The following is a 52,798-nucleotide window of genomic DNA, read 5'->3' as shown; positions in this document are numbered from 1 at the left end:
TCAACCCCGCCGGTAGGCCGCCAGATACGGCGGCAGCGGCACCGCCGGGTCGAGGCCATCGGCAGGGATCGGAGTTCCCGCATGCAGGGCGAGCGGCACGACCCCGGCCCAGTACGGCAACTCGGTGTCCTCCGGGTCGTCGGCGGGTCCGCCGGTACGCACCTTGGCGGAGACCTCGACGAGGTCGAGCGCGAGCACGGCGGTCGCCGCGAGTTCACGGGCGTTGGGAGGCCTACTGTCGGCGGATCGGCCGGATGCGACGTGATCGAGCACGGCCGCCAGCGCGCGCGATTTCTCGTCGCGGTCCTGCACCAGGCGTGCATTGCCGACCGCGACGACCGACCGGAATTCCAGGGAATGGTGCATGCCCGAGCGCGCGAAGACCAGGCCGTCGACCAGGGTGGCCGTGACGCAGACCGGCAAGCCGTCCGGCGAGCCTGCGGCGGCCAGCATGGGGCCGCTGCCGGAAGATCCGTGCAGGTACAGCGTTTCCTCCAGCCGCGCGTGGGTCGTGGGCAAAACCACCGGTCCATCGGCACTGACGAAGCCGACGTGGCAGATCAGGGCCTCGTCCAGCACGCCGTGGACGGTGGCGCGGTCGTAGCGGGCGCGTTCGCGATACCGGGTGGGCACGGTCCGAGAAGTGGGCGCGTATGCCGGTCCTGCGGACATGGTTGCCTCCAAGTTTGTACTAGTACATAATTGTTCCTGTGCTAGGACAATACATGATCCGGGGTACCGGCGCGAAGGCGATCGCGTCGGACGTCGAACAGGCCATCTCCACCGGTGCGCTGGCGCTCGGCGCCGAGCTGCCGCCGATCCGGGATTTGGCCGGCCAACTCGGCGTCAATGCCAATACCGTTGCCGCTGCCTATCGCTTGTTGCGCGAACGCGGAGCCGTCGAGACCGCGGGCCGGCGCGGCACCCGGGTGCGCGACCGGCCGGCGACCATGCCGCGCTCGCTGCGGGGTCTGGCAGTCCCGCCCGGTGTGCGCGACCTGTCCACCGGCAACCCGGATCCGGCCCTACTGCCCACCGCGCGGATCAGCCCTCGGGCCGGCAGGCCGGTGCTCTACGGCGATCCCGCGGTCTCGCCCGAATTAACCGAATATGCCCATGCGACGCTGAGCGCCGACGGTGTTCCGGCCGAGCACGTCGCGGTGACCGCCGGAGCGCTCGATGGCATCGAGCGTGTTCTCAGCGCCCACCTGCGTCCCGGCGACCGCGTGGCGGTCGAAGACCCCGGCTGGGCCAACCTGCTGGATCTACTTGCCGCGCTGGGCCTTTCAGCCGAGCCAGTCAGAGTCGACGACGACGGGCCGCTGACCGCGGATGTGGCCGGCGCGTTGAGCCGCGGTGTGCGCGCGGTGGTGGTGACAAGTCGCGCCCAGAACCCGACCGGTGCCGCCGTCTCCGCGGCGCGTGCCGAAGAGCTGCGCGGGCTGCTTGTCGACCACGATGATGTGCTGCTCGTCGAGGACGACCACTGCGCGGGGATCGCCGGCGCGGCGTTGCACGCGCTGGCCGGAACCACCCGGCACTGGGCGTTCGTGCGGTCGGCGGCCAAGGCATATGGGCCCGATCTCAGGTTGGCGCTGTTGACCGGGGACCGGCGCACGCTTGAGCGGGTGCAGGGGCGGCTGCGTTTGGGACCGGGCTGGATCAGCCACCTGCTGCAGGACCTGGCGGTCGGATTGTGGCGCGACAAGGCCGCTACCCGGTTGGTGCACCAGGCCGAAACCGTCTACACCCGCAACCGCGAACTGCTGGGCGCGGCGTTGGCTGATCGCGGTGTCGCGTCGCGCGGTCGGTCCGGCCTCAACGTCTGGATTCCGGTTCCCGACGAAACGGTGGCGATCACGCGGCTATTGAGCGCGGGCTGGGCTGCCGCGCCGGGCACCCGGTTCCGGATCGGGACTGCTCCGGGAATGCGGATCACCATCTCCTGCATCGACGCCGACGACATCGGTCCGCTGGCCGACGCGGTCGCCGATGCGGTACACGCGGTGGGCCGCGCCAGCGTGTGAAGTTATGCACAGTTGGAAGTTGATCCACAGACCACCCCGACGAACTCCTCCGCGGCGACCCCGACCCACCCAAAGATCGCTAACCTGGGTTCTGATGATCGGTGATCGTTGGAACGTGACGGACGACGAGATCGCCCGGCACTATCCCTGCGACGACCTCGTTGCCGCGCCGACGTTGCAGGCATGGCGCGGGGTCACCGTGCAGACCAGCCCGCAGACGCTGTGGCAGTGGGTCGGTCAGATCAGGATCGCGCCCTACTCCTACGACTGGATCGACAACCTCGGCCGTCGCTCACCCCAGCAGCTCGTCGGCTTGTCCGAGCCCGTCGTCGGCGAGCCATTCAGCACCGCCGCGACCCGGCCGTTCGGACGCATCCTGGCCGTCGCGCCACCCGAGCACCTCACCGGCGAGATCATCGGAGCCTGCATTTCCTACGTGTTGGTGCCCGACGGGCGATCAACCCGCCTGCTGATGAAAATTGTTACGGCCGTGAACCGCTGGGTTGCGCCGTGGCTATCGGTTGGCGATCTCGTCATGGCGCGCCGGCAACTGCTCAACATCAAGCGCCTCGCCGAACAGCACTAGCCGGGCGACCTCTCAGCGCCCGAACGCGCGGAAGCTGCCGTCGAGCACCTGCAGGTGACCGATCGTGCGACCGGTCACGACCGTCGGATCCACCAGCACCAACTCCACCGCGGCCTGCGCGAACTCGTCCGGGGACGCGACCTCGTCGAACTCGCGGGCGTAATACGAAAGACCGGGCGTCATAATCGCTTTGGACGGCGACAGCGCATTGACTGCGACATGGTGGGCCGCCAGATCGTAAGCCGCACACCACGTCAGATGCTCCAGCGCGGCCTTGGATCCGCCGTAGCCGGGCAGCACGCCGCTACTGTGGTCGGCCCACGGCCCGTCCCCGGGCAGCTGGGATGCCACCGAGCTGACGTTGATCACCGAGCCGACACCGGCAGCCATCATGTCCGGACAGACGAGTTGGATCAGTTCATACGCGGCGAACACCGCGATCTCGAAGTGTCGCCGATACGCGCCCAGCGGCGTCCCGAGCAGCGGCGGCCAGTCCGGCTTGGCGCCGCCCGGCTGGGCCTTCGCCGACTTCGGGCGCGCATCGTCACCGGCCTTCGGCGGGCGGCCCGGGGCGGTGAACGCCGCGTTGTTGATCAGTATCGTGATGGGACCCAACGCATCTCGAGCCTCATCGACCAGCCGTGCGATATCGTCTCGCTCGAGCAGGTCGGCGCGGATCGCCAACGCGCGCCCGCCGGCCGCCTGGATATCCGCGACGGTTTCACCGATGGTTCCGGGAAGCCGGTCGTCCCAAACCTTTTCAGTGCGACCGACCACCGCGACAGCCGCTCCTTCGGCCGCCAACGCCAAAGCGGTCGCCCGGCCCAGTCCGCGGCTGGCGCCGGTGACGATCGCGGCACTGCCATCCAGTCGTCCGGTCACCGGCCCGACCCTATCGGGTGACACCGTGCACGAGGATGGCGGTGGTCTGACCGACCCAGGCGTCGTCGAGCGGTTGGTCGGGATTCAGCAGCAGCCGCAACAACGTCGCCCCGCCGATCAGCTCGATCAACCGGTCCGGGTCGACGTCCGGATGCACCTCACCGCGGCCCACCGCCTCGCTGAGCCGCGCCCGCACCGCGGTGAACAAACCCGCGAAGCGTGACATCACCCGGGCGTTGAGCTCGGGGTCGGCGCTCATATCGGCGACCAGGCCGGGCAGCGCGGCGCGCACCACCGGGGTGGTGAACACGTCGCGCGCGGCCGCGATCATCGCCCGCAGGTCAGCGGCCATGCCCCGGGTCGGACCCACCAGAGCGGTGGGCGCCACCGGAAAGGCCGCCTCGTGCACCAACTCGGCCTTGCTCGACCATCGCCGATACAGCGCAGTTTTCGTCGTTCCGGCGCGCTCGGCGACCGCGGCCAGAGTGAGGTTCGAATAGCCGATTTGCACAAGCAGATCCGCGGTCGCCGTCAATATGGCGGCGTCGATACGCGGGTCCCGGGGGCGCCCGGCGCCCGCGGCCTTGTCAACCGCAGATGGGTCTGCTTTCATAACGCTACCCACCGTATCGTAATTGACGCGACAGGTCTCAGAGAATGGAGGCACCCTCGTGCCCAACGAGCCCGTGCTCGACCAAGTCGACCGACTCCAGCGCTCCAGCCGCGACGTCAGCACGCTTCCGGCGGTGATGTCGAAGTGGCTGTCCACCGTCCTGCCCGGCGGGGTAACTCCGCAGGTCACCGTGGAAAGCGGGGTGGACTCAACCGGCATGTCGTCCGAGACCATCATCTTGACCGCCCGCTGGGACGAGGATGGCCGGTCCGTCACGCAGAAGCTGGTGGCACGGGTGGCGCCCACCGCCGAGGACGTGCAGGTGTTCCCGACCTATCGACTCGACCACCAATTCGACGTGATCCGCAAAGTCGGCGAGATCACCGACGTTCCCGTCCCGCGGGTGCGCTGGCTGGAATCGACCGGCGAGGTCTTGGGCACACCGTTCTTCTTGATGGACTACGTCGACGGCGAGGTGCCGCCCGACGTCATGCCCTACACCTTCGGTGGCAACTGGTTCGCCGACGCGCCCCCCGAACGCCAGCGCGAACTTCAGGACGCCACGGTCGGGGTACTCTCCAAGCTGCATTCAATACCGAACGCGGAGAACACTTTCGGCTTCTTGGCTGACGGCCAGGACGGTGACACCGCCTTGCGCAGGCATTTCAACTGGGTGCGGTCCTGGTATGACTTCGCGGTCCCCGACATCGGTCGATCGCCGTTGCTGGAGCGGACGTTCGACTGGCTGGAAGAGAACTGGCCGCACCAAGCGGGGGCCAGTGAACCGGTGCTGCTCTGGGGCGACGCCCGGATAGGCAACGTGTTGTATCGCGACTTCCAACCGGTGGCGGTGCTGGACTGGGAAATGGTGACGCTCGGACCTCGAGAACTCGACGTCGCGTGGATGATATTCGCGCACATGGTCTTTCAGGAGCTCGCCGGCCTGGCGACGTTATCCGGCCTGCCGGAAGTGATGCGCGAAGACGATGTGCGAGCCACCTATCAGCGACTCACCGGGGTCGAAATCGGCGACCTGCATTGGTTCTACGTCTACTCGGGGGTGATGTGGGCCTGCGTGTTCATGCGCACCGGCGCACGGCGGGTGCACTTCGGCGAGACCGAAAGGCCCGACAGCGTCGAATCGCTGTTCTACCACTCGGGATTGATGCGACGCCTTATCGGAGAGGATCAGTAATGCTCGGACCGCTCGACGAGTTCCCGGTACATCAGGTACCCCAGCCGATCGCGTGGCCAGGTTCCTCGGACCGCAACTTCTACGATCGTTCCTACTTCAACGCCCACGATCGCACCGGGGACATCTTCGTGATCAGCGGCATCGGCTACTACCCCAACCTCGGCGTGAAGGACGCATTCCTGCTCATCCGGAGCGGCGATACCCAGACCGCGGTGCACCTGTCCGATGCCATCGACCAGGATCGGCTCAACCAGAACGTCAACGGCTACCGGGTCGAGGTCATCGACCCGCTGCACAAACTGCGGATCGTTCTCGACGAAACCGAGGGCATCGCAGCCGATCTCACCTGGGAGGGCCTGTTCGACGTCGTCCAGGAGCAACCGCATCTGATGCGTTCGGGCAATCGGGTGACGCTGGACGCGCAGCGCTTCGCCCAACTCGGCAGCTGGACCGGCCGGATCACCGTGGACGGCAAGGAGATTCCCGTCGACCCGGCCACCTGGATCGGCAGCCGCGACCGGTCCTGGGGTATTCGGCCGATCGGCGAACCCGAGCCCGCAGGCCGGCCCGCCGACCCCCCGTTCGAAGGCATGTGGTGGCTGTACGTGCCGATGGCATTCGACGACTTCGCCGTCGTGTTGATCATCCAGGAGGAGCCCAACGGATTCCGCTCGCTCAACGACTGCACCCGGATCTGGCGCGACGGCCGCGTCGAACAGCTCGGCTGGCCGCGGGTGAAGATCCACTACCGGTCCGGCACCCGCATTCCGACCGGCGCGACGATCGACGCCACCGCCCCCGACGGCACCGGCGTCCACTTCGACGTCGAATCCAAGCTGCCGGTGCCTATCCATGTCGGCGGCGGCTACGGCGGCGACTCGGACTGGCTGCACGGCATGTGGAAGGGCGAGAAGTTCGTCGAGCGACTGACCTATGACATGACCGACCCGGCGATCATCGGGCGGTCCGGTTTCGGCGTCATCGACCACGTCGGGCGCGCAGTGTGCCGCGACGGCGACGGAAAGCCGGTCGAGGGCTGGGGCCTGTACGAGCACGGCGCGCTGGGCCGCCACGACCCGTCCGGGTTCAAGGACTGGCTGACCGTCGCGCCGTGAACAAGGTTGCCGTTCAGCGTAATTCGTCGATGATCGCGGATAGTGTCTGCACGCCGATCGGCGCCGCCTGGTAGAGGCAGACGGTGTCGCCAACCCCGCCGACACGGTCGCGGATATGGCGGGCGATTTCGGCCGGAGTACCGCACGCAGCGATGGTGTGCAGGATCTCGTCGTCGATCAGCGCGCCCATGTCCTCCCAGCGGCCCTGCTTGGACAGCGCGTTGAGTTCGGGCTGCAGATCCCGCCAGCCATGTGCGGCCAGCACCGGCCGATACGCAGGTGTCGAGCCGTAGAACGCCAGCAGCGCGCGCGTCCGCACGTGGGCCTGCTCGAGTTCGGCGTCGGTTTCACCCGCGGAGACGATGATTTCGGGCAGCACAGCGAAGTCGGTGATGCGGCGGCCTGCGGCTTTCAGGCCCTCGCGCACCATGGGCATGGTGTGCTCGTGCAGAAACCGCTTCGAGCCGAACGGCATCACCAGCAGACCGTCGGCGTGCTGCGCGACCGCACGGGTCAGCCGCGGCCCGAGTGCGCCCACGTAGATCGGCGGCGGGCCATACGGATTTGGGCCCGGGTTGAAGGTCGGCGTCATCAAGGTGTGCCGGTAGTAGTCGCCGCGAAAATCCAGTCTATCGCCGGAATTCCACGCCGCGAAGATCGCGCGCAGCGCCGCGATGAGTTCGCTCATCCGGGCCACCGGTTTGTCGAACTCGGCGCCGAACCGCTTTTCGATTTGAGCGCGGACCTGGGTGCCCAAGCCGAGGATAAACCGTCCCGAGCTCAGCAGCTGATGGTCGTTGGCCTGGTGGGCCAGGTGAATCGGGTTGCGCGGGAACGCAATCGCCACATTGGTCATCAGGTTCAAGCCGGGCACGGTTGCGGCCAGGGTCAGCGGCGCGAAAACATCGTGCGGTCCCTCAAAGGTGGCGACGCCGCTGGCCCCGGCATCGCGAAGCTCCCGCGCGCGCTCGGCAGCGTCGGTCAGCCCATATAAAGCGGTGAAGACTTTCAACGAGGATCCACACTACGCAGCGCTCATGGGGTTGACTGAAGGACATGCCTAACGCGACCTGGACCGCAGACGTCGTCGTGGTGGGAGCCGGTTTCGCCGGACTCGCCACCGCCCGCGAACTGACCCGGCTCGGCCACGATGTGCTGGTGCTCGAGGGCCGGGACCGGGTCGGTGGCCGCTCGTACACCGGCCACGTCGCCGGCATCCCGGTGGATATGGGCGGGACATTCGTGGGCCCGACGCAGGACGCGGTGCTGGCCCTGGCTGCCGAGCTCGGCATTCAGACCACCCCGACGTACGACGAGGGCGCCAACCTGATTCGATGGCGCGGCACAGTCCGCTCCTACAGCGGCACGATCCCCCGCCTCTCGCTAGGAGGCCTGATCGATCTCGGGCGGGTGCGTTGGCAATTCGAGCGAATCGCCCGGGCCGTCCCGCTGACCGAGCCGTGGACCGCCCGGCGCGCCGCTCGGTTGGACAGCCAGTCGCTGGGCGGATGGTTGCGATCGGTGCATGCCGGCGCCACCGCCCGTGATCTGCTGGCCATCATGGCGCGGGTGACCTGGGGATGCGAACCCGACGACGTGTCGATGCTGCACGCCGCGCGCTACGCCCGCGCAGCAGGCGGCCTGGATCGGATGCTTGACGTCGAAAACGGTGCCCAGCAAGACCGTTTCTCGGCCGGCACGCAGCAGATCGCCGACGCGGTGGCGGCCGAATTGGGCGACCGCGTGGTGCTGCAGGCGCCCGTGCGACGTATCGACCACCACGATGACGGTGTGACGGTTACGAGTGAAAAGGGCGGGGCCGAAGCCAAATACGTCGTCGTCGCCATCGCGCCGGAGCATCGAAGCGGCATCGAATTCGCTCCCGCTCTGCCCGCCGAACACCAGCAACTGCTGACGCGTTGGCCGCAAGGCCGGCTCAGCAAAGCCTATGTCGCCTACCCCACCCCGTTCTGGCGCAGCGCCGGGTTTTCCGGTGTAGCACTGTCCGACGAGGGCCCGGTGTTCATCACCTTCGATGTCAGCCCGCGGCCCGACGGGCCCGGGATTCTGCTGGGATTCGTCGACGCCCGAAACTTCGACGAGCTGCCGGCTGATCAGCGTCGGCAGCGCGCAGTGGACTGCTTCGCAGCGCTGTTCGGCGACGAAGCGCTCAATCCGCTCGACTACGTCGATCATCGTTGGGGCGCTGAGGAATTCGCGCCAGGTGGACCGACGGCCGCCGTGCCGCCGGGCTCGTGGACGCGCTACGGGCCGTGGTTGCGGCGTCCGATCGGGCCCATCCACTGGGCCGGCACCGAGACCGCCGACGAATGGACCGGCTTCCTCGACGGCGCGGTACGTTCCGGGTGGCGGGCCGCCGCCGAGGTCGCGGCGCGACTTTAAGTCCGGCTATGAGCTGATGCGCTTGCTGCCGGCAATCGATTCGGCCAGTGTGCGCAGTTCCCGGTTGACCTCAGCGGGCCGTTCCAGCATCGAGCAGTGACCGCCGGGCAACACGACGAGATCGACCAGGTTGGGTGCGGCAGCGGCGATCCGCTTGGACTGCACCAGCGGCGTCAACCGGTCGCGTTCGCTCCCGATGACCAGCGTCGGCACCGTCAGGCCGGCGAGATCGATATGCCGCCGGCCCATCGCCTCGACGAGGGCCTTGCCACAGCCGCCGCGGCCTGCCGGCGACGTGGAGTTGAACAAGTCGTAGATCAATGCGCCGACCGCGCGATCCGCGTCGGCGCCGACGGCGAGCATCGAAATCATTTCGCGGCTGGCCCGTCGCACCGCCGGCGGCACGTTGTACGAACCGAAAATGCTGATCAGGGCGCGCCCACCCAACACCCGCACCGCCGCGAAGGGCGCCGGCACCGCCAGCAGTCGCACTTCACGCAACAGGTCACCGGTAGTGGTGTTGATCAGCGCGACAGCGTCGGCGCGGACTTCGACCTTGTGCCGGTAGCGATCCGACCAGGCGGCGATCGCCATGCCGCCCATCGAGTGCCCTGCGACGACGGCACGCTCGCCCGGTGCCAGCGTCGCGTCGAGCACGGCATCGACATCGGCCGCGAGGTGGCTCAGGCTGTACCCGCCGCGGCGTGGAATTCCGCTGCGCCCGTGACCGCGATGGTCGAACGCGATCACCCGGTAATCGGTGGCCAGGTCGGCGATCTGGTAAGCCCACACCCGAACGGCGCAGGTGATGCCGTGCGCGAGAACGATCGGATACCCATCCTGTGGTCCGAACACCTCGGTGTGCAGACGAGTGCCGTCCGCAGAACGCACCTCCATGGTGCGGCTCGGCGGCATGGCCACCGGTATGGATTGCGGTGCGCGGGTCGTTCGCAGAGAACTCATCGCCGCTCCCCCTCAGATGCGGCCCCGTCGCCGCGCTCGGTGAGTGTATCGGAGTGGGCTACCCGATAACGCCGGAAAAATATCCCCGATGACATTTTCTTGTGCCGCGGCGCGGGTTTAACCAGGTCCTGTCGGCGGTATGCCCGAGACGGTGGTGCTGCCGCAGGTGGGAACCACCGCGAGATTCGAATTTGAAAACGTCGCGGGGCGCAGCAGCCATAGACTCTTCCCATCAGGCAAATCGGGCATGACGCCGAAGAAGACGATGAGGAGCGGAGAGAACATGAGCACCATCGAGGCGGATGCAAAGACGCAGTCACCATCCGAGCAGGACTCCCACAACGCCTTTGAAAGCGACGTAGCCGCCACTCAGCAGTACCTGAACAGCCCACGCTTCGACGGAATCACCCGCCTCTACTCCGCCCGCCAGGTCGCCGAGCAGCGCGGCACCATCCCGGCCGACTACACCGTCGCGCGTGCGGCCGCCGAAGCCTTTTACCCGCGGCTGCGCGAGCTGTTCTCCCAGCGCAAGAGCATCACCACGTTCGGCCCGTATTCACCCGGTCAGGCCGTCACCATGAAGCGGATGGGCATCGAGGGTATTTACCTCGGCGGCTGGGCCACCTCGGCCAAGGGCTCGATCAGCGAGGATCCGGGTCCCGACCTGGCCAGCTACCCGCTCAGCCAGGTTCCCGACGAGGCCGCCGGTCTGGTTCGTGCGCTGCTGACCGCTGACCGCAACCAGCAATACCTGCGCCTGCGGATGAGCGAGGAGCAACGCGAGAGAACACCGGCGGTCGATTACCGGCCGTTCATCATCGCCGACGCCGACACCGGCCACGGCGGCGATCCGCACGTGCGCAACCTGGTCAAACGGTTCGTCGAAGCCGGCGTGCCGGGATACCACATCGAAGACCAGCGCCCCGGTACCAAGAAGTGTGGCCATCAGGGCGGCAAGGTTTTGGTGCCGTCGGACGAACAGATCAAGCGCCTCAACACCGCCCGCTTTCAGCTGGACATCATGCGGGTGCCCGGCATCATCGTGGCGCGCACCGACGCCGAAGCCGCGAACCTGCTCGACAGCCGCGCCGACGAGCGTGACCAGCCGTTCCTGCTCGGCACCACGAACCTCAAGATCCCGTCGTACAAATCCTGTTTCCTGGCGATGGTGCGGCGCTTCTACCAAGCCGGGTTCAAAGAGCTCAACGGTCATATGCTCTACGCGCTGCCCGACGGTGAATACGCCACCGCCGATTCCTGGCTGGAGCGGCACGGTATTGCCGACCTCATCGCCCAAGCGGCCGCATCCCCCGACCACGCACAGCAGTCCATCGACGCCGTGTTCGACGAGGTCGAGTCGAAGTTCGTCGACGCCTGGCAGGTGGACGCCGGGCTGATGACCTACGGCGAAGCCGTAGCGGAGCTGCTCGAATTTGCTGAGAACGACGGCGATTCAGGCGACATGAGCGCCGACGAGTGGCGGCAGTTCGCGCAGCGCGCACCGCTGTACACCGCCCAACAGAAGGCCAAAGAGCTCGGTGTGCACGCCGCGTGGGATTGCGAGCTGGCCAAGACACCGGAGGGTTACTACCAAATCCGCGGCGGCATCCCATATGCGATCGCCAAATCGCTTGCCGCGGCGCCGTTCGCCGACATTCTGTGGATGGAAACCAAGACGGCAGACCTCGTCGACGCCCGCGAATTCGCCGACGCGATCCACGCCGAGTTCCCCGACCAGATGCTGGCCTACAACCTCTCGCCGTCGTTCAACTGGGACACCACTGGCATGACCGACGACGAGATGCGGGCGTTCCCAGAGGAACTCGGCAAGATGGGCTTCGTCTTCAACTTCATCACCTACGGCGGTCACCAGATCGACGGTGTTGCGGCCGAGGAGTTCGCCACATCGTTGCGCCAGGAGGGCATGCTGGCGCTGGCCCGCCTGCAACGCAAGATGCGTCTAGTCGAGTCGCCTTACCGCACACCGCAAACGCTGGTCGGCGGACCGCGCAGCGACGCCGCGCTGGCCGCGTCGTCCGGTCGCACGGCGACGACGAAGTCGATGGGCGAGGGATCCACCCAACACCAGCATCTCGTGCAGACCGAGGTGCCGAAGAAGCTGCTCGAGGAGTGGCTGGCGTTGTGGGGCGAGCACTACCAGATCGGCGAGACGCTGACCGTCCGGTTGCGTCCGCGCCGCGCCGGCTCCGACGTACTCGACCTCGGCATCTACGGCGATGGCGAAGATCCGGTTGCCAACGCCGTCGTCGACCCGATCAAAGACCGCCACGGACGCAACATACTCACCGTGCGCGACCAGAACACGTTCGCCGAAAAGCTGCGCCAGAAGCGGCTTATGGACGTCATCCATCTGTGGCTGATCCATCGGTTCAAGCCGGAGATCGTCTACTACGTGACGCCGACCGAGGACAACCTCTATCAGACCGAGAAGATGAAGTCGCACGGCATCTTCAGCAACGTGTACCAGGAGGTCGGCGAAATCATCGTCGCCGACGTGAACCAGTCGCGTATCGACGAACTGCTGGCGCCCGATCGTGAGGCGTTGAAGCGGCTGATCGCCAAGCAGGACTAGCGCTCGGGACGCGCACCAGTTTCTGGTCAGTCCTTGCCACGCGGCGGCGGTTTCACCTCGACACCGGTTGACTCGTGCTCGGGACCGGCCGCGGGGTGTTCGGCCGGTACCCGATCACGGAACCGGCTGGCTTCGCCGGGACCTGCAGGGGCCGGCCGGCCGGCCGGGCTGCGGTATGGCCCGGGCTTCGGCCGGGGCTTCCCCCCAGGGAACGCCAGGCGAAATATGCTGCGGTGCACCATCAACCACTGCTTGGAGAATCGGCCCGAGTTGTACGGCAGCTTGTAGCGCTCGCACATGTCCTTGATCTTCGGTGCGATTTCGGAGTACCGACTGCTTGGCATGTCCGGATACAGGTGGTGCTCAACTTGATAGCCGAGGTTGCCACTGATCACGTGAAACAGCGGACTGCCATCGATGTTCGCCGCGCCGACCAATTGGCGCAGATACCAATCGCCGCGCGACTCGTCCTCGACTTCTTCCTGGCTGAAGGTGTAGGTCTGGTCGGGGAAATGCCCGCAGAAGATGATGGCGTGCGCCCACACATTGCGGATGACGTTTGCCAGAGCGTCCGCGCCCAAGGTGCGCAAGAACGTGCTTTCCAATCCCGGCGCGACTCGGTCGAGGAAACTCGCCGTCGCACCGAGGCGGCCCCTGCTCGATATCTTGCGTAGCCGCCGGCCGATACCGGACTTCGCCGGCTGGTCAATCCGGCCGCCCAGGGCCAGTTGGGCCACGGCAAATGCGCCAGCGCTGATCAACGGCCAACCGAGATAATCCTTTTTGATCTGCGAGCGCGCCTTGACAGCAATGCCCTTGAGGTCTTTCCGCACCTCCGACCACGGCTTCTGGCGGGTCCGTATCGCCTCGACGTCCATGTCGTGAACTGCCACGCCCCACTCGAACAGCAACGTGAGCAGCAGGTTGTAGAGCGGCTGGCCGAGGTATCGCGGGTGCCACTTCTGGTTGGGATCGATCCGCATGATCTCGTAGCCGAGATCCTTGTCCTTGCCGCGAATATTCGTGTAGGTGTGGTGAATAAAGTTGTGTGAGTGCTTCCACGACTCCGCGCTCGACGCGGTGTCCCAGTCCCAGACCGACGAATGAATGTCGGGATCGTTCATCCAATCCCATTGGCCGTGCATGACGTTGTGGCCGATCTCCATGTTCTCCAGGATTTTCGCCATACCCAGACATGCGGTGCCAAGCACCCAGGCGGTTTTGGAGCGCGAGGCCAGCAGCAGCACCCGTCCGATCACCACGATCTGTCGCTGAACAGAGATCACCGTCTTGATGTACTGTCTGTCCCGATCGCCGAGGTCGGCAAACACCTCGTCGTGAATTGCATCCAGTTCTTTCGCGAGCTTTTCCCGCTCTTGTTCGCCAAGGTGGGCGAGCGGGCTGTCCACAGCAATAGTCACTGCGACTCCTTTCGATCAGAGTTCGAGTTCAACGTCACCTTCGGCGGTATTGATACAGATCCGCACATCCTGTTCGGTGGGCTCACTGACGTCACCGGAGCGCAGATCACGCAGCCTGCCCGATTTGAGGGTGCCCACGCAGGTGTGGCAGATGCCGATTCTGCAGCCGTAGGCGAGTTTCAGGCCGGCTTGCTCGCCGGCCTCCAAAATTGAAGTGCCGCCGTCACATTCGACTTTCTTCTCGGAATCGAGAAAGTTGACCTCGCCGCCCTTGCCGGCGTTGCCATCGCCGCCGATCTTCGGCTGGAATCGCTCGTAGTGCAGGCGATCTTGATCGCCGTTGGCTTTCCAGTGCTCGATCAGCGCGTCGAGCATTTCCTCGGGACCCGAGCAGAAGGCTTCCCGTTCGCGCCAGTCCGGACATTCCTCATAAAGGTCGCCCGGCTTGAGCCGGCCACGATCCGACGTGAGCCGCAGATCCAGCCGCATCTGCTGGTGGCGATGAGCGAGATCCTCCAGGACCGACAGGAACATGACCTGTTCGCGGGTACGGGTGGAGTGCATGACGACAACGTCGCCGAGCTCACCGCGGTGATCGAGGCTACGCAGCATGCTCATGATCGGCGTGATACCGCTGCCGGCGCTGATGAACAGCAGCTTGGGCGGCAGCGGCTCAGGCAGTGTGAACACGCCTTCGACTTCGCCGAGCCGCACCAAGTCACCGGGCTGGATCTTTTGCACCAAGTAGGGTGACACCGCGCCGCCGTCCACCTTCTTCGGCGTCACGCTGATCAGACCGTCTTCGGGCGTGGAATCCGAGGTGAGCGAATACGCGCGCCAGTGGTAGACACCGTCAATGACCACGCCGAGGCGGACGTATTGGCCGGGTTTGTGACCAGGCCATTCATACCCCGGCTTAATCAGAACACTGGCGGCTTCCGATCCCTGTGCCTCGACGCGCTCGACCTTCCCGCGCAACTCCTTGGTCGTCCAGAGCGGATTGATCATCTCGAGGTAGTCGTCTGGCTCCAGCGGCTTGAACAGCAGCCGCACTGCTCGCAAAAACAACCGGCGTCCGCGTGGAACCCGGGGTGATGCGCCGCGCTCGGCCATGGGTTAAATAGTACACACTCGTGCACTCAGTTCAAGCGTGGCCTTGAAATCGCCTGTTGTACAAGAGGATCTACCTATCTGCAGGCCAGATTGCCTGTGAACAATCGTCCACAGCGGGATCATCGCAGATTAGCGAACGATAAAATTTTGCGGGTACTTCTTTCGGCGTGCCCCACGTCGGCGCCGGGCAAACATCAATCTGGCAACTCTTTCACGGTGAAATCGAGCGGCCGACCCGCAATGACGGGCCCAGAACGCGGTCAGCTCGCCGTACTGACCAGCTCGGGGTGGAATTTGGCCGCCATCCGGCGCAGTCCGTCTTCCCAGTCGACCGTGCTCGCGCCGACCAGTTCGTGCATTCGTGACACGTCGGTGGGGTTTCCGCGCAGCGCCTGCGCGCTCTCCTCGAACACCGGGTCTTTGCCGACCAGCGATCCGAGGTAGCGGCACCACTCCTGCAAGCTCACGGTCTGGTCGCCGCACCAGTTGACCGTGGTCGCCGGCACCGATGCCGCCGCGAGCAGCTTCGGGATCGTGGCGATGATGTCGTCCTCGTGAATTGGGTTGTAGCTGGCCGGAATTCCGCTGGGCACGGGGATCGGGATGCCCGCCAGCATCATCTCCATGTGGTAGAACGGCCATCCCCCGTTGTCGCCGTACGGGACGTTGAGGCGGGCGATGACGGTGGGCATGTCGAGAGCGCGCGCCATCGTCCGGGCCACGACTTCGCCGGCGATCTTGGAGATGGAGTAGGTGGGGAACAACGGCTTGTGGTTGTCGCCCAGTGCGGCGCGCTCGGTTCGCGGCTCGTCGTCCGGAGGGTCGTAGACGGCGGCCGACGAACAGTGCAGGAACGCTTTGGCGTTGCGGCAGTGGGCCATCAAGAGGCCGACGGACTCGGCGTTGGCACCGAGGTCCTTGTCCCAGTCGCCACTTTTGGCCACCGCCAGGTTGAGCACGTAGTCGAAGTCGGCGGGCAGTCCGTCGAACTCGCCGGCGGCCAGGTTGACCGCCTCGCACCGGATGCCGGCTTTTTCGAGGGCCTCTCGAGCTGCCGCATTGGTGAACCGGGCGATGCCCCACACCTCGTTGTCGACCGCCAGGGCCTGGGCGATGGGACTGGCAACTTGTCCGGTCGGACCAGTGATCAGGATCTTGGCGCGGCGCATACTTTCTCCTATGTCAAGTCGTGTTGTGAGCAAGGATTTCCCGCTTCCTATGCGTCGGGCAGGGCCCACGCTCGCGAACGGCGGCCGTTAACCAGAATAGCTACGCCTCCTAACAATGTAGCGCCGAGAATCGCCGCGGCGGATACGATCACCAGCGGCGCCGCAGCCGACACAGCTACCGTAACGAACCAGCCAACACACCCACCGATCACGGCAATCGCGGTAATCTCGGGCAAGCGGTAGCCGTGGACCCAGCGGAAGGCGAGCAGCGGCGCCAACAGGCTCATCGAGCCCACTAGTGCCATCACCGCGATGCGAACCGTCGTGGGCGCTGTGAAATGGGTACCCAAGGTCGTCGCCACGCTTAACGCACCTAGCGGTGCGGCCAGCAGGCTGGTCTGTAACACGCTGAGCCAGTTCGCTGTTCGAGCGTTTGCTGCCGATAGTTGCTGGAGGCGCAGTTCGGTCAGCTTCTGCGCCTCGCCGACCCGTTCGCGGCACGACTGTAAGTACGCGATCTCGTGACCGGCCTGATCATCGAGCCATTCGGCGAGTTTCAACTCGCGAGCAAAGAACGACAGCCCGGGCACCGCGGAGTCGATCGGTGGCGGCTCGTTGGCGCGAAGGTTGTGCGCGGCGATTTCCACGGTCTGCCGCAGATCACACAAATGGGTAATCGAGATCAGCAGTCCGGCGGCATCTCCTTGCGCGCGTCCGAGTCGACTTTGCGCGTCGATGAGTTCATCGGCGCCGGCGCCTTCGACCTCGAACTGTTGGTGTAGGGCGAACAGCGATGTAAGCCCCTCGTCTAGTGCGCGTTCCTGTCTATGCAGCTCGGCGATGTCCTGCTTGAAGACGATCGCCTCGAACCGAAGCTTGCTGGCGTGCATGAAGTAGCGCACGAGTTGGCCGGCGTCCGCACGTGTGGCGCTGATCGAGCACCATGACTGTGCGGTGGCGGCAGCGGAGGTGACAGCGATCGCGACAACTCTCGACCCCCATGGAAATTCTTTGGTCCACAGCGCGACTCCCGGTTGCACGAGAGCCGACGACTCCAGGCCCGAACCACCGTGTGCAGCGAGCACTCCACCGGCAATCGCGTTCGCCGTGACCGGCAAATCTGACGCCGATTCAGTTGCCGTTCCAATGAATAACTCGACGCTGCCCATCACATCGTCGAACTCGTCGGGATCAAATACGTCGCGCCAGCTTTCGGACAATAAAGCCCAGCCGTCGCCGGAGCCATTGACTGACGGCGCCGGGCGCAACCGCACAACGATGCCCGCCACATCATGCGCGTTGAACGCGATCGCGCTGTCACAACCCTCGGGGCCGGCCTTCCCAGCGACGACGCGGAAGAACACATCGTCGGTCGACACCTGGGCCGGCAACTTCACCGGAGTCTCAGCGTCGAGGGGCTGCGAGATGCCCAGCTTCTCGGTCGCTGCCCACGCCGCCGCCAGACCCTTTGAGTTATACCCGGTTTCGGGTTTCAGCCGCGCGAAGACCAGCACGTGAAGGGCTTGGTCCGCAATAGTGACCGTCACGGTCCGCCGCCTTTGGCGACCAGCCTGTCGACGGTTCGATTGGCAAGCTCCACAAGCTCATTGGGCGCGAAGGTAAAAACCGGCCGCTCGGGTCGCTCGGTCGATTCGGCTACTCCGGCTAAGTTCGCGGGAGGCCTGGGTAGCGCGTGACTGGCGCGAGATCGCCGTTGCACCAGCACGGCCACAACGGCGATTACCAGCGCCGCGATCGCGATGAGCCCGACCGCGATAAAGATCCCGCCCGCGGCCCCCGTCGAGGTGGGTGTGCCGGTTGTGGACTCGGTCGGACTCGCCGAGGTCGGCAAGGGCGCACCGGTGCCCGACGGCAACCCCGTCATCGTCGCCGGCGTGGGCGGCGAATGCGGGCCGGCAGCATTGGGCGCCCTCGTATTCAGCGGACCCAACAGAGCGATCGCGAACAGCGCGGCAACGGCGAATGCTCCAGTGCCGAGCCAAACCCAACGACGCCTGGCGCGCGCTGCCCGTGGCGGCGGGGCGCCCATCCCCGGTGGCGGCGCCGGAATCGGGCCAAAGCTGACCGGGCCGGCCCCGGCGGGCGGCGAGGCATAGGACCGTGGCGGAGTCAGGCCCATGCGGCCCAACTCGTCGAGCGCATTTCTGAGTGCGCCGGCATCGTCGGTATTGACGGCCTGGTCGGCGGCTCTCAAGGTGAGCTGCACAACCGGCCACTGCTCCGGCGGCAAACTGACCCGACCGACGCTGCTCAGCGTCAAAGCGGTCTCCTCGACCAAGTCGGCCGGCAAGCCTCCTGCCATGGCGGGATATTACGTCCGGCCTGAGATAGCTACACCCGAAAAGCAAGACCGGGCGGAGTTATCTCTTCGTTTACGCCCGCGGGGATGTCGCCCCGCGTGGAACAAGAACGTACACCGATCGGTTTGCACACAACGTCCGACGAAACCCATCACCCCAGGAGCGCAGCCCTATGTCATCAGTCCTCGTCACCGGCGCCAGTCGCGGGATAGGCCGCGCGATCGCCACCGAGTTTGCTCGCCGCGGTCACCGCGTGATCGGTACCGCCCGTGACCCGCGTTCGCTTGACGACCTCGACCTCGACCAGCGCCTGGCGCTGGACGTCACCGATGACACCAGCGTGGCCGCGGCATTCGCGGCCGCGGGTGATGCCGACATCGTCATCGTCAATCCCGCCGAGATCTTCTACGCCGCCGTAGAAGCCATACCGTTGGCCGAATTGCGGCGACTGTTCGACCTGAACACCGTCGGCGCGATCCGCGTAGCGCAAGCCGCGCTTCCGCAGATGCGCGCTCGCGGCAACGGGAAGCTGCTCTTCATGTCCAGCGTCGTCGGGCGCGTCGTGGCACCGACAGGCTCGGCCTACGCGGCGACCAAGTGGGCGCTCGAAGCGCTGGTGGAATCCCTGGCGATCGAGGTGGCCCCCTTCGGCGTTCAGGTCGGCCTGCTCGAGCCGGGTGCGGTGAGTTCCGGTGCGCTCGACAACGTGACGACCTACAGGCTGCCCGACGACCCCTACGCCGGGCTCGCGGGGGACCGCGATCTACGTGACGCGATGATCACCCCCGAGCAGGTGGCAACAGAGATCGCCGACGCCGCCGAAAAGCCGCAGCTGCCACTGCGGATTCCGATCGGTGACCCGGCGCGCGCAGTGCTGGCGGCGCGCCGCGCCGCTCCAGACGACGTCCCGTTCGTGCCGACTGGCGGCTAGCGGGTCGGCCCCATCGCTTAGGGCCGCATCTCGTAAGCACCGTCGTAGGCCCTGACCTGCTGCCACACCCGATCGAAGCGGTGTGCGTCGGTGATGGGCTTGCGCACGGACGCCAAAGCCCAATCCCGTTGCCCCGAAGTCGAACTCGGCTTGCCATACAGGGCGACGGCGTGTTGGGAGAAATCGCGGATCTGAACTTCGAAGATCTGGTCCACCAGATCGGCATCGAGGCCGATCAGACCTGCTTGCTCGAGGATCAGCTGACCGTACACGACCAGCGTGAACAGGTGACCGACCACGAGCAGGAAGTCCAGGTCTTGCATCTGGTCCGGGTCCGGCGCGGCGGTGGCCAGCAGCTCTTTGAGCGCCCGGGCCTGCACGTAGAACAGCGCGACGTTCGGGATCTTCACGTGCTTTTCGTAAACTGTTGCCCAGTCGGCGAACTGGACCTTTGACGCGCCTCGAGCCGGACCCTGGGCCCAGAAGAACGCGTCATCGGCCGCGTCGTTGCGGGTGCCGATCTCCGGGTACGTTGCGGGATTGAACATGTAGTTGGGCATGAACTTCAAGATCTGCGCGACGTTGACGTGCACGGTGCCTTCCAGCCGCGGCAGCGCGCCGATCAACCGGGCCACTTCACAGAAGTAGGTGTTCTTCTCGAAACCTTTGGCGGCCAGCACATCCCACAACAGCGTGACGACGGCTTCGCCCTCCGAGGTCACCTTGGACTTGGTCACCGGGTTGAACAGCAGGTAGCGCCGGTCATCGAGGCTGGCGCTGCGGAAGTAGTCGATCGCGCGGTCGCTGAACAGCTTCATCGCGATCAGGCGGGCGTAGGCCTCGACGAAACTGGCCCGCACGTGCGGGAAGTCGGTAACCGGGTTGCCGTACAGGATGCGGTTATTCGCGTGGGTGATCGCCTCGTAGAACGCGTGCTCGCACATCCCGATCGAGCCGGAGCACAAGTTGAACTTGCCGACGTTGACGGTGTTGAGCGCGGCGGAGAACGCATCTGGCCCGGTACACAGGATGTCCTCCTCGTGCACCGGATAGTCGTTGAGCCGGAAGTTGCTGACGAACATCTGGCCGTGCACGACGTTGCCGATCAGTTCGTAATTCTTATGGCCGCTGTCGGCGACGAACCACACGTAGCCATCGGCTCCGTCGACGTCGGTGCGGCGGGAGAACACCGACACCATGCCCGCCACGTTGCCGTTGCCGATGTAGTACTTCTCCCCCGACGCGCGAAAAACGACCCCTTCCTCGTCACCGTGTGCGGGCGTGAGCAACATGTCGGTGTTGTAGATGTCGGCGCCGTGCTCACGCTCGGAGAGCGCGAACGCCATCACGCCGCCCGCGTCGAGCTGGGCGGCCGCGCGCTCCTTGGCCTTGATGTTGTCGCTCTGCCAGATCGGCCCGAGGCCCAGGATCGTCACCTGCTCGGCGTACCAATAGGAGAGCCCGTAGAACCCGAAGATCTCGCTGAGCGCGGCGTTGCGAGAGGTGTCCCATCGCTTGTTCGGGTCGCCGCCCCCGTACTCCGAGGGGGTGAGGAAGGTCGCGAAAATTTTCTCCTGCTTGATGAAGTCGAGGAAATCCGACACCCAGGCCGCCTCGAGATCGTCGCGGAGCAGCTTGGCCTTGCCGCGGCCTTCGAACCAGTCGATCACCGCACGCAGTTGGCGACGCGTCTCGGGGTCGAAGTGCGGAGGGTCGTAGGTGTTCGGATCGAATAGCAGTCCCATGGCTTGCCCTTTCATCGGCGCGGCGCCGTCGTCGAATCTAGCGCTAGTCGGCCATGTCATGGGCGTGTCTCAAGGAGCTAACGATTCAGCAGCCGCGCGGCGTGGGTGCGCTCGCCGTGGGATCGGCCGTGTTCTGGTGTAAACCTGATGCCCTCCCGCCTGCCTTGCGTCCGACTCGTCACCTTCGCTGCGGCGACGTGCTGCACGCTGCTCGCGATCGGCACGCCGTTGGCCGCCGCCGACCCGGCCACCGACGCCCTGGGCTTCGTCGACTCATCAGCTCGGTGCGCGGCACCTAACACGGCAGTCGCATTCGGCAGCACGGCGGAATCACGCGTGGCGATCTGCAAGAGCGCCGCCGGCCTATACGGCTACCACGGTGTGCGGATCAGCGACGGCGCCAAATTGATCGCGGCCGCCACAGCGTCGGCCGACGGCAGCTTCGTCGCGCAGCACGACGGCATCACCTATACGGTGACGTCGAGCGCTCTGGTGGTCAGCGACGGCAACCAGGTGATCCGTCGGGAGCCGATGGTGTCGTTCCACGGGCCGAAGACGGCGCAGACGCCGGCCGCAACTCCTCAGACGCCTGCCGCCGCACCACAAACGCCAGCCTCGGCTACCCCGACGGCACCGCTGCCGCCACCGCTACCCGCCGAAGTCGGCGGCAAGCACTAGCCGCCGAATCGGCTCGTTGAAAACCGTTGTGAGCGTGTTGTATTCGCGACGGTAATCGCTCGGCGTCAATTACGTCGCGGTGCAGCAGTCACAGATTGGATCGTCCGCGCCGGTTGTGGACCGTTACGCGGTGGCTAAACCTTGACCGTCGCGCGCGGAGATGTAACCACGACACGTGGCTATTGGGCGATCGCTCAAATAGTGTTGGTGCCGAAACGAGCAACCCGGGAGTGAGACGACTGATAGGACCAGACTGTGACCGCATCCGCACGACCAAAGGCCCGCGGCTCGACCACGCGCGACATGCTGATCGCCGCGACGAGTCAGATCATGGTCGAGGAGGGTTACGCCGCGGCCACCTCACGCCGGGTCGCGGCCCAGGCGGGCGTCAAACCGGCTCTGGTGCACTACTACTTCCCCACCATGGACGAGCTCTACTTGGCGGTCTTCCGGATCGGGGCCACCATCTACCTGGAGCGACAACAGCAGGCCCTGGCCTCTGACCGGCCGTTACATGCGTTCTGGGACACTCTCACTGAGCCCAAGGACACCCGACTGCTGTTGGAGTTCATGGGACTTGCCAACCACCGCAAGGAGATCCGCGCGGAGATCGCGGCGTGGTCCGAACGCTGGCGCGAACAACAAATCACCGCGCTGAACTTCATCGTTCGCGAGCACGACCTCGATACCGAAGACTTCCCGCCGGCCGCGCTGGCGGTCGTCATCGCCGCAATCGGCCGCACCCTGATCCTCGAGCAAGGGCTCGGCGCCTCCGGCGGACACGACGAGGCGCTAGCTTTAGTGCACCGATTTCTCGACCGATTCGAGATGCCGCAACCGAAAACTCGGCAGGCCCGCAGCGCCGGCTAGGGCAACACGATCGGTAGCCGCTGCCAGCCACGAACGGTCGATGTTGACGCGAGTTGTGCTGTGTCGTAGTCGATATCCCACTCAGGCCAGCGGTTGAGTATCTCGCCCAGCGCGACGCGACCCTCCAGCCGGGCGAGGTTGGCGCCCAGGCAGTAATGCACACCCTTGCCGAAGGTGATGTGCGAGATGTTCTCGCGATGGATGTTGAAGGTGTCCGGGGCGGTGTACCGGCGGGGGTCGCGATTGGCCGCGCCGAACAACAGCAGCATCGCGCTGCCGGCCGGAACGGTGGTCCCATAGCACTCGAAATCCTCTACCATCCACCGCGCCACGTGTGGTCCGGTCGGCTCGTAGCGCAGTGTCTCGTCGACGGTCCGGTTCAGCAGCGACCGATCCTGCTCGATCTCCCGGCGTTGGTCAGGGTGTTCGGCGAGCACCTTGGCCAGCCAGCCGATCAGCCGACCCGTCGTCTCGTTGCCGGCTCCCGCGACCACCTGGGTGTAGTGCAGCACCTCTTTTCGCGTCAGCTTCCGGTGCACCCCGTGCTCGTCGTCGAACTCGACGTTGAGCAGGGTGGTCATCAAGTCGTCGGACGGGTTCTTGGACCGCCATTCGACGTAGTCGGCGTAGATGCGTCCGTCGGCGATCGAGTCGGCGTTGGCGACCTTGAGCGGCGCACCCGGCTTGGTGCGCAGGTTTGCGTCGTTGGCATCGCGGACCGAGATCTGCTCGGACTCAGGGATTCCCAGCAGCATCCCGATCACCCGCATCGGCATCATCGACGCGAGCTCGGCGATGACGTCGAATCCATCCGACCCGACGAGCGGATCCAGGCATCCCACGCAGTACCGCCGGATCTCGTCCTCGATGGCGGCCATCCGGCGCGGGGTGAATACCCGCGACATCAGCCCGCGCAGCATCGAATGCTCGGGTGGATCCTGAAACATCATGACACCCCCGGGCATGTCGAATTTCGACTGCACCAGCTCGAGGATGTCGCTGCGCCGACTGGAAAAGACCTGCCAGTTCGCCAGCGCCTGTTCGACATCGGAATGCCTTGATATTGCCCAGAAGTCGTATTGCTCGTTGTAGTAGATCGGCGATTCTTCGCGTAGCCGCGCATAAGTCGGGTAGGGGTCGGTGTTGATCCCGGTGTCGTAGGGGTCGTAGTAGACGTCGGTCTCATGTGCGACGACTTTGCCGTCCATCCGGCCCATGCGAAGCCTCCGTACAGCGTTTTGGGCGATCGCCCAATTCGGGCGCACGCCATGTTTAGCAGCCTCGCACTGAGCCCGTCAAGGGGTGCTGTGGCCGCGAATAGATGCACGACAACCGGTAACGCGTGGCAAAGTGGCAGGACTTCCGTGCCGGCCCAATTAACCTGTATTCAGGCGTCCATCCAAAGAAAGTGGGGGCACACCATGAACACCATCGTGAAAGCTTCGGCGGCCGCTGCCGCCGCGGTGACTCTGTTGCCGGTATCGGGCACCGGCATCGCGCAAGCCACCGACCCGAACTACTTCTACAACAGCGACAACAGCATGCAGGTCAGCTATGGCGAGGGCGGCGGTGCCATCTTCGCGACTATCACCGATCTGCGAAACCCGCCGGGAGCAATCGAAGTCTGCCAGTACCACGCGGTGGGAGTGCAGGGCACGCCCGCGCTGCCCTACAACCGCCAGACGACGCTCAACGGGCCGAATCCCTCCCCACCGATCACGATCATCTTCCAGCAACTCGGCGGACACTACGCCGTCGACGTGAGCTGCCAGGGCACCGGCAATTCAGCGGCCTTCTCGCCGGTCATCTACTGATCTGACAGACCGCTAAGAGCTGCCAAAAGTCGTCACACCGCAGCTGAGACGACGTTAAAGTACTGGTCGTGAACAGTAAGCGGTCAACCAACGGGCGGGGTCGCTGGTTGACATTCGGCGCGACCCTGGCCGTTTCCGCCGGCATGTTCTACGCCCAGAGCACCGAGACGCCGTGCTGCAGCACGAAGCCGACCGCATCCGCGACGAGCGCGAGCCCGGTGGCCCGTCAACAACCCGTGCCTCCTCCCCCGCCACCATCGGCGGCGCCGCTGCGGGTGGCCAGCCCCGCCGAACTGAAGTCGCTGACGGCTGATGCGCCCGCCGCCGCTCAGAGTTTCACGTTCGCGTTACCGGCCGGCGTCGCGCCCGAAAACGGCTTACAGGTCAAGACGATCTGGGCGGCACGGGCCATCAGCTTGCTGTTTCCCCAGGTCACCACCATTGGCGGGTACCGCCAAGACGCGCTGAAGTGGCATCCCAACGGGTTGGCGATCGACGTGATGATCCCGAACCACAACTCTCCCGAAGGCATCGAGCTCGGCGACCAGATCGCCGGGTATGCGCTGGCTAATGCCAAACGGTGGGGCGTCGACCATGTCATTTGGCGGCAGAAGATCTACCCCGGCCTCGGCAACCCGAGCTGGACGGCAAACCTCGGGAACGAAACCGCCAACCACTACGACCACGTGCACATCGCCACCAATGGGGGCGGATATCCGACGGGCCGCGAAACCTATTCCATCGGATCGATGACCCCGACGCCGCCTGCTTGATCGACATCTCCGCACGGTCGGGCCGGCCGGTAAACTGGCCAAGTCAGTGCCGCTCAGAATTGGGCCGAAGAGTTACACCAAAGCATGGAGAAACATGAAACGTCCGGTCTTTCGCGCCATCCCTATGGCCGTTTTGGGCATCCCGGCTGCCGCGACGATTCTGGCCGCACCTTTTGCGCATGCACAGACCGACATCGAAGATTCCTGCAAGAACTCCGGCGGTCAATACACCCAGAGCCAGGTGAGCGCGCATTTCGGCCAAGAACCAAGTCTCTTCGAAGAGTGCTGTACGGGCACCGGAACATCGAGGAAATGCGTGGACTACAAGGACGGGGTCCAGGGACCGACGTACGGCGGTTAAGCAGAAGAGTGCAGCAAGCCGCCGGGAGCCGAAAAGGCCAGGCGCAGTGAATGATCACCTACGCGCACACGAAGTTTCACAGCAGGAGCGCGGCGGTAACGATGATCATGCCGACCGTCGCGAAGGCGGCGTAGTCGTTGATGCTGCCGGTGTGCGCCCGCCGCAGCCATCGCAAGGGCCCCGGCACACCGCCTGCCCGCATCGTCAGTGTGAGCACGGCCAGGCCGAGGACAAGTTCACCGGCGACCAGCCCCAATGTCTTGGGATCCAGGTAGTTGAAGGTGACCGCGGCCGGAGGCAGTTCGACTGCCTGCCCGAGTGCGCCGGCCGCGTATCGCGCGGGGTCGAGCAGGGCGGCGGCGGCGGGCCCGGCCACGCGGGCGACGAACGGGCCTGCCAACGCTCCGAATGCCAGGCAGCCGACGCTCAAGACGCTCAGGCTGACCTTCATGCCCGGCCGGATCGGCTCGAGGTGCTCGTATGACCGTGTGCGACGTCGGTAGAAGCCCAGATATGCCGCCCGCCCCAACGCGGCGACGGTGAGGACCTGGGCTACCAACAGGCAGATCAGCACAATAGGCCGGCCCGCTAAACCGTGGTGAATGAGCCCGAGTGAGGCGTACCCGTTCAGTGGCGGCACCCCGGCGATCGACAGCACTCCCACCGTGAACGCCGCGGTCAGCAGCGGGCGCCGGCGTGCCAGGCCGCCCATTTCAGCGAGGTTCGTCACGCCGGTGGAGTGCACCACGGCGCCGGCGCAGAGGAAAAGCAGCGCCTTGAACAGCCCGTGATTCACCAGGTGATAGACGGCGCCCGCGACACCGTCGGCCGTACGGGCGGCGAACCCGGCGATGAGAACGCCGGTTTGGGCGACGGTGTCCCACGCCAGCAGGCGTTTGAGATCATCTTGGGCGAGTGCCATCGCCGAACCGAGCAGCGCCGAGGCCACGCCGAGGCCGGTGAGCAACACCGGCAAAGACGGCAGATGCGGAAATACCTGCAGCACGAGGCGTGCCAGCGCGATCACCCCGAGGTCGACCATCAATGCCGAAAACAGCGCCGACACCGCGCCTGGGACGGGTGTGTGGGTATCCGGGAGCCAGGTGTGAAACGGCACCAGCCCGGCTTTCGTCGCGAAACCTGCGACCAGAAAGGCGACGGCAAGCGACGTGGCCCGCGCTGTCCCCGTCGCGATCGCGCCGTGCAGCTGTCCGAAGTTCAACGCGCCGGTGGCCGCATAGAGCATCGCGCTGCCGACGAAGACCGCGAACCCGGCCACGCTGGTGAGCACGAGGTTTTTGAACGCCGCCTCCAAGGCGATCGGGCGCTCGAGAAAGAATCCGGTCAGTCCGTAGCTGGCCAGTGCCGCCACCTCGAACCATACGAAGAGGTTCACCGTGTCGGCGGTGAGTGCGGCGCCTATCAGCGCCGCCAGCAGCAGCTGCATCAGGCAGGCCAAACCGCCCAGTTCTCGTTGCCCGAGATGGCCGAGCTCGGAAAGCACACTGATGATCAGCATGACTCCAACAGCGGCAGCGAGGGTTGCGAAGGTGGCGCCGAAGGGGTCGGCAACCAACGCGATACCCAGCGCCGCTTTCCCCGTCGGGCGCTCGTTGGACAAGAAATCTGTGAGCAGGTGCCCGGTACCGGCGAATACTCGCGCGCTCACGATCAGCAGCACCGCCAGCGACGTACTCAGTGCGGCAACGGCAACGAACAGCGGTGCCCGGCCCGCTCGCCGAGCGGTCAGCGGTGCCAGCACCGCCCCGATCAGCGGCAGCACCACCGGCAGCGGAAGCAGCTGCGCGAGCGACACGAATCAGCCTCGCAGCTCGGTGAGGTCTGCCGCGTCGACGCTGCGGTAGTGCTGGGCCACCCGCACCACGACCGTCAGAAACACCGCGGTGACCGCCACGCCGATCACCACCGCGGTGATGCAAAAATTCTGTAGCACAGGGTCGGCCAAGTTGCCGGTCACCAACTCGCCCTGGGTGCGTCCGGCGGGCAGTCCCGCCAGCACCGGCGCGGTCGAACCGTTGCGGTAGGCCAGCGACACCAGCAGGAGATAGGTCGAGGACTCCATCAGGGACAAACCGAGGACGATCTTGATCAGATTCCGTTGTGACAACAGCGAAAACAGACCCAGACAGAACAACAGACCCGCCGCGAGGTAATTGGCGACGATCATGTTTCATCCTCGTCAGGTGTCCAGTCGTGCCCCATGCCGAGCAGCGCGAAGATTGCGATAGTGATACCGGTGGCCACCTCGACGAGCTCAGCTGCCGAAAACAGCTGCAAAGTGCCACCGGCGCGGATGGTCTGCTGCGGTGCCAGGGGCAGGAAATTGGCCAAAAACGAGCCGGTGGCCCACAGCCCCAGCAGCCCGAGCACGACAATGGCTGCCGCGCCTAGCATTTCGGCCACTTCCAGAACAAGCGGACGCGCCGCCGCCCGCATCGCACGGTGACCAAGCGCGGTATAAAGCAGCACAACAACCCCGGCCAGCACCACCCCGGCCGGAAAGCCGCCGCCGGGCGTATAACCCAGCGCGGCAAGGTAGATCCCGGCGACGGCCAGGATGACCGCCGCGGTCCGCGCGGCAATCCGCACTACCACCGTCATCGCCACCGCCCCTTCGGGCGCGGGTGCACCCAGGGCATCGTCGTCGGCGTGGACCGGCGCGGGAGCGTCCTCGCGCTCCTGGCGTTCGGCCGCACGTGCTTGAGACTCGTCCTCATCAGCGCCTTCTGCCGGATCGGCGTGCGCCTGTTCGACCCGCCCGGCGCTGGCCTCGCCTACATACTCTGAGCGCGGTTCCCGGCCGCGCGACAACACCAGTACCGCGACGACGGCGGCCAGCAACAGAAACGTCTCGCCGAACGTGTCGAACGCTCGGCTGCCATAGACCACTTCACTGACCACTTCGGTGGTTCCCCACCGCGGTAGCGCGGTGGCGATTGCGTGTTTTGCGATGTCGGGCAGCGCATTTGCCCCGTTGGGCAGGCCGGTCAGACCAACGGTAGCAAGCCCCGCCAGGATCACTACCAGCGCAGTGGCCAACCACAACCGATGCCAGCGCGCGTCGGGCGGCGACCGCGAATCAGCCATCGCTGCGGCCTTCACCCAAATCGCCGCGGTCGATCACGTCGGTGCGAATCTTTCCGATTGCGACCAGATACAGCACCGGTTGCGCGATCGCCCCCACCACCACCGCGGCCAGCGCAACGTCGGGCGCGGCAAGTATCACGAAGAGGACACCCAAAACGGTTCCCATCGCCGACAGCGCCATCACCGCACCGGTAAGGCTGCGTAAGAACACAACCATTGCGGCGCAAGCCATCACGATCGCCAGACACAGGTAATCGAGGACCCAGAACGATGTCATCGTCGGTCCTCCGGTGTCCGACGCAGTCGTCCGGGTTCGTCGATCACCGCCCCACGCCACATCGGCACCCCCGTCTTATAAGCCGCCCGGATCAAGGCGTGCGAGGCGACCGGATTGACCAGCAGTAGCAAGATGGCGACGAGCAGGGCCCTGGAGCCGTAAGTAGTGAAGGGCCCCTTCGCCAGCGCCAACCCCGCAAGAAGTGGCAGCGCGCCTGCGGTGATCGTTTTCGACGAGCACTGGATGCGGGTGTACACGTCGGGCATCCGCACGATGCCGATCGCCCCGGTCAACGAAAAGAACACTCCCACAATGCATAACGCGGCAGACACCGCGCCGGTCACAGCAGGCCCCGTTCCAAGAATCGCGCCCATACCAGCGCACCCAGATAGCTGAACGAGGCCAACCACAACGCCACGTCGAGGTAGACGGTGCGGTCGGCAAGGGCGGCGTAGAACAGCGCCACCAACGCGCATTGCGCCGAGATGGTGTTAAGCGCCACCACCCGATCCGAGACCGACGGCCCACGCGCCAGCCGAACCAGCAGGATGCCTGCCACCATCAGCAGGGCGATACATATGCCAACCAACAGACCGTTCATCTGCTTGCCCTTCCGTGGGTCCGGCTCATAGCGATAACCCGCCGTTCCAGCGGCCCGTTGACCGATTCACGGGCCGGCCCTTCGGGAACGGCCATCGCGTGATATTGCAGCCGGTGCCGGTTGCGGTCGAGGTCGACGAATTGGTTGTCGACCACCAGTGAAGTCAGCAAACCGGTCGCAGCGAGTTCACCGTCGCTGCGCGCCTCGGATGCCACCACAACCATTCCCGAACGCAGCGGCCGCGAAGGCGACAGTATGCGGCGGGTAAGCGACAAATTGGCGATCACGATGCGGACGGCGCACTCGGCGCCCAGCATCAGCAGCGCACCCAAGCGACCGGGCCGCAGCACGCCCCACGGCCCCACCACCTCGCCCAGTGGTGCAAAAGCGACACCGCAACCGAGTGCGACCACGGCGCCGACCAGGAAAACCTCGACCGTCGCAGTCCAGGTCAGCAGGATCCACACCGCATACGCCCAAGCGGCCAGCGCCGCGACCCGTCGTCCACGCATCGCAACGCCCGCCTTTCACCCCGTCGCCATCTCCCGCGTCCTAGCGACTAGGGGAATACCCTCGGGCGCAGCGCCCAAATCCGGATCACGTGTCGTCTTGTGGTTCCCAACGGCCCTGCTAGGAACTAGCTGTGAGAAGGCGTAACGACGAGGATTCTGGGTACCACAACACGCGTGGGAAGTGGCAAGGGCACCCGTGGTGGTCAAACCGTGGCAGTCGCCGGTGCCAGCGTGCAGGCTGGTCCCGCGCTTGTCTATCGGGGGTTCGGCTGTAAAGCGCATACCGCGGCGCGAAGCACGCGATTCAGGGTTTCAACGAGTCGTTGCGCGGTGAACTGTTGCGCGGTTACCAAGATTGCCCGGCGACTCCGATCCGGCACAAACGTCAAACCAGCTGGCGCAAGCCGACTTTCGTAGAAGCAACATAGCTCAGGAGGAAACACAATGTCCAAGCAAGAGGTCGGCGATTATCTGTTGGAGCGGCTACGGGCATGGGGCGTGCAGCAGGTGTTCGGATATCCGGGCGATGGCATCAACGGAATCCTCGCCGCGTGGGGCCGAGCCGACAACAAGCCGACGTTCATCCAGTCGCGTCACGAGGAGATGAGCGCCTTTGAAGCGGTCGGCTACGCCAAATTCAGTGGCAACGTTGGGGTGTGCATGGCGACGTCCGGTCCCGGCGCGATTCATCTGCTCAACGGCCTGTACGACGCCAAGCTCGACCATGTGCCGGTGGTGGCAATCGTCGGGCAGACGAACCGAAGCGCGATGGGCGGGTCCTACCAGCAGGAGGTAGACCTGCTGAGCCTGTTCAAAGACGTTGCCAGCGACTACGTCCAAATGGTTACCGTGCCAGAACAACTGCCCAATGTCCTGGATCGCGCCATCCGGGTGGCGATGACGCAACGCGTCCCTACGGCACTGATCATCCCGTCCGACGTGCAGGAGCTGCCTTATTCACCGCCGACCCACGCGTTCAAGATGGTGCCGTCCAGTCTGGGCATCGAGTCGCCGGCCATTGCACCCGATGACGCGGCCATCGCCCGCGCGGCCGCCGTACTCAACGAAGGCAAAAAAGTCGCGATGCTGGTGGGCACCGGTGCGCGCGGCGCACGCGATGAGCTCGTCGAGATCGCCGATCTGCTCGGCGCCGGAGCAGCTAAAGCGCTGTTGGGTAAGGATGTGCTCTCGGACGAATTGCCTTGGGTGACTGGGTCGATCGGATTGCTGGGAACCAGGCCGAGCTATGAGCTGATGCGCGATTGCGACACGCTGCTTACGGTGGGATCCAGCTTTCCGTACACCCAGTTCATGCCCGAGTTCGGGCAGTGCAAAGCCGTGCAAATCGACGTCGACGGCCGGATGATCGGAATGCGCTATCCCTATGAGATCAACCTGGTCGCGGACGCGAAGGCCGCGCTGCGGGCGCTGATTCCCCACCTGCGACGCAAGGAGGACAGGTCGTGGCGTGAGGGCATTGAAAAAAATGTCACCCGGTGGTGGGAAACCATGGACATGGAGGCGATGGTCAGCGCCGATCCCGTCAATCCGCTGCGACTATTCTCCGAGCTTTCACCGCAGCTTCCCGACAATGCCATCGTTACAGCAGATTCCGGCTCGGCGGCCAATTGGTATGCGCGAAACCTGCGGTTCCGCGGCAACATCCGCGGGTCGTTGTCGGGAACCCTGGCCACCATGGGTCCCGGCGTCCCGTACGCGATCGGCGCGAAGTTCGCTCACCCGCAACGCCCGGTGATCGCATTCTCCGGTGACGGTGCCATGCAGATGAACGGCATGGCCGAACTCATCACGATCAAGCGGTACTGGCAGCAGTGGGACGATCCACGGCTGATAGTGGCGATCTTGCACAACAACGATCTCAACCAGGTCACCTGGGAAATGCGTGCCATGGCAGGAGCGCCGAAATTCGTGGAATCCCAGGCGCTTCCAGATGTTGATTTCGCGGCGTTCGCGGCCAGCCTGGGTCTGAACGCGTCGTCAGTCAAGGATCCCGACAAACTGGGTGACGTCTGGCGTGAGGCGCTGTCGGCTGATCGCCCGACGGTGTTGGATGTCTACACCGACCCCAACATGCCCCCCATCCCGCCGCACGCAACCTGGGATCAGTTCAAGGCGGCCAGCGCGGCGGTGCTGGGGGGCGATGAAGACCGGGTGGGCTTCGTCAAGGTGGGCCTCAAAGCCAAGGCACAGGAGTTCCTGCCGCACAAGAGCTAGCGTGTGTTCCGTCGCGCCGTTACGGCCGCCAGGCTAAACGGCCCGTCTACGCTGGAAAATCCCTGTTCGGAGGCGCACAATATCTTCGGCTTGTGCGCCGACCTGGTCCGCACACAAGACCACATCCTTATCCGGGCAGAACTCGACAGCGGGAAGTCAGAAAAATGGCTGACAGCGGAAACCACCGTGAGCAGGCAACGGCGGGCCGATCGCCGATCGAGGATGACCTTCCCGCCACTGATGGCCAGGTGGCGCGTGCCATTGACAGGGCTCTGCTTGGCGGCGAACCGCAACGAGTCGGCAGCTTCGAATACCGATACGACGACGACGCGTGGACCTGGTCGGACACCGTGGCACGGATACACGGCTATGAGCCCGGCGAAATCGAACCGACCACCGAACTCATCTTGAGTCACAAGCATCCCGACGACCTATCCCGCGTCAGGCGTCTCCTGCAGCAGTCGGTGGCTCCGTTCAGTAGCCGGCACAGGATCCGCACCAAAACCGGAGAAACACGCAACGTCGTCGTCGTCGGTGACCCAGTCACCGATATTGACGGCCGCACCGTTGCTACTCGGGGCTTCTACATCGACATCACCGACAGCTTCGACACCGACCTTCAGCAGTCCATCACCGACAAGTTGCAGATCATCATTCCGCACCGAGAGGTCATCGACCAGGCCAAAGGCATGCTTATGGCGATCTACCAGCTCAACGCAGATGCCGCCTTCGCAGTCCTGAAGTGGCGATCACAACAGCTCAACGTCAAGCTCGTGACCGTCGCCGAAAAGCTCGTCGCCGAGTTGCCCGCCCTACTGAACGCCCACCCGGCCACGCGTGCACCGATCGACCACTACCTGCTGACCCTCACGCCACCACAGGCGACCCCAGTCAGCCGCGCACCGATGATCTAGTCACCTTTGCTTCGCGGATAAGTCTCGCGATCGGTCGTAGTCACGCAGCGCAACAACTCTTCGCCGTAGGGCACGACGATTGCCCCGAACACTCCTGCGCCGATGGCGGCAAGATAGCCGGTAGGCAGTCGTTGCTGCTTCCAGCGCAGCCGCCACGCGTCCCGGTTACGAACACCGCCGAGCAGTTCGCGGACCTGTCGCCAGCGCAAACAGCACAGCGCCGAGGCCGCCATGATCGGCATCGATTCCAAGAAACTGTGCACATGCTGTTCCCAGGTGGTGACCCGACGCCCACTGTGCTCGGCAGTGCTGACATCCCATAAGGCAGTCGCCTCATGCGCCGCGATGGCACCAAAAATTGTCGTCAGTACCAGCGGATTGATTTCACAAAGCAGGCACAGCGTCAGCGGCACCCCTACTTCGGTCATCATCAACAAGTGGATTAACGACTCACGGGTGCCCGCCGTTCGCTCAATCCGACTGCGCCGGTGCTGGTTCCAGTCCAGCAGTCCCGGGATGAGCCAGGCCGGCAACATGCCGTACACGATGTAGCGCAGCAACGCGGTCTCAGCGTCATTCGCCCGGTCGGGAATCCGCATCTGCGGACGCAGTCCGCTTCTGATTTTCATCAGTCGGCGTCCCATGTGGTCTCCTCGGTTAGTCGGCTCAGTCGGCGGCCGCGGGTGACAAAGTGGCGATGGCGTGCTCGGCGATGCTGCCGAAATACAGCTGACCCGCGTACTCACGGATGTACAACATGCTGCGCTATACCCGCAGACACGATTGCCAAACCCGGCCCGAGGCGTACCGGCACTACCGCAGCTGACCTGAAGAATCTCAGTAGTAGGTACTGAACTGGGGGACTCCGTCCGGCGGCAGATAGCCGCCCGCCGAGTTCCGTAGCTGCCAGATCAGTTCGGGGCAAAGCAAGTTGACCGCATACCCGACCACGTAATTGGCCGCGAACTGGTCGTTCGGGCTCACATCACGCTTCACGTCGCCGATTACCTGCCCGTATCCTGCGCCCTGGCCGACCTTGTCGCAGATTCCGTGGCCGTAGGCGAGCGCGTCGTTGTTGGGAAAGCCATATTGCCGGCGCACCGTCATGTCGTAGACGTACTCGACCTCGGGATTCGGGGCGGCATGCACCCGCGGTGCCGACGCCAGCGGAACCACGCCGAGCGCGGCCGCGGCGACGATCGGAGCGACCAGCGACTTCCGGCTGTTCATTGCCGGCGCTCCGAACGGTCGGCAGCGTTGTCACGATCGGGCCGACGAGAAAACATACTCGAGCCTGCTGATGTGGCCGGGCTTCGCACGGCGATCGCCATGGACTGAGACGTTAAACTATTTAACGGATAAGATCCAGCTTCCCGCCTAGCTCGAGGTGTGATTGCCGAAGTTGGCTGCGAACGACCTTGCCGGCGCTGTTCAGCGGCAGCTCGTCGACGAAATACCAGTACTGCGGAATCTTGAAGCCGGCGAGCGTTTCGCGAGCGAAGGAAGCCAGTTCCTCGGGCTGTGGCGAATGGGCTCGGTCCGTTGGAATTATGAACGCGGCCAAGGTTTCTCCCAGTCGCCGATCCGGCACACCCACCACGCCGACCGTTGCGACCGCGCGGTGGGCACTGAGCACATTCTCGACTTCCACCGGATAGACGTTCTCCCCGCCGCGGACCACCATGTCGTGCCGACGACCGCAAAGACGGAGATAACCGTCGGCATCCAGCACGCCCAGATCACCGGTGTGCAACCACCCATCGGCGTCCCTGGCGGAAAGGTGCCCCGCGGCGGCGAGCACTTCGCCGATTCCCGCCCGGTCCGGCTCGTTGATCTCCAGGCGCAGTCCGCTCACCGGCCGGCCCACGGTGTGCAGAACGTCGGGGCTCCTGACTGCGGCCAATCGATGATCGTCTGGGCCCAAGCTGGTGATCGGACTGCCTTCGGTTTGGCCGTAGAGGCTGACCATCGCGACGTCCGGCAGGACGTCGAGAACGCGTCGCAACGTCTCGACGGTGATCGGCGAGGCGCCATAGATCAACGTCTTCAGTGGAACCGCGTCGAGAAGCCCCTCGCTGAGCAACATTTCGATCATGGTCGGCACGAGCAGGCAATGAGTGGCATCGAGTTGCTTCAGCTTGCGCCACCAATCGACGGAGAATCTGGTGGTACAGATAACCGCCGCCCCACGCGTGAGGGCCACCAGGACGTTGCCCAGTCCCCCGATGTGATGTAGCGGTGAGCCGGTGGCATAGCGGTCGTCAGGGCCGATATCGATCAGGCGATGCAAAAGCTCGGCGCGGGTGTCGAGCACGTGATCGGTCAGCGGAACTCGTTTGGGGGCTCCGGTGCTCCCGGCGGTGTGCAGGTAGATCGCTGTGGGACCTGGTTCCGGATCCAACGGCCGGTTCGAGACCGCCAAGAAAGGGATTGTCACCGCCCGTATCCCAATCGCGTCGGCGACCTGTCGAGCAGTCTCGGCGAACGCGGCCTCAGTGAGCAGGACTGATGAGCCGGTCCGACGCACCGTCTCGGCCAGCTCGATGGGAGTCTGCCGCGGCCCGAGCGGAGCGAGCGGTCTATTAGCGGCGGCACCGCCCAAAAGAAGGGCAAGCGCGCGGGCGTTGGTGGTGAGCAACGCGGGGACAGGCTGACCTGTCGGGGCATCGAGGTCGACGAGCAGGTCTGCGGCGGTGACGGCCTTGCCGATCAGTTCGCGACCGCTGACGGCGCCCACTTCGCCGATGACCGCAGCACGTTCACTGCGTTCATGGACTGCGCAAATCCGCTTGAGCCAGGTCATTCGAGCGGCTGAACCGAACCAGTTCGATGATTACTTCGCAACGCCTCTCCTCACCGTTTCACCAAAACGATAAATAGTTTACTGTTTAGGTGAATTGTCGCGAAGGAGGGCACGGCGACGTGCGGATCATTGTCACCGGCGGAAATAGTGGCGTCGGCAAGGCGACCGCGCATGCAATGGCCGCCGCCGGCCACGAGGTGATCATCGCCTGCCGGACCGTGACAAAGGGCTACCAGGCCGCGGCGTCGATGCCCGGCGACGTCGAGGTCCGCGAGCTGGACCTGGCCGACCTCACCAGCGTGCGCAAATTCGCCGACACCGTTGACTACGTCCACGTGCTGGTGAACAACGCCGGCGTGTTGGGCTTGCCGCTCGCCCGCACGGCCGACGGTTTCGAGGCTCACATGGGTACCAACCACCTTGGCCACTTCGCGTTGACATGCCTGCTCGGCGACCGGATCCGCGATCGTGTTGTCGCGGTGGCAAGCACCAACTACACGACTGCCCGCATCCACTTTGACGACCTCAACTATCGCCGGCGCCGGTACAACCCGTGGTCGGCGTACGGGGAATCCAAGCTGGCGAACCTACTGTTCGTCCACGGACTGGTCGCCCGTGGAAAGACCGCCTACGCGTCCGACCCGGGCATGACCGACACCGGAATCACCCGCAACGGTTCGGGAGTATTGCGGTGGGCGGGCCGAGTGCTCGCGCCGCGCATCGCGCAGAGCCCGGCCGACGGTGCCCGCTCGACCATTCAAGCGATCACCACGACACTGCCCAACGGCACCTACATCGCGCCGCGCGGCGTGATGCACCAGTGGGGAAAACCGAAGCCCACAAAGCTCAGAGACAAGGCCCGCGACGCGGACAGTGCCCGACGGCTGTGGGATATCTCCGCGGAGTTGACCGGTTGCCAGTGGCAGGACAGGCGACCATGACCGTTGACCGACTCCTGCCGACACCCGAAGCGCGCGAACTCGTTCGACTGGCCGCCGACATCGCCGACAAGGTGCTCGATCCCATCGTCGACGAGCATGAGAAGAACGAGACCTATCCAGAAGGAGTTTTCGCGATCCTGGGTGAGACCGGGTTGCTGACACTGCCGCATCCGGAGGAGTGGGGCGGTGGCGGGCAGCCCTACGAGGTGTACCTACAGGTTCTCGAGGAATTGGCGGCACGGTGGGCGGCAGTGGCCGTAGCAGTCAGCGTCCATGTCCTGTCCTGCCATCCGTTGATCGCGTTCGGCACCGATGAGCAACGACAGCAGTGGCTGCCGAACATGTTGGGCGGTAACACGATTGGTGCCTATAGCTTATCCGAGCCGCAGGCCGGTTCCGATGCCGCCGCACTCACGTGCAAGGCCGTCGCAATTGACGGCGGATACCGCATCGACGGCTCGAAGGCATGGATCACTCACGGCGGCATCGCCGACTTTTACAGCCTGTTCGCCCGCACGGGGGAAGGCGGACAGGGTATTTCATGCTTCCTGGTCGACAAGGGCACCGACGGACTCACGTTCGGCGAGCCCGAGGAGAAGATGGGCTTGCATGCCATCCCGACCACTACGGCGCATTACGACAGTGCGTTCGTCTCTGCCCAACGCCGGATCGGCGTCGAGGGACAGGGCCTCCAGATCGCCTTCAGCGCCCTGGATTCCGGACGTCTGGGCATCGCGGCGGTGGCTGTCGGGCTGGCGCAGGCGGCGCTCGACGAGGCGGTTTCCTATGCTCAGCAGCGAACGACGTTCGGCCGCAAGATCATCGATCATCAGGGCCTCGCGTTCCTGCTGGCCGACATGGCCGCCGCGGTTGACTCTGCGCGCGCCACGTATCTGGACGCGGCGCGTCGGCGCGACGCGGGACTCCCGTACTCGCGCAACGCGTCGGTGGCGACGTTGATTGCCACCGATGCCGCAATGATGGTCACCACCGATGCCGTACAGGTGTTCGGTGGCTACGGATATACCAGGGATTACCGCGTCGAGCGCTACATGCGCGAAGCAAAGATCACCCAGATCTTCGAGGGCACCAACCAGATTCAGCGGCTGGTGATCGGTCGATCGTTGGTCGGGTCATGACCTACCAACGTCCCCAGTTGCGATTGGCGCCCAGCCCAACCGCCGAGTCGCATGCGTTCTGGACCGGTGGGCGCAACGGCGAGTTGCTGATCACCCGCTGTCACGTTTGCGGCCACTTCTTTCACCCGCCGGGGCCGGCCTGCTGGCGCTGCCGAAGCACCGACGTTGCACCGGAGCCCGTCTCCGGACGGGCAGTGGTCGCGGCCTATACCGTCAACCGCCAGAGCTGGATTCCGGGTTTCGAACCGCCCTACATCGTGGCAATGGTCGAGCTTGCCGAGGAGCCCGATACCCGCCTGATTTCCAACGTGGTCGACGTTGCTCCGGACGAGATCAGCGTCGGGATGGCCGTCGAGGCCTTGTTCGAAGACTGGACCGCGTTGTCGGGCGAGGAAGACAGCCGGGTGTGGTTGCCGTTGTTCCGCCCGGTCAAGAACTGATCACGCCGCTGGGCCAGATACTGCTAATGTGACAGTCAACTGTCAAACCGTCGATGAGGACGCGACATGATCAGCCAAGCCTCGCCCGTCACGCTGCGCTCCCCCGGGGACCTGACTCCGGCCGTTCTGACCTCGCTGCTGCGTCGCCACCGGCCCGCGGTGACGGTCACCGATGTGCGGGTCCGGAGCACCTGGCAAGGGACCACCTCACACATCCATCTCGACGTTGACTACGCCGATGACGACACCGGCTTACCTTCAAAGCTTTTCGTCAAGACACAACTTGGCACGGTGCACGATCTTCCCGCCGCGGTCGACGAGTCGCTATCGGAGGGCGGCGGCGGAACGGTGCTGCTGGACGATGAGACGACGTTCTATCGCAATCTTCGTGACGACCTCGACGTCGAGACCATGACGACCTACTTCGCTGAACATCTCGACGGCCCATCACAGTTCCTGGTGATCGGCGAAGACATCACGATGCGCGGTGCGCAGGTTCCCGACGCGGTGGCCGGTCTGCAGGTCGAGCAGGTCGACGAGCTGTTGACGACGTTGAGCCATGTGCACGCCCCGTTCTGGGCGAATCCGAGGCTCGATGGACGCGGCGACCTGGCGTGGCTGCAGCATCCCGTCACCGGCGGGTTCGCAGAATTCCTGCGCACCAACGGTTTCGCGATCATCCGTACGTTCATCGACATTCCCTATAAGCGGGAGCTTCTCAACGCAACCGGCGCCGACATGGACACCATGGAGGCGGCGTTCTGGACCCTGCAGGACCGAGTGGCTCACGAACCGATCACGCTGCTGCACGGGGACCCGCACCCGCGCAACACCTACGTCCTTCCAGATGGCCGAGTGGGGCTACTGGACTGGCAGTTGGTGCGACGGGGTTCGTGGTCCCACGACGTCGGATACGCGTTGATCGGCGCGCTGCCGCCTGCTTCGCGTCGCGAGCACGAGCGTGAACTGCTCAACAACTACCGCGGGCGACTGATCGACGCCGGCGTCTCATCCGTGCCGGACCGCGAACAGATGTGGACCGCCTATCGGCAGAGCCCGGCGTGGGGGTTTTGTATGTGGGCCATTACGCCCGATCAGATGTATTCCGTCGAGATCGTACATGCTGTGCTTGGCCGCTTCGCCGAGGCCTATTCTGACCTCGGCACCGGCAAGTTGTTGAGCTGAGGAACAGCACCCTTTCCGAGACGTCGGTCGGACGCCGCGAACCAGGTCGATGGAGCACGAGTGGGGTTGGCGCACAACGTCGGTGGGCCGGCCGCCGTGACGATCCTTTCCCGCGACAAGAGCTGACAGCGAGAATTCACGTGTGCTCACCCGCATGGTCCACCAACGACACCCCGAGCGGTGTCTGGATGCCCGGGAATTGCCTCGGTCGCGTTGGTCGTCGTCCACGTCGAGCGCTCACCGGCGTAGTGGTGCAGGACATGCGGCTCGCGCCATCCTCCGGGCTCGACCTATCGGTTATTCCAGACGGTCTCCGGTCTGGCCTGCAGCAGATGAACCTCGCCGTCGGCATCCACGGCCCACTCGACGTCCACGGCGTGCCCGGCGTTCTGCTCAATTTGTAGGGCGAGGCGCGCAACTCGGAGCAGCGTGTCGTCATCGAGGCTGGGTGCGTCGCCCTCGCCGGGGGCGAGATCGACAATCCTGACCGCCCCGGACTCGTACCGATGAGCGCGAGTCTGGCGCGCAATCTCCTGCTTGCGCAAGCACAAGGGGGACTTATCGACCCAGGCGCTGTCGGTTTCCACATCGCCCTTGACCACGCCTTCACCCAGGCCAAGGGCTGACGCGATATAGATCTGGCGACGGTCTCCCGTCACCGGCTCCAACGTCATCGTCACCCCCGCCGCGACGGCCGGCACCATTTGCTGAACAACGACCGCCATCGCGACATCATCGGAAGCCACGTTGAACCGCCGGCGATACCCGATCGCCCGCGGTGTATACAGACTTGCCCAACAACGGACAACGGCATCAAGCAGCGCGGGCGCACCCTCGATCCACAGATAGGTATCTTGCTGACCGGCAAACGACGCCTCGGCCGTGTCCTCGGCGATCGCGCTTGACCGTACCGCCACCGGTCCGCCACCGATCTGGGCGTAAGCCTCGACGGCCTGGACAGCGAGGCTCTCCGGCAGGGCGACTTGATCGAACAGCGCGGTGATTGCCGCCGACCGGTCCAGGTCGGTACCCGTTGTCGTCAGTAGTTCGGCGATGCGTGGCGCCACCCCTGCGGCGGCAACGGCCTCACGGTAGGCGCTCACAGTTATTACAAACCCTGGGGGAACCGACAGACCTTGCTTGGTCAGCGCCGCAAGGCCGGTAGCCTTGCCGCCGACCTCGTCCCCTAGCTCCGAACTGCACCGATGCAGCGGAACGACATGCATCATGTGTTCCGGCCGGTGCGTACCTTCTGTCAAACCCCGGCTGTTAACCGCGCCGCCGGGCTTTTGATCAGTTGTCATAGTGGTCGCCTACCTCTATTTGATGACGAATTCGGGTATGCGATAACCGCTTTCACCGAGATCGGTGATTCGCACGTGCACCGGCTGCCCGATTCGGACATCGGCTGGATCAACATCGATGACCGCATTGATCCGCAGTCCCGGCTGCTCCACGAGTTCGATGAGCCCGACGACATAAGGCGGCACCCGGCCGGGAACGAGGGCCTGGCGCACCACGATGTAGCTGAAGATCGTGCCGTCGCCGCTGACTTCCTCGAAGTGCACGGGACCACCGGTGTACCGACTGCGTTCCAACGGCGGATGGATCCACTTGCCGGTGTCGTCGCAGCGGCACAGCGTCAACTTGCCGTTCTTCAGACCTTCCCAGTAGGGCGTCGAATCGGGGTCGGGCACCGGAACCGGTGCCACCAGTGCAGGATTCGTCACGGGTGCTCCCTGCTGTAGACATTCGCGCCGCCGAACGGCCCACCACCCGCGGTGACCAGCGCCAGCTGGGCATCGTCGACCTGACGCACACCGGCCGCGTGACGCAGTTGCAGCGCTGCCTCGTAGTGGTGGTTGAGGCCGTGGATGTAGCCCTCGGACAGCAACCCACCGTGCGGGTTGACCACTACGTCACCGCCATAAGTGGCGCGTCCGGTCGAGAAGAACTTGCCCACTTCGCCCTTCTCGCAGAATCCGAAGCCCTCCATAGTGGCCATCACTGTGTAGGTGAAGCAGTCGTACATGCAGGCCACATCCATATCCGACGGACTCAGCCCCGTCTTTTCCCAGATCTTCGGACCTGCTGTACGCGAGTACATCTCGGTGGGGTCATCCCACTCGCTCCAGCCGGCACCGCCCTGCGAATTCGACGACCCGACGAGCCACATCGGGGGCTGGTCGGCATCGCGGGCGATGTCTTCGCCGACTATCAGTACCGCCACTGCGCCGTCTACCTCCGACGTGCAGTCCAGCACCCGAAACGGCTCGTTGATCCACCGGGAGGACAGATAGTCGTCCATCGTCAGGGGTTCGCGTCGCAGCGCATGCTCGTTGGGCCCTGCGTGGTTGCGTTGGGTGATCGCGATCTGACCGAGATCCTCACTGGTGGAGCCGAACTCGTGCTGGTGGCGACGGGCCCACATCGCGAACCACTGCGGCGGCACCATGAAGCCGGACGCCGTGTCGAACTGGTCGTGGTGCTGGACATGCATCGGTCCCTCGATGTGGCCGAACCGGTAGCCGGAGCGGCCATTGAGCGAGCGGTACACCAGCACGGCCTTGCACATACCGGCCTCGATCACCGCGGCCGCGGTGGCGATTTGGTCGGCGACGAGGTTGCCGCCGCCGTACATGGCGTTGGCCCAGGCTAATTCGTCGATGCCCAGCGCCCACCCTACGAAGATCGGCTGCTCGGAGTCGTTGGCCATGTAGGTGCAGATACCGTCGACGTCGCTCGCCGTCAGGCCGGCGTCGGCGATGGCGTCGCGGCAGGCGGCCACGGCCATCCCGCGGGTGGTGCGGCCGGAGTTGCGGGAATACGAGGTACGCCCGATTCCGACGACGGCACAGGTCATCTGGTCTCCGATCTACTTGGGCGCTGGATCGCGCGGCAGGCCGAGGATGCGCTCGGCGATCAGGTTTCTGACGATTTCCGACGTGCCGCCCGCGATCGTCAGGCACCGGCTGAACAGATAGTCGTGTACGACATCGGGTTCCCCGCCGACCAGAATGGCCCGGTCGGCGATACGGAGTGCGAGCTCTGCCACGCGCTGAGCGTGCTCCCCCCCGAACAGCTTGGCGATGTTGCCTTCGATTCCGGGCCCGGCGTCGAAGACGGCTCGCGCCGCCTGGCGCAGGTTCAGCGTGGCCAGCGAGTAGGCCTCGATCAGCAGCGCACCGACGTCGCGCGCGATGCCGGTGTCGTCGGGCCGGTGCCGAGCCCACAGATCGATCAAAGCGTCGGCGGTCATCGTGACCGAGCCACCGCCGATCGACACCCGCTCGTTGCCGAAGGCCGCCATCGCTACGCTCCAACCATTGTTCACCGACCCGACCACGTCGCGGTCGGGCACGAAAACGTCATCGAAGAAGACCTCGTTGAACAGCGTCTCGCCGGTGATCTCGGTGAGCGGGCGGATGTGGACGGCCGGGTCGGTGAGGTCGATGATCATCGCCGTGATGCCTTTGTGCTTGCGCACGTTCGGGTCGGTGCGCACGGTGGCCAGCCCGCGCTGGCAGTTCACCGCGTCACTGGTCCACACTTTCTGACCGCTGATCACCCAGCCGTCGTCGACCCGCCTGGCCTTAGTGGCCACCGCGGCCGCGTCCGAGCCGGCGCCGGGCTCGCTGAACAGCTGGCACCACCGCAGGTCGCCCTCGAGGCTCGGCCATATCAATCGGTCGATCTGTTCGATGCTGCCGTGCTGCAGCAGCGTCGGCACCACCCATTCGCCGAGTCCGAGGCTGGGCTTGTCGAGGCCGCTCAGGGCGTCCTCGATGATCAACTGCTCGACGCCGTCCGCAGCCCGGCCGTACGGCGCGGGCCAGTGTGGTTGCAGATAGCCACTGCGCGCCCAAAGCCGTTGACGGCCGTCGGGGTCGGACGCCTCGAGTTCGGAGCGGAAATCCAATGCGGCTTGACGATACTGCCCGGCGCCCTCGGGCAGGTCCACCGAGTGATGCCGGCGCACCCCGTTGCTCTGCAGCCCAATGACCTTGTCCTGCAATGCATCCTGGTCACCCGCGAAGGCCTTCAGGACGGTTGCCCGCCTGATGTAGAGGTGGGCGTCGTGCTCCCAGGTGTAGCCGATGCCGCCGTGCACCTGCGCGTTCTGCAGCGCCACCCGCTGATAGGCGGTCAGCGCGTGTCCGGCGGCCATCGCCGCGGTGAGCTCGGCTTCGTCGCCGACGGCGCGGGCGGCGTCCCAGGTGGCCGCGACCGCCAGCTCGGTGTCGACAAGCATGTTCGCGCAGTGATGTTTGACCGCCTGAAACGAGCCGATGGGCCTGCCGAACTGCTCGCGGGCGGCGGCGTAGGCCGTCGCCATCTCGGTGCACGCGCCCAACCCACCGACCGCTTCGGCCGCGGCCAGCAGCCGAAGAATGCGCGTCGCTATCCCGGCGGCGCCCTGGAAGATCTCAGCAACCGGCGCGGAGTCCAGGCTGACCGCGATCACCGGTGCAAACAGTCGGTCCACCGAGTCGACGGTGCGTGTACTCACCCCGTCACCGGCCTGCACCAGGACGAGGTCGTCGCCGGCGGGAAGCAGGAATATGTCCGCTCCCGGCTCGGCCAAGGCCGGCACCGAAGCGGCCGAGACTGTCGAATCGCGAACGGCAGCATCACCGTTGACGCCAATACCTGCAACGACGTCGCCGGACACCAGCCGCGGCAACCACCGCTCTCGCTGCTCGTCGGTCCCTGCTTCGGCGATCACCGCGGACACCGCAACCGTCGGCAGAAACGGTCCACCCACCGCGGCGCGACCCAGCTGTTCCAACACGATCGTCAGTTCGGGCAGTCCGTAACCCTGACCGTCGAACCGTTCGTCGATGTGCAGACCAAGCCACCCGGTGGAGACCATCTCTTTCCAGAGTCCGTCGGTGGACCACCACCGACCGCTCTTTTCGGGGTCGAGCAGGATCCCGCGGGCACCCACGGTGCCCGCACGGCCGGCTACCATCGCGCCCGCCACGTCGGCGAGCGCGCGGTGATCCTCAGTTATCGCCAATGGCATTGGCAACTCTCCATTCTGTTCACCAGGAAGTGCCGAATCGCTCACGGCAGGTCACCGATGTCGCCGGGCGGCGGCGCGGTGGCGAGAGTTTGCGTGCGGGCAGGCCCAAATAGACCGCCGCCATCGGAATCAGCTTCTGCGGCAGCTGCAGCAGTTCACGCACGCGATCGACACCGAACGTGGTCAGGCCGGTGGTCAGACATGAGCCATAGCCGAGGTCGGCAGCGGCGAGCAGCATGTTCTGCACGGCCGGGTAGATCGAGGATGGCGCGTAGACTTCCGGCACGCGGTCGGTATCGGCGCACACCACCACCACGACGGGGGCCGCGGCGAATCCACCTTTGCTGAAACCGAATTCAAGGTCGGCGACCAGCACCTTGTCCTCGACGCTTTGCTTGACGAAGTCGCCGCCGCCAGCGTTCCAGGTTTCTGTCCACCAATCGGCAAGCAGAGCGCGGTTGTTCTCGTCGCGGACCACGATGAACGTCCAGGGCTGGGTGTTCTCCGCGCTCGGCCCGTGTACCGCGGCCGCCAGCATCTGTTCGACGTCGGAGTCGGGCACCTTGCCGTCCGGATCGAACCGCCGACAGGCGCGCTGGGCGTGGATGCCGGCGAGTAGTTCGCCCACTACCCCTCCGCCAACACGCGTTCGCCACGCGGCGCCCACCCGGTGAGGGACACCGTGGTCAGATCGAGCCACTCGCCCAATGACAACGTGCCAGCCATGACGCGTTTCAAGAACTCCGCCATCACAACATCAGGCTCGTTGTCCAGCTCGTAGATCACCATGTAACGGTGGGTCGGTGGCGGCAGTTGAGCCGGCAGGTCCTCATCGTCGGGGACCTTCAGTTCGGTGATGTCGTAGCGTTGCGCCGCAACGACTCCGGGAACATCGAGAACCTCGGGAACGTGCTGGGCGTCGTACCACTTGTTGAAGGCGTCATCTTCGCCTTCGATCGGGTTTGTGAGCGCTATGAAAAGGTTCGGAGCCACGCCACACGCCTTTCGCAACAGCCAGGGACTAAGTCACACTATGACAGTCGACTGTCATAGTCAATGTGGTGGGCCGGTGAGACTCGACCTCTCGAGGTACGCGTACCCGGTCTCTTCGCCCCACGTCACCTCGGCCCAGCTGACGGTGTACGCCCGCGCCGGATCCACCAGCCCGTAGGGCAGCCCGTCGGCCATCGACAGCCACAGTGACGAGCGGACGGTGCCTTCGATCGCATGACCATCGAGCTTGCAGGCAAATTGCTCACCGTCGCGCTGCAACATCGCCCGCGGTGGAATCTCCTCCAGTTCAACGTGTCTAAGCACACCGTCGCTTACCGTGTAGGCGCCCTGGAGCGTGGTGCGGCCCTCGCGGGCCCAATACCTGCAGAACCCGAATGCGCGGCCACTGGGCATGACTCCCCCGGCGATGACGTGCCCGCCCCAATCGGTCAAGGTGTCCGCGCCGCGTGGTCCACGGGAATGATCACGCCAGCCGCCACCGTCGAAGGGGAAGGTCGCCGATCCCACGGTGACCTCACCGACGACGCGGATGAGCTGCTCGTAGTGTTCTCGGGCCCAGCTCTGTTCGGCCATTCCGGCGCCCGAGTCGGTCAGCGGACTCGCCTCGGCGTCCCACACCGGAGTCACACCGTGCACCTCCAGATCCAGCCGGACGTGGGTCTTCGGCCCGTCGGGCAGCAGTGCGCTGCGCATCCCGTCATAGGATGACCGCAGACAGAACCCGTCGAAGGTGATGTGCCACTTGATAAACGGCTCTTCACAGCGAAAGGCCAAGTTGGCCCCGGCGGGCCGGCGCTCGGGCGTGGTGCGGTGATACGCCCACATGGACAGCACTCCCTGCTCGGCGGGCAGCGCGATGAGGACGCGGTCCTCCCACATCTCCCACATGTCGGCGACTGTGCCCAGATGCAGCCACATGCCGACGTCGTGGGCCGGGTCGTAGGGCGTGAAGAGCAGATTCTCGGTCCAGCCCGACACCGGCGGGCAACTGGTCACGACTTGCTCCTTGGCCGCGGGCAGACCCGAGGAGAGCGCGCCCGGCTCGACGCTCACTTCTCCACCGTGGCCCGAGACCGGGCCAGCACAACGATCTCACCGGTGGCCCCGTCCACCCGCACGACGTCGCCGCTGCGTAATGCCCTGGTGCCGTTGCCCGTTCCGACCACGCACGTGATACCGAGCTCCCGCGCGACGATCGCCCCGTGACTGGCGGGACTGCCCATGTCGGTTACCAGGGCACCCGCCAGCGAGACCAAGGCGGTCCAGCCAGGGTCGACGAACTTGCACACCAGGACCTCGCCGTCATCGAGGGTGTCGTGAGATTCCGCATCGACCACCACCCTTACGGTGCCTTCGAAGACCCCTGGGCCTGCGGGCGTTCCGTGAATGACGGCATCCTCTGAAGGCGGCTCGACCGATATCTCGACGGCCTCGGGCATCCCGGTGAAAACCGACGGCACCTCAAGGCGCCGGTACTCCTCGCGCCGGCTTCGGCGAAACTCCACCAAATCGCGCACGTTCGCAGGCAGCGGAGCCAGCAGTTCGTCCACGGTCAGGTAAAAGGCGTCGTCAACCCGATCCAGCGTCCCGCCGTCGGCCAGCTCAGCACCGAACCCGCCGGCGGCCGCGCGGCATCCGTCAACGGCGGTCAGGAACGACGCCTTGGTCAGTTCCACGGCTCGCACCTGAGCCCCCGTCAATGCCATCAGCCGACGCACCAGCAGGCGTCGCGCCGCGGGAAGCGTTGAGAGCAAATCTGCCTCGGCTTGCCGACGCGTCGAGGCTGCACGTTCTGCGCGCACCGCCGGGCGGTCGGCCTCGGGCCTGCCGCTGTGGGCGGCGGCAGCGCGCAGGACCGCGTCTGGGTCCTCCCGCCACGAATGCCCGATCACATTGCCCTCGTTGGGACCATGGAAACCGTGCCGATAAACAAACTCGTCCAACGTGATCCGTCGGTGCCCCAACGACCACACGTCGTCGGCCAATTCGGTTTCGATCACACCGCCGTACCCGGCCAACAGCGCGGGCACCAGATCACCACGACCCGCCTTGACGGCGATCGATTCGACCTGTGCGCGAAACACATTGAGGATGAGCCGAGTACGGACATGTACCCGCATCGCCGCACTGAACCGGTACGACGAATCAGTCAGCAGAGTCCGCGGGTCAGGCCATCGTCCATTTAGCACGGTTGCCCGCCACCAGTTCATCTGGCGCTGGTGTAGACGGCGCGGAGCAGACCGCTCCCGCGCCAGCACCAACGGCGCCTTGACGACGACTGCCGGCAACCGGCGAGGGTCGCTACGGGTCGGAGCCGCATCGGGGCGCACTGCGCCCAAGAGGTCGCGTTCGAAGTCGTCACCGGTCATTCCGGGCAGCAACCCGGCGAGTTCGCGGGCGCGATCGACGTTCATCGCTTGTCTGCCAAAGAAGCAGGCGGTGCTCCACTGGTTCGGGTCGTCGGGTACCCGAAGCGCCGATGACCCCAGCACTCCGAAGTCGTAGAGGCCGCCGCGTGACGCGAATTCGACACCGGTCCCCCAGAGTGACCAGCACAGCGGGGAGAGGATGTCCGGCGTCGCTTCGCCAACGTTCGTCAGAGTCCAGAGGCGATCGGGTTCGCTCCTGCCCCGGATCGGATCGGTCAAGGGCACCGTGGGGCCGGTGTGCATGGTTCTCCTGGTCGTATACCTTGACAGTAGACTGTCATATTTGCAGACGATTGTCGCACCAGAATAGCTGCTGTGTCCGCCGATTTGAATCTGTGAACGCAGCGGTCTCAGGTCTTGACGGGTGGCAGTAGACTGTCATAATGAACGGGTCGCGCTCGGCGTGGCCTCGTGTCTCCAGTCAGCGCTCCGCCACCAAGCCATGAAATCGGAAGGCGCCACATGAGATTCGCCGTCAACCTGCCCAACTGCATGCACGTTGCGGCGATCACGCAGCCGTGGGAACACCACCTCACCGGCGTCGATATCGCCCGAGCCGCCCAACGCGCGGAACAGCTGGGCTATTCGATGGTGTTCCTGCCCGAGCACTTCCTCACCCCGACTGCTCATCTCGAGTTCTCCGGAGACCACTACTTCGACGCCACCACCGCTCAGGCATTCGTCGCAGGCGCCACCTCGACGATCACCATCGGGTCGATGGTCACGATCCTGCCGTTGCACAACCCGATCGTCGCCGCGAAGCAGATCGCAACGCTCGATTGGCTCAGCGGCGGTCGTGCCCAGACCACTGTCGGCGTCGGCTGGCTCAAGGAAGAGTACGACGCGATCGGTGTGCCCTTCACCAAGCGCGGCCGCATGGCGGACGAGTGCCTCGAGGCGATGTTCGAGTTGTGGCACAGCGATTCGCCAAGCTTCGATGGCGATTTCGTCAAGTTTGACGACGTCGCGTTCGGGCCCAAGCCGATCTCCAAACCCCACCCGACAGTGTGGATGGGCGGAGACGCCGATGCGGTGCTACGCCGAGCGGCCCGGTTCGGCGACGGCTGGGCGCCATGGCTGACCAAGCCCGACGAGTTGCCGGCCAAGATGGACTACCTACGGTCGCAGCCCGGGTTCGACGATCGGCCGTTCTCGCTGTTCTACAGCCTGGCGGTGCTTTCCATCGGTCAGGAGCACGCGATCGTCGACGACCCGAATGCGCAGTTCGGCCAGAGCGCCCAGCAGGTCATCGACAACTGCAACATGCTAGCTGAGCGCGGGGTCACGGACACTTGGGTCAGTCCGCCTGCGCTGGAAGGGCTTAACGCCTATCTCGATCACATGCAGTGGGTTGCCGAGGAAATTATCCCGAAGGTCGGATGAGTCATCGCGCGGGCTGCGCGATGTGCAGCGGTACTGACTTCAGCGACATCGTTCCGGTCGGCCATGGCATCTGCGGCGGCTTGTCCTGAGCCAGAGTGTATTCCGGTATGCGGGAGTGCCATTCCTCGAGGATCAGCCGGAGTTCGAGACGCGCCAGATGCGAACCCAGACATCGGTGCGGTCCACGCCCGAATGCGAAGTGCACGGCCTTGCTGTCGAGATGCATCCCGTCAGCGTCGTCGTATCGGCGCGGATCACGGTCGGCGCTGCCATAACTGAGCATGACCGTGGTGTCCTTGGGCACGAACCTGCCCGCCACTTCGACATCCTCCGTGGTGACGCGTGGCGCAAACGGGACAGGTCCGTCGACTCGCAGAATCTCCTCGATGAATGCCGGGATGAGCGCGAAGTCATTCGCGACACGGTGGCGCATCTCGGCGTCACCCGCCAGCCGGGCTAAGGAAAACCCGACAGCAGAGGTGACGGTGTCCAGTCCTGCCAACACGAACATGAAACACAGACCGAGGATCTCGTTATCGGACATTCCGCCCTCGTCGGTGTCTTGGATCAGCTGAGTCAGCATGTCGCTGCCGGTCGAATTCGCCCGCCGCTCTGCGATGTGCTCCGTCAGATAGCTGAACAGTTCCAGAGCATGAGCCATCACCTCCGGGGTCGCCTCGGTGCTGCTCGGATCGGTGAACTGCAGAATCGCATCCTTCCACTGCACCAGCCGGTCGCGGTCCGCCATGGGCAGCCCGAACAGGGTCAGAAACACCTGCGAGGGAAAAGGTGTCGCGAGATCGGTGACCACGTCGCACTCACCGCTCGCAACGATGGCATCGATCAGCTCGGCGGCCTGCCTGCGTAGTTCGGGCTCACGCTCGGCCATCTTCTTCGGGCTGAAAAACGGATCAAGCATTCGGCGGAACCGAGTGTGATCCGGCGGATCGATCGCGATCGGGACCAGCGGCACGGGACTTCCCAAACGGTCGAAAGCTTTTGCCGAGGAGAAGATCTCAGGCCTTTTGGCCGCGAACTCCACGGCCTCGGCGCTGGTCAACACGACCTCCTCGCCGGAGCTCACCGCTTCGCCTGCCTGCCTCAGTTCCCGCCAGGCGCGCGTACGGTCCTGCGCAAAAGGCAGATCGTTGATATTCAGCGTTCCTATTGTGCCGAGCTCAGTCATTGAGACGGACGTCCTCTCTACCCGCGCCGGCCAGCGCCTAAGTGTCGGTTTGACAGTGAACTGTCATATATTGGAAGTATCGTTGGTGCCACGACGAGTGTCAACGATGTGCCGGCACCTGTCATCGCTGTACTGTCGGGACACTCAGACGGACGAGGGGGTGGCCGATGGCCCGGGGCGACCGATCACCGCGGGACGAGCATGCGGACCGGGTCCGCAATGCTCTGCTGAATGCGGCCCTGAACCTGTTCAGCACCAACGGTTACGACGAGACCACCACGGACCAGATCGCCGAGAGCGTCGGCGTCTCGCCGAGAACGTTCTTCCGCTACTTTCCGACCAAGGAATCGGTGCTCTTCTTCGGCGAGTACGACTTCATCGACGCGGTGAGCGGGGTCTACCTAGCTCAACCGGAGAAGATGTCAGATTTCGAGGCGTTGGCGAATTCCTTCGCCCTGCTTGCGCCGGGCCTCAAGCGCATCCGTAAAAGGATCGGGCAGTACCACGAGGCGGTCGCATCGTCGCTCGTGCTACTGGGTCGGGAGCGCAAAAATCACGAGGCCAACGCCGAGACCGTCGCCCAAGTGATCGCCGAACGACGCCGAATGCCTTCCCCCGACAGCGAATGCCGACTGCTGGCGGCCGTCGGCATGCTGCTCGTCGAGCGCGCCCTGAATCAGTGGTTGTCGACACCGGGACGGTCGCTTGACGACCTGATCCGCCAGGAGTTCGCCGCCCTGCCCGCGGTCCTGAAATAGCGCGACCTATCGATCGTTGAAGCGGGTGCCGTCGGGGCAGGCCCGCGGGGTACCGGGTCCGCAGTATTGCGTGCGCAGATAGCTGGGGTAGGTCTGGGTCGGCCCGGCATAGAAGCCGGCAAAGTTGACCGGCAGATCGTAGACGCCGATCGCCACCATGTGCAGAAACCCGGTGACGGCCAGCGCTCTCAGCAATCCCGCGACCCGTGGCCCGGCCCACCGCAGGGTCTGCATACCCGCCTCGATGCGGGTCTGGCCTTCGGCGTTGCGGAAAAACATCAGCGCGCCACTCGAACTGAGCACCAGCGACCACAAAATGGGGCCGTACAGCGGAATCTGGACGGTCCGACCCGCCCACAGCGTGACGCCCGGAATCGATGCCGGATAGCCGAGCAGACCGTGGCGCACCGCGAAGATCTCGAGCGGAAACTCGATGACGTACACCGCAAGCCAACCGGCGCAAAAGGTGCGGACAGGTCCCAGCGTCGGCCACCGGCGGCGGGCGCGACCCATGGCCCAGCGGGCGATCGAGCCCATGGTCAACGGCATCCAGATGTAGATCATTCCGATCATCAGCACTGGTTCAGCCATCAATCGGCCGGCGGGGCTTAACCAGCCGGGGATGTTCTGCGTCCAGTTGCCGAAGTTGACCAGGCCGGCGTTGTAGAACAGCGCCGGCTGAAACCAGTTGATCAGCGGATCGTGCCACCAGGCGATCGCCGATCCGATCACGATGGCGGCTTCGACGCAGAGTTGGCGCTCGCGCACGCTCTTACGGACCACGTAGCCGATCGCGACCAATGCCATTATTGGGCAGGCGATTTGGAAGGCAGTCATCGCCCACCGGGTGGCCGTCGGGATCGGGTCGGGACCCGGATTCACCGGAGTCGCATTGCCCGACGCGATCCATGAGATGTAGACGTAGGCGGCGATGACGACGCAGACCGCCCCTACGCTCGACCAGAACAGCACTGGCCGAACGGTCTTGATCTGCGCAGGCTCGATGGCCGACGGCTCTGCTTGGGTAGGGGACTTCAGATCCGTCACTGCACAGCTCCTTTGGCGCGGCTTAACCAAAGATGACAGTTCACTGTCATAGTGTCAACGTGCAACAGGCCATGCCGGTGCGGCTATCGGTACAACCGGTTCATCAGCGCGGCGGTGTCAAGATCCTCCACGGCCGCACAGGCCCGCCGGAAGGCAGCGTCGGCATTCGCCTGCGCCTGCAGGCCCGGCCAATTGATCGTCATCGCCGTCGCATCCCAGGCTTCGGC

The 52,798-nt window shown here is 65.0% G+C and carries 52 protein-coding genes; 20 read left to right on the top strand and 32 right to left on the bottom strand.

The genetic code is table 11. The annotated features are described in order from the left end of the window. A complete protein-coding gene (locus tag VGG53_RS00520; protein ID WP_331515985.1) occupies positions 1 to 672 on the bottom strand; it encodes a pyridoxamine 5'-phosphate oxidase family protein in 672 nt (223 codons plus the stop codon). 53 nt (positions 673 to 725) lie between these two features. On the opposite strand from VGG53_RS00520, the gene VGG53_RS00515 reads away from it, so the two are divergent. Together VGG53_RS00515 and VGG53_RS00510 are read left to right on the top strand one after the other, a co-directional pair. Continuing rightward, the gene (locus VGG53_RS00515) at positions 726 to 2,027 is read left to right on the top strand and encodes an aminotransferase class I/II-fold pyridoxal phosphate-dependent enzyme (protein WP_331515984.1); all 1,302 of its coding nucleotides are present in this window, start codon (positions 726 to 728) and stop codon (positions 2,025 to 2,027) included. 94 nt (positions 2,028 to 2,121) lie between these two features. Then, complete coding sequence (locus VGG53_RS00510; protein WP_331515982.1) at positions 2,122 to 2,613, top strand: polyketide cyclase; 492 nt, start codon at positions 2,122 to 2,124, stop codon at positions 2,611 to 2,613. Positions 2,614 to 2,625: 12 nt separating this feature from the next. Here the strand turns inward: VGG53_RS00510 and VGG53_RS00505 are convergent, their stop codons facing one another. Together VGG53_RS00505 and VGG53_RS00500 are read right to left on the bottom strand one after the other, a co-directional pair. Continuing rightward, positions 2,626 to 3,495: an SDR family NAD(P)-dependent oxidoreductase gene (locus tag VGG53_RS00505; RefSeq protein ID WP_331515981.1), complete on the bottom strand. Its 870-nt coding sequence runs from the start codon at positions 3,493 to 3,495 to the stop codon at positions 2,626 to 2,628. Between the two features lie 10 nt (positions 3,496 to 3,505). Beyond that, positions 3,506 to 4,108, bottom strand: coding sequence for a TetR/AcrR family transcriptional regulator (locus VGG53_RS00500; protein ID WP_331515980.1), 603 nt, complete (start codon positions 4,106 to 4,108; stop codon positions 3,506 to 3,508). A gap of 58 nt (positions 4,109 to 4,166) precedes the next feature. Between VGG53_RS00500 and VGG53_RS00495 the strand changes: the two genes are divergently transcribed. Both VGG53_RS00495 and VGG53_RS00490 read left to right on the top strand, forming a co-directional pair. Further along, positions 4,167 to 5,303 (top strand): phosphotransferase family protein, encoded by a 1,137-nt coding sequence (locus tag VGG53_RS00495; protein ID WP_331515979.1) that lies wholly within the window; start codon positions 4,167 to 4,169, stop codon positions 5,301 to 5,303. After that, positions 5,303 to 6,418, top strand: coding sequence for a hypothetical protein (locus tag VGG53_RS00490; RefSeq protein ID WP_331515978.1), 1,116 nt, complete (start codon positions 5,303 to 5,305; stop codon positions 6,416 to 6,418). The genes VGG53_RS00495 and VGG53_RS00490 overlap by 1 nt, the downstream gene beginning before the upstream one ends. Positions 6,419 to 6,431: 13 nt before the next feature. Here the strand turns inward: VGG53_RS00490 and VGG53_RS00485 are convergent, their stop codons facing one another. Beyond that, positions 6,432 to 7,430, bottom strand: coding sequence for a TIGR03617 family F420-dependent LLM class oxidoreductase (locus VGG53_RS00485; RefSeq protein WP_331515977.1), 999 nt, complete (start codon positions 7,428 to 7,430; stop codon positions 6,432 to 6,434). Positions 7,431 to 7,474: 44 nt separating this feature from the next. Between VGG53_RS00485 and VGG53_RS00480 the strand changes: the two genes are divergently transcribed. After that, a complete protein-coding gene (locus VGG53_RS00480) occupies positions 7,475 to 8,821 on the top strand; it encodes a flavin monoamine oxidase family protein (protein ID WP_331515976.1) in 1,347 nt (448 codons plus the stop codon). Positions 8,822 to 8,827: 6 nt separating this feature from the next. Here the strand turns inward: VGG53_RS00480 and VGG53_RS00475 are convergent, their stop codons facing one another. Beyond that, positions 8,828 to 9,784 (bottom strand): alpha/beta hydrolase, encoded by a 957-nt coding sequence (locus VGG53_RS00475; RefSeq protein ID WP_331515975.1) that lies wholly within the window; start codon positions 9,782 to 9,784, stop codon positions 8,828 to 8,830. A 283-nt stretch (positions 9,785 to 10,067) separates the two neighbouring features. Between VGG53_RS00475 and aceA the strand changes: the two genes are divergently transcribed. Continuing rightward, positions 10,068 to 12,377, top strand: coding sequence for an isocitrate lyase ICL2 (gene aceA / locus VGG53_RS00470; protein WP_331515974.1), 2,310 nt, complete (start codon positions 10,068 to 10,070; stop codon positions 12,375 to 12,377). A 26-nt stretch (positions 12,378 to 12,403) separates the two neighbouring features. Here the strand turns inward: aceA and VGG53_RS00465 are convergent, their stop codons facing one another. The 5 genes from VGG53_RS00465 to VGG53_RS00445 form a co-directional block, all read right to left on the bottom strand. Further along, entirely contained in the window at positions 12,404 to 13,798 is a 1,395-nt protein-coding gene (locus VGG53_RS00465; protein WP_331515973.1) for a fatty acid desaturase family protein, read from the bottom strand. Between the two features lie 15 nt (positions 13,799 to 13,813). Further along, entirely contained in the window at positions 13,814 to 14,911 is a 1,098-nt protein-coding gene (locus VGG53_RS00460; protein WP_331515972.1) for a ferredoxin reductase, read from the bottom strand. Between the two features lie 260 nt (positions 14,912 to 15,171). Beyond that, positions 15,172 to 16,080, bottom strand: coding sequence for an NAD(P)-dependent oxidoreductase (locus tag VGG53_RS00455; RefSeq protein WP_331515971.1), 909 nt, complete (start codon positions 16,078 to 16,080; stop codon positions 15,172 to 15,174). 47 nt (positions 16,081 to 16,127) lie between these two features. Next, positions 16,128 to 17,627 (bottom strand): CATRA conflict system CASPASE/TPR repeat-associated protein, encoded by a 1,500-nt coding sequence (locus tag VGG53_RS00450; RefSeq protein WP_331515970.1) that lies wholly within the window; start codon positions 17,625 to 17,627, stop codon positions 16,128 to 16,130. Then, the gene (locus tag VGG53_RS00445; RefSeq protein ID WP_331515969.1) at positions 17,624 to 18,403 is read right to left on the bottom strand and encodes a CATRA system-associated protein; all 780 of its coding nucleotides are present in this window, start codon (positions 18,401 to 18,403) and stop codon (positions 17,624 to 17,626) included. The genes VGG53_RS00450 and VGG53_RS00445 overlap by 4 nt, the downstream gene beginning before the upstream one ends. 170 nt (positions 18,404 to 18,573) lie before the next feature. On the opposite strand from VGG53_RS00445, the gene VGG53_RS00440 reads away from it, so the two are divergent. Beyond that, positions 18,574 to 19,332: an SDR family NAD(P)-dependent oxidoreductase gene (locus VGG53_RS00440; RefSeq protein ID WP_331515968.1), complete on the top strand. Its 759-nt coding sequence runs from the start codon at positions 18,574 to 18,576 to the stop codon at positions 19,330 to 19,332. A 17-nt stretch (positions 19,333 to 19,349) separates the two neighbouring features. Here the strand turns inward: VGG53_RS00440 and VGG53_RS00435 are convergent, their stop codons facing one another. Then, positions 19,350 to 21,077 (bottom strand): acyl-CoA dehydrogenase family protein, encoded by a 1,728-nt coding sequence (locus VGG53_RS00435; protein ID WP_331515966.1) that lies wholly within the window; start codon positions 21,075 to 21,077, stop codon positions 19,350 to 19,352. A 147-nt stretch (positions 21,078 to 21,224) separates the two neighbouring features. On the opposite strand from VGG53_RS00435, the gene VGG53_RS00430 reads away from it, so the two are divergent. After that, positions 21,225 to 21,755, top strand: a complete 531-nt coding sequence (locus VGG53_RS00430; RefSeq protein WP_331515965.1) for a hypothetical protein — start codon at positions 21,225 to 21,227, stop codon at positions 21,753 to 21,755. Between the two features lie 303 nt (positions 21,756 to 22,058). Beyond that, the gene (locus tag VGG53_RS00425; protein ID WP_331515989.1) at positions 22,059 to 22,625 is read left to right on the top strand and encodes a helix-turn-helix domain-containing protein; all 567 of its coding nucleotides are present in this window, start codon (positions 22,059 to 22,061) and stop codon (positions 22,623 to 22,625) included. On the opposite strand, the gene VGG53_RS00420 is transcribed toward VGG53_RS00425, so the two are convergent. After that, positions 22,622 to 23,833: a cytochrome P450 gene (locus VGG53_RS00420; RefSeq protein WP_331515988.1), complete on the bottom strand. Its 1,212-nt coding sequence runs from the start codon at positions 23,831 to 23,833 to the stop codon at positions 22,622 to 22,624. The two genes, VGG53_RS00425 and VGG53_RS00420, sit on opposite strands and share 4 nt — an antisense overlap. A gap of 213 nt (positions 23,834 to 24,046) precedes the next feature. Between VGG53_RS00420 and VGG53_RS00415 the strand changes: the two genes are divergently transcribed. The 3 genes from VGG53_RS00415 (at position 24,047) to VGG53_RS00405 (ending at position 25,573) form a co-directional block, all read left to right on the top strand. After that, on the top strand, positions 24,047 to 24,439 hold the full coding sequence (locus VGG53_RS00415) for a hypothetical protein (RefSeq protein WP_331515964.1): 393 nt from the start codon (positions 24,047 to 24,049) through the stop codon (positions 24,437 to 24,439). Between the two features lie 143 nt (positions 24,440 to 24,582). Then, positions 24,583 to 25,212: a glycoside hydrolase gene (locus VGG53_RS00410; RefSeq protein WP_331515987.1), complete on the top strand. Its 630-nt coding sequence runs from the start codon at positions 24,583 to 24,585 to the stop codon at positions 25,210 to 25,212. Positions 25,213 to 25,306: 94 nt separating this feature from the next. Beyond that, positions 25,307 to 25,573, top strand: coding sequence for a hypothetical protein (locus VGG53_RS00405; protein ID WP_331515963.1), 267 nt, complete (start codon positions 25,307 to 25,309; stop codon positions 25,571 to 25,573). Between the two features lie 76 nt (positions 25,574 to 25,649). Here VGG53_RS00405 and VGG53_RS00400 read toward each other — a convergent pair whose 3' ends face one another. Genes VGG53_RS00400 through VGG53_RS00370 form a run of 7 tightly spaced genes read right to left on the bottom strand, consistent with a single transcriptional unit; the run spans position 25,650 to position 30,071 of the window. Further along, positions 25,650 to 27,389 carry a complex I subunit 5 family protein gene (locus tag VGG53_RS00400; protein WP_331515962.1) on the bottom strand — a complete coding sequence of 580 codons (1,740 nt, stop codon included), beginning with the start codon at positions 27,387 to 27,389 and terminating at the stop codon, positions 25,650 to 25,652. Positions 27,390 to 27,392: 3 nt separating this feature from the next. Beyond that, positions 27,393 to 27,761, bottom strand: coding sequence for a sodium:proton antiporter (locus VGG53_RS00395; RefSeq protein WP_331515961.1), 369 nt, complete (start codon positions 27,759 to 27,761; stop codon positions 27,393 to 27,395). Then, positions 27,758 to 28,681 (bottom strand): MnhB domain-containing protein, encoded by a 924-nt coding sequence (locus tag VGG53_RS00390; RefSeq protein ID WP_331515959.1) that lies wholly within the window; start codon positions 28,679 to 28,681, stop codon positions 27,758 to 27,760. Before VGG53_RS00390 ends, VGG53_RS00395 begins: the two co-directional genes overlap by 4 nt. Continuing rightward, positions 28,674 to 28,958: a hydrogenase subunit MbhD domain-containing protein gene (locus tag VGG53_RS00385; RefSeq protein ID WP_331515958.1), complete on the bottom strand. Its 285-nt coding sequence runs from the start codon at positions 28,956 to 28,958 to the stop codon at positions 28,674 to 28,676. Before VGG53_RS00385 ends, VGG53_RS00390 begins: the two co-directional genes overlap by 8 nt. Continuing rightward, the gene (gene mnhG, locus VGG53_RS00380; RefSeq protein WP_331515957.1) at positions 28,955 to 29,302 is read right to left on the bottom strand and encodes a monovalent cation/H(+) antiporter subunit G; all 348 of its coding nucleotides are present in this window, start codon (positions 29,300 to 29,302) and stop codon (positions 28,955 to 28,957) included. The genes VGG53_RS00385 and mnhG overlap by 4 nt, the downstream gene beginning before the upstream one ends. Then, positions 29,299 to 29,559 carry a monovalent cation/H+ antiporter complex subunit F gene (locus VGG53_RS00375; RefSeq protein ID WP_331515956.1) on the bottom strand — a complete coding sequence of 87 codons (261 nt, stop codon included), beginning with the start codon at positions 29,557 to 29,559 and terminating at the stop codon, positions 29,299 to 29,301. The genes mnhG and VGG53_RS00375 overlap by 4 nt, the downstream gene beginning before the upstream one ends. Then, positions 29,556 to 30,071 (bottom strand): Na+/H+ antiporter subunit E, encoded by a 516-nt coding sequence (locus VGG53_RS00370; protein ID WP_331515955.1) that lies wholly within the window; start codon positions 30,069 to 30,071, stop codon positions 29,556 to 29,558. Before VGG53_RS00370 ends, VGG53_RS00375 begins: the two co-directional genes overlap by 4 nt. Positions 30,072 to 30,515: 444 nt before the next feature. On the opposite strand from VGG53_RS00370, the gene VGG53_RS00365 reads away from it, so the two are divergent. Continuing rightward, on the top strand, positions 30,516 to 32,306 hold the full coding sequence (locus tag VGG53_RS00365) for a thiamine pyrophosphate-requiring protein (protein ID WP_331515954.1): 1,791 nt from the start codon (positions 30,516 to 30,518) through the stop codon (positions 32,304 to 32,306). Positions 32,307 to 32,470: 164 nt separating this feature from the next. Then, complete coding sequence (locus VGG53_RS00360; protein ID WP_331515953.1) at positions 32,471 to 33,220, top strand: PAS and ANTAR domain-containing protein; 750 nt, start codon at positions 32,471 to 32,473, stop codon at positions 33,218 to 33,220. On the opposite strand, the gene VGG53_RS00355 is transcribed toward VGG53_RS00360, so the two are convergent. From VGG53_RS00355 to VGG53_RS00345, 3 genes are all read right to left on the bottom strand, one after another. Then, positions 33,217 to 33,864, bottom strand: coding sequence for a diguanylate cyclase/phosphodiesterase (locus tag VGG53_RS00355; protein ID WP_331515952.1), 648 nt, complete (start codon positions 33,862 to 33,864; stop codon positions 33,217 to 33,219). The genes VGG53_RS00360 and VGG53_RS00355 overlap by 4 nt on opposite strands. A 193-nt stretch (positions 33,865 to 34,057) precedes the next feature. Further along, the gene (locus VGG53_RS00350; protein ID WP_331515951.1) at positions 34,058 to 34,450 is read right to left on the bottom strand and encodes a DUF732 domain-containing protein; all 393 of its coding nucleotides are present in this window, start codon (positions 34,448 to 34,450) and stop codon (positions 34,058 to 34,060) included. 121 nt (positions 34,451 to 34,571) lie between these two features. After that, complete coding sequence (locus VGG53_RS00345; protein WP_331515950.1) at positions 34,572 to 36,023, bottom strand: fatty acid--CoA ligase family protein; 1,452 nt, start codon at positions 36,021 to 36,023, stop codon at positions 34,572 to 34,574. 119 nt (positions 36,024 to 36,142) lie between these two features. On the opposite strand from VGG53_RS00345, the gene VGG53_RS00340 reads away from it, so the two are divergent. The 4 genes from VGG53_RS00340 (at position 36,143) to VGG53_RS00325 (ending at position 39,728) form a co-directional block, all read left to right on the top strand. Beyond that, on the top strand, positions 36,143 to 36,964 hold the full coding sequence (locus VGG53_RS00340; protein WP_331515949.1) for an SDR family NAD(P)-dependent oxidoreductase: 822 nt from the start codon (positions 36,143 to 36,145) through the stop codon (positions 36,962 to 36,964). Next, complete coding sequence (locus VGG53_RS00335) at positions 36,961 to 38,103, top strand: acyl-CoA dehydrogenase family protein (protein ID WP_331515948.1); 1,143 nt, start codon at positions 36,961 to 36,963, stop codon at positions 38,101 to 38,103. Before VGG53_RS00340 ends, VGG53_RS00335 begins: the two co-directional genes overlap by 4 nt. Continuing rightward, entirely contained in the window at positions 38,100 to 38,543 is a 444-nt protein-coding gene (locus VGG53_RS00330; RefSeq protein WP_331515947.1) for a Zn-ribbon domain-containing OB-fold protein, read from the top strand. The genes VGG53_RS00335 and VGG53_RS00330 overlap by 4 nt, the downstream gene beginning before the upstream one ends. 66 nt (positions 38,544 to 38,609) lie before the next feature. Continuing rightward, the gene (locus tag VGG53_RS00325; protein ID WP_331515946.1) at positions 38,610 to 39,728 is read left to right on the top strand and encodes a phosphotransferase; all 1,119 of its coding nucleotides are present in this window, start codon (positions 38,610 to 38,612) and stop codon (positions 39,726 to 39,728) included. Positions 39,729 to 40,018: 290 nt separating this feature from the next. On the opposite strand, the gene VGG53_RS00320 is transcribed toward VGG53_RS00325, so the two are convergent. The 8 genes from VGG53_RS00320 to VGG53_RS00285 form a co-directional block, all read right to left on the bottom strand. Then, positions 40,019 to 40,954, bottom strand: coding sequence for a PEP/pyruvate-binding domain-containing protein (locus VGG53_RS00320; RefSeq protein ID WP_331515986.1), 936 nt, complete (start codon positions 40,952 to 40,954; stop codon positions 40,019 to 40,021). Positions 40,955 to 41,047: 93 nt separating this feature from the next. Beyond that, positions 41,048 to 41,458, bottom strand: coding sequence for a Zn-ribbon domain-containing OB-fold protein (locus tag VGG53_RS00315; RefSeq protein ID WP_331515945.1), 411 nt, complete (start codon positions 41,456 to 41,458; stop codon positions 41,048 to 41,050). Further along, positions 41,455 to 42,591: a thiolase C-terminal domain-containing protein gene (locus VGG53_RS00310; protein ID WP_331515943.1), complete on the bottom strand. Its 1,137-nt coding sequence runs from the start codon at positions 42,589 to 42,591 to the stop codon at positions 41,455 to 41,457. Before VGG53_RS00310 ends, VGG53_RS00315 begins: the two co-directional genes overlap by 4 nt. 12 nt (positions 42,592 to 42,603) lie before the next feature. Further along, complete coding sequence (locus VGG53_RS00305) at positions 42,604 to 44,754, bottom strand: acyl-CoA dehydrogenase (RefSeq protein WP_331515942.1); 2,151 nt, start codon at positions 44,752 to 44,754, stop codon at positions 42,604 to 42,606. 19 nt (positions 44,755 to 44,773) lie between these two features. Beyond that, positions 44,774 to 45,382: a nitroreductase family protein gene (locus VGG53_RS00300; RefSeq protein ID WP_331515941.1), complete on the bottom strand. Its 609-nt coding sequence runs from the start codon at positions 45,380 to 45,382 to the stop codon at positions 44,774 to 44,776. Continuing rightward, the gene (locus VGG53_RS00295) at positions 45,382 to 45,747 is read right to left on the bottom strand and encodes a hypothetical protein (protein ID WP_331515940.1); all 366 of its coding nucleotides are present in this window, start codon (positions 45,745 to 45,747) and stop codon (positions 45,382 to 45,384) included. Before VGG53_RS00295 ends, VGG53_RS00300 begins: the two co-directional genes overlap by 1 nt. A 60-nt stretch (positions 45,748 to 45,807) precedes the next feature. Continuing rightward, positions 45,808 to 46,821 (bottom strand): 6-phosphofructokinase, encoded by a 1,014-nt coding sequence (locus tag VGG53_RS00290; RefSeq protein ID WP_331515939.1) that lies wholly within the window; start codon positions 46,819 to 46,821, stop codon positions 45,808 to 45,810. Further along, complete coding sequence (locus VGG53_RS00285) at positions 46,818 to 48,440, bottom strand: PEP-utilizing enzyme (protein ID WP_331515938.1); 1,623 nt, start codon at positions 48,438 to 48,440, stop codon at positions 46,818 to 46,820. The genes VGG53_RS00290 and VGG53_RS00285 overlap by 4 nt, the downstream gene beginning before the upstream one ends. Before the next feature lie 219 nt (positions 48,441 to 48,659). On the opposite strand from VGG53_RS00285, the gene VGG53_RS00280 reads away from it, so the two are divergent. Beyond that, complete coding sequence (locus tag VGG53_RS00280) at positions 48,660 to 49,580, top strand: TIGR03619 family F420-dependent LLM class oxidoreductase (RefSeq protein WP_331515936.1); 921 nt, start codon at positions 48,660 to 48,662, stop codon at positions 49,578 to 49,580. A gap of 1 nt (position 49,581) precedes the next feature. Here VGG53_RS00280 and VGG53_RS00275 read toward each other — a convergent pair whose 3' ends face one another. After that, on the bottom strand, positions 49,582 to 50,766 hold the full coding sequence (locus VGG53_RS00275) for a cytochrome P450 (RefSeq protein WP_331515935.1): 1,185 nt from the start codon (positions 50,764 to 50,766) through the stop codon (positions 49,582 to 49,584). Between the two features lie 167 nt (positions 50,767 to 50,933). Here VGG53_RS00275 and VGG53_RS00270 point away from each other — a divergent pair, with 167 nt between their 5' ends. Continuing rightward, positions 50,934 to 51,524 carry a TetR family transcriptional regulator gene (locus VGG53_RS00270; protein ID WP_331515934.1) on the top strand — a complete coding sequence of 197 codons (591 nt, stop codon included), beginning with the start codon at positions 50,934 to 50,936 and terminating at the stop codon, positions 51,522 to 51,524. A 6-nt stretch (positions 51,525 to 51,530) separates the two neighbouring features. Here the strand turns inward: VGG53_RS00270 and VGG53_RS00265 are convergent, their stop codons facing one another. Next, entirely contained in the window at positions 51,531 to 52,571 is a 1,041-nt protein-coding gene (locus tag VGG53_RS00265) for a spirocyclase AveC family protein (RefSeq protein WP_331515933.1), read from the bottom strand. Positions 52,572 to 52,798 lie beyond the last annotated feature (227 nt).

Origin of the sequence: Mycobacterium sp. (assembly GCF_036490025.1) — a bacterium.
Taxonomy (GTDB): Bacteria; Actinomycetota; Actinomycetes; order Mycobacteriales; family Mycobacteriaceae; genus Mycobacterium.
Note: the sequence above shows the minus strand (reverse complement) of the source record. Positions and strands in the feature narration are given on the sequence as shown.

Excerpts from the sequence above, each read along its gene's own strand:
- VGG53_RS00520 (WP_331515985.1), bottom strand. The coding sequence starts at position 672 with ATGTCCGCAGGACCGGCATACGCGCCCACTTCTCGGACCGTGCCCACC.
- VGG53_RS00515 (WP_331515984.1), top strand. The coding sequence starts at position 726 with ATGATCCGGGGTACCGGCGCGAAGGCGATCGCGTCGGACGTCGAACAG.
- VGG53_RS00510 (WP_331515982.1), top strand. The coding sequence starts at position 2,122 with ATGATCGGTGATCGTTGGAACGTGACGGACGACGAGATCGCCCGGCAC.
- VGG53_RS00500 (WP_331515980.1), bottom strand. The coding sequence starts at position 4,108 with ATGAAAGCAGACCCATCTGCGGTTGACAAGGCCGCGGGCGCCGGGCGC.
- VGG53_RS00490 (WP_331515978.1), top strand. The coding sequence starts at position 5,303 with ATGCTCGGACCGCTCGACGAGTTCCCGGTACATCAGGTACCCCAGCCG.
- VGG53_RS00480 (WP_331515976.1), top strand. The coding sequence starts at position 7,475 with ATGCCTAACGCGACCTGGACCGCAGACGTCGTCGTGGTGGGAGCCGGT.
- VGG53_RS00475 (WP_331515975.1), bottom strand. The coding sequence starts at position 9,784 with ATGAGTTCTCTGCGAACGACCCGCGCACCGCAATCCATACCGGTGGCC.
- aceA (WP_331515974.1), top strand. The coding sequence starts at position 10,068 with ATGAGCACCATCGAGGCGGATGCAAAGACGCAGTCACCATCCGAGCAG.
- VGG53_RS00460 (WP_331515972.1), bottom strand. The coding sequence starts at position 14,911 with ATGGCCGAGCGCGGCGCATCACCCCGGGTTCCACGCGGACGCCGGTTG.
- VGG53_RS00455 (WP_331515971.1), bottom strand. The coding sequence starts at position 16,080 with ATGCGCCGCGCCAAGATCCTGATCACTGGTCCGACCGGACAAGTTGCC.
- VGG53_RS00445 (WP_331515969.1), bottom strand. The coding sequence starts at position 18,403 with ATGGCAGGAGGCTTGCCGGCCGACTTGGTCGAGGAGACCGCTTTGACG.
- VGG53_RS00440 (WP_331515968.1), top strand. The coding sequence starts at position 18,574 with ATGTCATCAGTCCTCGTCACCGGCGCCAGTCGCGGGATAGGCCGCGCG.
- VGG53_RS00435 (WP_331515966.1), bottom strand. The coding sequence starts at position 21,077 with ATGGGACTGCTATTCGATCCGAACACCTACGACCCTCCGCACTTCGAC.
- VGG53_RS00430 (WP_331515965.1), top strand. The coding sequence starts at position 21,225 with ATGCCCTCCCGCCTGCCTTGCGTCCGACTCGTCACCTTCGCTGCGGCG.
- VGG53_RS00425 (WP_331515989.1), top strand. The coding sequence starts at position 22,059 with ATGCTGATCGCCGCGACGAGTCAGATCATGGTCGAGGAGGGTTACGCC.
- VGG53_RS00420 (WP_331515988.1), bottom strand. The coding sequence starts at position 23,833 with ATGGACGGCAAAGTCGTCGCACATGAGACCGACGTCTACTACGACCCC.
- VGG53_RS00415 (WP_331515964.1), top strand. The coding sequence starts at position 24,047 with ATGAACACCATCGTGAAAGCTTCGGCGGCCGCTGCCGCCGCGGTGACT.
- VGG53_RS00410 (WP_331515987.1), top strand. The coding sequence starts at position 24,583 with ATGTTCTACGCCCAGAGCACCGAGACGCCGTGCTGCAGCACGAAGCCG.
- VGG53_RS00405 (WP_331515963.1), top strand. The coding sequence starts at position 25,307 with ATGAAACGTCCGGTCTTTCGCGCCATCCCTATGGCCGTTTTGGGCATC.
- VGG53_RS00395 (WP_331515961.1), bottom strand. The coding sequence starts at position 27,761 with ATGATCGTCGCCAATTACCTCGCGGCGGGTCTGTTGTTCTGTCTGGGT.
- VGG53_RS00390 (WP_331515959.1), bottom strand. The coding sequence starts at position 28,681 with ATGGCTGATTCGCGGTCGCCGCCCGACGCGCGCTGGCATCGGTTGTGG.
- VGG53_RS00385 (WP_331515958.1), bottom strand. The coding sequence starts at position 28,958 with ATGACATCGTTCTGGGTCCTCGATTACCTGTGTCTGGCGATCGTGATG.
- VGG53_RS00375 (WP_331515956.1), bottom strand. The coding sequence starts at position 29,559 with ATGAACGGTCTGTTGGTTGGCATATGTATCGCCCTGCTGATGGTGGCA.
- VGG53_RS00370 (WP_331515955.1), bottom strand. The coding sequence starts at position 30,071 with ATGCGTGGACGACGGGTCGCGGCGCTGGCCGCTTGGGCGTATGCGGTG.
- VGG53_RS00365 (WP_331515954.1), top strand. The coding sequence starts at position 30,516 with ATGTCCAAGCAAGAGGTCGGCGATTATCTGTTGGAGCGGCTACGGGCA.
- VGG53_RS00360 (WP_331515953.1), top strand. The coding sequence starts at position 32,471 with ATGGCTGACAGCGGAAACCACCGTGAGCAGGCAACGGCGGGCCGATCG.
- VGG53_RS00355 (WP_331515952.1), bottom strand. The coding sequence starts at position 33,864 with ATGGGACGCCGACTGATGAAAATCAGAAGCGGACTGCGTCCGCAGATG.
- VGG53_RS00350 (WP_331515951.1), bottom strand. The coding sequence starts at position 34,450 with ATGAACAGCCGGAAGTCGCTGGTCGCTCCGATCGTCGCCGCGGCCGCG.
- VGG53_RS00345 (WP_331515950.1), bottom strand. The coding sequence starts at position 36,023 with ATGACCTGGCTCAAGCGGATTTGCGCAGTCCATGAACGCAGTGAACGT.
- VGG53_RS00335 (WP_331515948.1), top strand. The coding sequence starts at position 36,961 with ATGACCGTTGACCGACTCCTGCCGACACCCGAAGCGCGCGAACTCGTT.
- VGG53_RS00330 (WP_331515947.1), top strand. The coding sequence starts at position 38,100 with ATGACCTACCAACGTCCCCAGTTGCGATTGGCGCCCAGCCCAACCGCC.
- VGG53_RS00325 (WP_331515946.1), top strand. The coding sequence starts at position 38,610 with ATGATCAGCCAAGCCTCGCCCGTCACGCTGCGCTCCCCCGGGGACCTG.
- VGG53_RS00320 (WP_331515986.1), bottom strand. The coding sequence starts at position 40,954 with ATGCATGTCGTTCCGCTGCATCGGTGCAGTTCGGAGCTAGGGGACGAG.
- VGG53_RS00310 (WP_331515943.1), bottom strand. The coding sequence starts at position 42,591 with ATGACCTGTGCCGTCGTCGGAATCGGGCGTACCTCGTATTCCCGCAAC.
- VGG53_RS00305 (WP_331515942.1), bottom strand. The coding sequence starts at position 44,754 with ATGCCATTGGCGATAACTGAGGATCACCGCGCGCTCGCCGACGTGGCG.
- VGG53_RS00285 (WP_331515938.1), bottom strand. The coding sequence starts at position 48,440 with ATGCACACCGGCCCCACGGTGCCCTTGACCGATCCGATCCGGGGCAGG.
- VGG53_RS00280 (WP_331515936.1), top strand. The coding sequence starts at position 48,660 with ATGAGATTCGCCGTCAACCTGCCCAACTGCATGCACGTTGCGGCGATC.
- VGG53_RS00275 (WP_331515935.1), bottom strand. The coding sequence starts at position 50,766 with ATGACTGAGCTCGGCACAATAGGAACGCTGAATATCAACGATCTGCCT.
- VGG53_RS00270 (WP_331515934.1), top strand. The coding sequence starts at position 50,934 with ATGGCCCGGGGCGACCGATCACCGCGGGACGAGCATGCGGACCGGGTC.